Here is a 54,708-nt window from a genome sequence, read left to right on the forward strand (position 1 = left end):
TGATCTTTTTGCTGCTGCGCCCCGCGGGCCTGCTCGTCGGAGGAGGCGGACAGCTCTTCCGAAGCCGAAGCCACCCGCTGGGAGAGTTCGTTGATTTCGTCGCCGAGGTTGCGCAGTTCGCTCTGCGTCTTTTCGAGTTCGAGTTGCTTGTTATGGATTTGCGACTGGTCGGTGATGGTGGTTACCGCGCCAAGGAGATCCCCACGCAGGCCGTGAAAGCAATCGACGGTGATATAGCAGGCCAGGGACCGGCCGTCCCACAGGGTGAGCGAACGTTCGTCATGGATGGAACTGCCGCGGTGGAGGGCGTCTTCCGTGATGGATACTCCGGATTTGTTGTAAAATGCCTGGCTGACGGTCTTGCCGATGAGGTCCGGCTGTGGCTTTCGCAGCATCACGGCCATGGATTGACTGCAATGGGTGATAATGCCGTCTTTGTTGGTGATAAAAAAAGGCGTTCCCACGGCGAGCACGGCAGAACGATAATATTCTCGCCGCAACATACTAAATTCCATGGCTTCGGCCGCTTTTTGGCCCAGCGGGCCAAACGTATTCCAGGATTCTACTTCGTCGAGCAGAAAGGTCCGCTTGTCGGAATTAATTTTTTGAAAGCCCTGGTACAAGGCGTTAATCGGTGTGCTTATGCGTTTGGCGACAATAAAAGCGACAACGCAACCAACGAAGGCCAAGGCGAACGCAAGGTATAGATTTCCGATATACGTCGAAGCGATGATGCTGATACTCAGGAGGATTCCTTGCAAGAGACTTGCTGTCCCCGGAGAGTACGTAGATTCGTGAGTGCTCATAGGAACTCCTGTCCTTTTTTTTGTATCCAAAACCATTCCATCCCAAAGGTCAACATGACGAATGGAAATATCTAGCGAGTGAAATGATTAAAAACGGTTGGACTCACGGGTGGGCTTCCTTTGCCGGCAAGACGGCCGGAACGCGGCCGGTGAAGCGAAAAGGGGCCAAAAGGCTCTGGCCCAGGGCCTCCAGACTGGCCGGGGCTTCGCCGTAGGTGGCCAGACGCACGGCCGCCTGGGGCAACAGCGGCAGGTCGTAGGGCGACTGCGCGGCCACAAGGACGAGCGCTGTTGCCTTGCGTTCGGCCAGGGCTTGGGCCAGACGGCGCTGGCCGTCCCGCTGCCGGGCGTTGGTGACCAGCAGCACCACGGTCCTGGCCTGCTCGGCTTCGGCCACGGCCCCTGCGATGGCCTGGGCATCGGGATCGACCGGCAGAAAAAGGTGCTTGGGGCCTTGCCACTGGGCCAGGGCGGCCTCGGCCTCGGCGTCGATGACGTCGCGGCCAAAACGCGGCCGGATGACCAGGGTGGTGTCATTGGCGGCCAGGGGCAGTGTCGGCGTGGTCGGGCCAAAGGCAGTCAGGCTGCGGGCGGCGATGCGCCGGGCCAGGGCGGTGTCCTCGGCCCGTCCGACCCGGGAGGCGGCGTCAGGGGATGGCGTGGCCTGATCCTTGGCGTGAAGCAGGCCGTAGCGTTCCTTCAGGCGCAGCACCCGCAACGCGGCGGCGTTGAGGCGGGTAGCCGGGACGCGCCCGGAAGCAACCGCCGCCACCACCGCGTCCATGGCGTCCAGGCGATCCTTGGCCGGCCGGCCGGCGTCCGCGCCAATGAGCAGCACATCGGCTCCGGCGCCAAGGGCCATGACGGCCGCCTCGGACGTGCCATAGGTGTCGGCCACCGCTCCCATGCCCAGCGAATCGGTGAAAATGACCCCGTCAAAGCCCATCCGCCCCCGCAGCACCCCTTCCAGAACCCGCCGCGACAGCGTGGCCGGCAGGCCGTTATCGTCCCCGGTCAGGGCCGGGGCCACGACATGGGCGGTCATGACCGCGGGGGCGTCGGCGGCAAACGCGGCCCGAAAAGGCGGGAAATCCACCCGGCCCAGGGTCGTGGCGTCGTGGTCCACCCGGGGCAGGCCCACATGGGAATCCACGGCTGTATCGCCGTGGCCGGGAAAATGCTTGGGCGTGCAGATCATCCCGACACTGGCATAGCCGGCCGTGGCTGCGGCTGTGTTGCGGGCCACATCGGCCGGTGCGGAGCCAAAGGAGCGGATGCCGATGACCGGATTGGCCGGATTGATATTGACGTCGGCCACAGGGGCGAAATCGACGTTGATGCCGACTGCCCGGAGTTCCCGCCCTGTGGCGGCGGCGGCCTGGCGCACGAGATCGGCCCGGCCCGTTGCGGCCTGGGCCATCTGGCTTGGAAAGAGGGTGAATCCCTGACGCAGCCGGGCCACCGGGGCACCCTCCTGGTCCACCCCGACCAGAAGCCCGACGCCCTGGCCTGTAGCCGCGGCCTGGGCTTGCAGGCCGGCGGTCAGGGCGGCCACCTGGTCCGGCGTCTCGATATTGCCCGGGGCGCTGTAGAGGATGACGCCGCCGAGGTGGCGCTCGCGTATGAGCCCGGCAATATCGGGCGAGACCGTCGGGCCTTGAAACCAGACCATAAAGATCTGGCCGACTTTCTCCTCAACCGACATGGCCGCCAGCAGGCTGGCGGCCCGCGACGCCGACCAGCCGGCCATGGGCCGGCCCAGCAGCAGCAGGGCAAGGAGCAGGGCGGCGGCCAGGACGGGATACGAACGAAAGGGTCGGACCATGGCGGCTCCGTGGCAGACAAACGCCCGGGGGCGTGCTGGGGTGCGGCGGCAGTTTGGGCGGCGTAGCGATGCAGCCCGGCAAGAGGACACGGAGTCGGGCCTGTTGCTCACAGGGGGCATTTCTGATCGTCGGTGCGTTTGTCCACGTACATGGCTGCATCGGCCTCACGCACCAGGGCGTCGATGGACTGGCCCGGGGTGTGCAGGGCCATGCCGATGGAGACGGAGAGTCCGGGCGTCCCGGAGAGCTCCCGATCCCTGGCCACCTCGGCCACACAGTGGCGTATCCGTTCGGCCATGACCGAAGCCTGCTCCGTTCCGGCATTGGGCAGGAGCACCACGAATTCGTCGCCGCCCAGGCGCGCCAGCAGATCGTAAGCCCGCACCCGGCCGGCCATGGCCCGGGCCACGTCGCGCAGCACCGCATCGCCGGTTTCATGGCCGTAGGTGTCGTTGACAGCCTTGAACCGGTCGAGGTCGCAAAACAGCAGGGACACCGGCGAACCCTGGCGCTCGGCCAGCGCGAGCAGCGCCGGGCCGTGGCGGCGCAGATAGGCCCGGTTGGGGATGCCGGTGAGTTCGTCGGATTCGCGTTGCCGGGTCAGTTCTTCGTGGATCTTGACGTGGAGCAGATCACCGGCCAGAACTTCGCAGAAATGCTCCAGGAAATCCGTGCCCTTTTGCATATTGTAGCGGTCGGGGTCGGTATCGGCCATGGCCAGCGCCCCGATGCGCCGCTTGGGCTGGTACTTGTCCGCCAAAGGGGCGATAAAGCACGAACCGGCCAGCAACTCCGGGCACTGGGCCAATACGGCCGGATCGAAAAAGAAATCGGGCCGGGGCAGGGCCGAGATGCGGCCGACATAGACCCGGCGGCTGGCATCGGGCCGCAGCAGGGCGTTTAACGCCGTGGTCAGGGACTTGTGGCTGGGGCAGGGGAAGCCAGGCGACAGGAAACCGGCAAAGAGCTCCCGGGAGAGCAGGCAGGTCAGGGTGTGCACGTGCATGGCCCGGGTCAAATCGGTCAGCATGCCGGGCAGTTCAGCCATGGTGCGCAGCCGCCGGGACAGGGTCAGAGCAGAGCGGAAGGTGGCAAAAGCATGGTCATTGGCCTTAAAAATTTCCTGCAGACGCTTGAGTTGCCCGCCCAGACGGCGGGCATGGTCGCGATACTGCGCAGCCTCGTCGGCCTGCCGGCTGTTCCGGGCGGCCTGATCGGCCATGGCGGCAACCAGCGCACGAAACTCAACCTGCCGGCCTTCCGGCAGGAACCGTTCCAGTTCAAGCGCCTTGGCGGCCAGATCGGTGTCTTCGAAAGAATTACTCATGGGGGTGTCGAGGCGGCCGGGCCGGCTGCGATGCTCCATGGCCCTGGTAGCATCTTCGGCACGGGGCAACAAGCCGCTTGGGGGCGGTGCATCGTTTTGGCCCAGGCGCACACGCCGGTCAGGGAGCGGATATGAACATTGTGGTCCAAAATCTCACGCGCTTTGGCGATCTGCTGCAATCCCAACCGGCCCTGGCCGAACTGGCCGGGCAGGGGCATGCCCTGTCGGTGGCCTGTCTGGAAAATTTTGCCGGCGCGGCCGCACTGTTGCCCGAGGCTACCACGATTTTCCCGTTGCCCGGGGCGCGTTTCCTGGCTGGTCTGGCCGCAGACTGGCGGCAAGCCCTGACGACGGTGACGGAATTTGCCGATGCGGTTGCGGCCAAGGCCGCCCCTGAGGCGGTGGTCAATCTGACGGCGGCCCTGTCCTCACGGCTGTTGGCCCGGCGACTTTGTGGCGACGCTGTGCGCGGCTTTTCCCTGGACGCGTTTGGCTTTCGCCACGAATCCACCCCCTGGGCCGCCTTTTTGGAGGCCTCGTCTGCCCGGCGGGGACTGAGCCCTTTTAATGTTGTGGATCTGTTTCGCAAATCGGCCGGGGTGGGCCAGGGGCGGGGCCGGTTCGCGCTGCGACGGCCTGACCCGGCGGATGCGGCCACGGCCCGGGGCCTTTTAAACGGTCTGGGCCACGGGCCGCTGGTTGTCGGTTTCCAGCTCGGGGCCAGCGCCGTGGCCCGGCAGTGGCCGGTGGCGTATTTTGCCCAGACCGCCAATCGGCTGTGGCAGGAAGTGGGCGCGGTGGCCGTGCTGGTCGGAACCGGCTCGGAAAAGCCGCTGGCCGCGCAATTTGTCAATCTTTGCCAGGGACCGTGCCTGGATCTGGTCGGGGCCACGAATCTGCCGCTTTTAGCCGCCGTTACGGCCGAGTTGCGTCTGCTTGTCACCAACGACACCGGCACCCTGCATCTGGCTGCCGGGCTTGGCATCCCCAGCGTGGCCATTTTTCTGGCCACGGCCCAGCCCTTTGACACCGGCCCCTATCGTGCGGGCTGCCTGTGCCTGGAGCCGGACATGCCGTGCCATCCCTGCCCCTTTGGCACGCCGTGTCCACACGACCATGCCTGTCTGGCCGCCATTGCGCCCCAAGCCGTGGCTGCTGCGGCCGTAACCTATTGCCGCACCGGGCAGTTTGTGCCGGGCAGCTACCCCGGAGCCCGGGCCTGGCTGTCCGGTTTTGACGACACGGGATTTATGGACCTTGTTTCCCTGTCCGGCCACGATCTCGAAGCCAGGGCAATCTGGCTGCGCTGCCAGCGCCACGTCCTTCGTCAATTCCTTGACGATGTCCCCTTTACGCCGCCCGAAAGCAGCGCCAGCTCCGGGCTTGGGGACACCGAGCGGCAAAATCTGCTGCGCCTTTTGGCCCAGTCGGCCGACATGCTGCGCCTTATTGAAGGCCAGGCCGTTTTGGCCGCTCGTACCTCGGCCATGAAATCCCGTTTCCTTTCAAGCTATGAGCGCTTAAACGCCCTCTGGGCCGCCTCGCCGCACCTGGCGGTGCTGGGCCAGTTATGGCGGCGCCAGGCCCAAGAACAGGTGGCTGATCTGGACCGGCTTGTGGCCAATATCCGCCGCTTTGCCGCCTGCATCCAGGCCTTCACCGACCTGATCGAGGCCTGATTCCTGCTGGCACGGTTGTTGAATAGTGGAGGGCGGGACAGGAAATCCTTTCCCTTCGACAATAACTCCAGCGGGAGGCGCGACATGATAAGTGTAGACGGCCGGGAAACCGGAATCGAGATCAAGCAGTTCCAGAATCTCGAGGAAATCCTGCTCCGCATCATGGAGACGGACGAACTCGAAGGACGCATCGTCACGGATGTCTTTGTCAACAAGGAAAGTTTTTCCGAGATTTATCCCCATCAGGCCGAGGACATCGAGAGCGACGAGATCGAGTCCGTGGAAGTCAAAAGTGTTCCGGTCATGGACATGGCGCTGAGCATCACCCATGAGCTTGGCAAGGTTGTGCGGCTCATGGACCACGGCGCACGGCGCGTGGCCGAGTTGTTCCGCCAGGCCGACGATGCCGAGGCGCTGGAGGTCTACCAGGATCTCATGGACGTGACCCGGGATTTTCTCAACATGGTCGGCGTGTTGCGCAGCGAATCCACCAAGCGTCCCAATTCCGCCTTTGACGCTGCGGCCGATGACATTTCCAATCTTTTCTCTGAAATGCTTGAAGTGCTCGAAAACGAAGACTGGATTCTCTTGGCTGACCTGCTGGAATACGAGTTCATTCCGGCCATGGGACGTTTTAAGACAGTCATCGCTGAACTGCAGGAGAGCTTCGAGACCACGGTAAAGGAATAACGCCATGTCGGATAAGCTTGAATTCCTCGAAGCGGCCCTGGCCACTGGTGAACGCGAACTGCACCACCTCCTTGCCGGTGAGATTGAAGAAGCCGAAGAGCTGGCAAAAAATCGTGGACAGCTGCTGGAAATGGCCTGGAACTGCGCCGACCCGGAAAGCATCGGCCTGCTTCGGGACAAGCTGCATAAGCTGAAGAACCTGCAAGGTCAGTTGACGGTTGAAGCCCGACGGCTGCATGCCGAACTCCAGTCCGATCTGGTGCGGGCCAAGCAGGAGAACCAACGCCTTTCCGGCTACCGTACCACCGTGCGTCCCAATCCGGCCGTGCGACGCTATCTGGACAAAGCTGGTTGAGTCTTTTTCCCGCGCGCCTCACATGCAAAGCCGGGCCATTGTGGTCCGGCTTTTTCCTGTCTTGTACCCTGGGGCTCGGATCGTCGAAAGTTTGACAGATGCGGCGTTTGAAGAAACTAATATGCTGTAATATAATGGAAAATAATGTTGGCAAGCTCCTTGCTAGAGCAATCGCAGACCTGACTGGAAGGCGGCTGCCTGGATGCCGCAGAACCGAGATACCAAGGAGGACGGCATGCTTTCCATTTTTTCCGGCGGCGAGAAGAGAATCCGGGAACGCCACGAAGAACTCAAGAAGGGCGCACGGCTGAAAAATGCCAAGGAACTCTTTTTCAGCGGCAAGTTTCCGGTGGTAACCACCCCCGGCATCGAATGCCGCAAGATTCGCCGGGTGCTCGGTCTGGTCAGCGGACGCGGCTTCGATTCGGAATGCGCCTTCTATGGCCTAACGGCCAGCGCCCTGGATATCGGGGCCGACGCCATCATCGGCTATCAGGAAAACGTGGCGTTTCACCCCGACGGCTCCCGGTATTTTTCCTGCTACGGCACGGCGGTCATCCTGGAAAAGCTGCCGTCGCTCAAACCCGACCCCAAGGCCCAGTCCGTCAAATCGCTGATGCATTAAGCCCGGATGTTGGCCGGGTCAGGAAGGAGCGCAGTCATGAAACGCGCCTTATGTACCATCGCCGCCTGCGCCGTCCTGCTGCAGGCCGCAACAGCGGTTGCCCAGGAATACACCCAGGGGACAAGCTACGTCGAACCCCGGGGCGGTGTTTACGGAACCACGAATAAAAACGTCAAGGTGATTGGAACCTACGGCGGAGCTGCCGGGCATTACGTTGCCGACGGCGTGGCCCTTGAAGCCGAAGGCCTGGGCTACGCCGTGGACCAGACGACCAAGAAGGCCACGCCCCTTGGCCAGGCCAGCTCGGAAACGACCAACAACGCCGTGGGCGTTGCGGGCATGGCCCGCTGGAATTTCGTGCGAACACCCAAAGGGACGCTTTCGGTCGCTGCCGGAGGCGGCGGGGTGTTTGCTGACAAGGCTCTGCCGTATAACGGTTCCGAGCAAAGCGGGATCGGCCAAACCGAACTGGGCGCCTCCGTGGCGCTGGGCAAAAATGTCAGCCTCAAGGCGGCCGGCCGCTACCAGCACCTGGGTTCGTTTTCCGACAAGGGCCTGGACAGTCTGGGCGGCAACGTCGGCTTTAAGATCAGTTTTTAGGTGTCTCGTCGCTGCCGGTCTTGCTGGCGGGCGGTGGCGACTTTCTGGGATGCGGACCGCACCCCGAATCGACGCCTCAGCCCCGGATGCCGAGTTTGGGAAAGATAAAGCGAACCACCAGGAACCAGGCGACCAGGATGCCGCCGAAGATAAAGATGTCTTTCATGGGCGCAGACTACCACAAAACAGCGCGGCGGCAACCAGTCTCTGCGCTGTTTTTTGTGGTCCGGCCGCTGACTGAGGGGGCCAGCCAGCATAAAGCCCGGCAACGCAGCCGTGGACTTTTCCGGCCAACCTGATAGGCCCTAGGCCGTGCGTTCCATCGTCCTTGTCACCTTTCTCGTGGTCTATGCCGCCATGATACTGGGCCGGTTGCCTGGCTTGGCCCTGGACCGCACCGGTGCTGCCGTCCTGGGAGCCCTGGTCCTGGTGGCCACGGGCACCATGGACGTCACCCAGGCCTGGGCCGCTGCCGATGTGCCCACCTTGGCTTTGCTGTTCGGGCTTATGGTCATATCGGCCCAGTTGCGCCTGGGCGGCTTTTATACGGCGGTCAGCCGCGCGCTTATTGCCGCCGCTGCCACGCCAGCGGCCTTGCTGGCCCGCATCATGGCCGCTTCCGCCGTCCTTTCGGCCATCCTCGCCAACGACATCGTCTGTCTGGCCATGACCCCCATCCTCGTCGAGGCCACCCTGGCCCGGGGACTCAACCCCGTGCCCTATTGCCTCGGTCTGGCCCTGGCGGCCAACATCGGCTCGGCCGCCACACTTATTGGCAATCCCCAGAACATGCTGATCGGGCAGGTGGCCCGGCTGTCCTTTGGCGGCTACATGCTCGACGTGTGGCCCTGCGTGGCGGCCAGCCTGGTTATCGCCTATGCCGGCACGGTGTGGGGCTTTCGGGGCCGCTTTGCCGGTCCGACCATCCGCTTGGCCGTGCCTGGGCCGGACTATTGCGTCTGGCAGACGGGCAAGGGGCTTTTTGCCCTGGCCTGCTGCATGGTGGTCTTTGTCTGGGGCGGGCTGCCCCGGGAAAACGTGGCCCTGGGCTGCGCCGCCGTCCTGCTCCTCTCCCGTCGTATGGCTTCGCGCGACACCCTGGCCCTGGTGGACTGGCAGTTGCTGTTGCTCTTTCTCGGGCTATTTGTGGTCAACCGGGAAGTGGCGGCAGTGGGATTGCTTGACGACCTGTACCGGGGCGTCGCCAGCCTGGGTTTTGATCTTGGCCGGCCGGCCGTGTTGTTTGGCCTGACGGCCGTGCTCTCCAACATCGTTTCCAACGTGCCGGCCGTCATGCTGCTCCTGCCCGGCCACAGCGATCCCCAATCCGCCACCGTGCTGGCCCTGTCCAGCACCCTGGCCGGCAATTTGCTCCTGCCCGGCAGCATCGCCAACCTGATCGTGGCCGATCAGGCTGCGCTGTTGGGTGTGACCCTGGGTTTTCGCCAGCATGCCCGGGTGGCCGTGCCCGTGACCGTGGCCACCCTGGTTGTTTCCGGCGTGTGGCTTCTGCGTTGAGGCAAGGAGGCAAGTGATGGAGCTTGTGCGCAAGGCTCTGGCGCAAGGTCTGTTTCGAGACCAGGATACGGCGGTGATCCTCTATGATCTCGACCGGCTCGCCGCCAATTTTGCCGCCCTGGCCGCTGCTTTTCCGAGCCGGACCAGACATGCGTTTGCGGTCAAGGCCTGCCCGTTGCCGCCCATCCTCCAATTGCTGGCCGGTCTTGGGGCCGGGGCGGAGGCGGCCTCGCTGCCGGAAATCCATCTGGCCCTGGCGGCCGGTTTTGATCCGTCGCGCATCGTGTTCGATTCCCCGGCCAAGACCGGGGAGGAATTGCGTCTGGCCCTTAAGCTGGGACTTTTTATAAACGCCGACAACCTGGACGAACTGGCCCGCATCGATGCCCTGGCCACCGGCCTGGGCGTTGTTCCCCGGGTCGGGCTGCGGATCAATCCCCAGGCCGGCCTTGGCCGCATCAAGGCCACCAGCGTGGCCGGGCGCTATTCCAAGTTCGGCGTGCCGATGAGCGCGCGAGACGACATTCGTGACGCCTTTGCCCGCTATCCCTGGCTTGGCGGCCTGCATGTCCATGTCGGTTCCCAGGGCTGTCCCCTGGAACTGCTCGTGGCCGGGGCCGGGACAGTTTTTGATCTGGCGCGGGAGATCGAACAGGAGCAGGGGCCTGACAGGCTGGCGGTCTTTGATCTGGGCGGCGGACTGCCGGCCGCCTACCGCGACGGCGACACCCCGCCGACGCCGGCCGACTATGCGACGGCGCTGGCGGTGCGTTGCCCCGGTTTGCTGGATGGCCCCTTGGCCCTGGTGACGGAATTTGGCCGGATGCTGGCTGCGCCCTGTGCCGTTGCCGCCAGCCGGGTGGAATACGTCAAGCGCCAGCCCGGCCACCGCACGGCTGTTGTGCATCTCGGGGCCGATCTGTTTGTGCGCGAGTGCTACAATCCCAAGGCCTGGCCCCACCGCACCCGGCTCCTCGATAGTGGGGGACAGGCCAAGCAGGGACGGCCGGGCCTGTGGCATCTGGCCGGGCCGCTATGCTTTTCCGGGGATTTCCCTGTTCGCCAGGCGCGACTCCCGGCCATTGCCCCCGGGGACATCGTGGTAATCGAAGATGTGGGGGCCTATACGCTGTCCATGTGGTCGCGCTACAACAGCCGGCAGATGCCTCGGGTGCTGGGCTTTGGCCAGGGTCGTTTTTCGGTGCTGCGCGAGCGGGAAGAGCCGCAGGATGTGGTGCGGTTCTGGCTCGGGAGCGGGGGGGCGGTCTAACTGGAGGAGCGGCAGGCCAGGGAGGCGGCAGGCAGGGAACGGCCGAGGAGATAGTCGACTTCTTCCCGGGTGAGGATGGCGCTGTGGGAACGTTCCTTGTGCGAGCCGGCAGAGCCGGTGGCCGGGCTGGCGTGGCGCAGTCCCAGGGCTTCGCGGGTTCTGGCCCGCAAGGCGGCCGGGGCCATGGGCAGGAGGCAAACCCCGTCCAGGTGGCCGCAGTGCGCTGCCCGGTCCACGACTGGCGGGCAGGGCGCATGCACCAGGGCATAGATGGGCGCTTTGCCGCCGTTTACGTCGCGGGTGAGCCGGATGGCCGCTTCACAGTCGTCAGCCAGGGCCAGATAGACCAGCCGACAGGGGCCGAAGCGTTCGACAAGGCGCGCGGCTTCGTCGGCGTTGCGGGCGGCAAGCACCGAAAAATGCCCCGACAAAGCCCCGGTTAAAAAGGCCAGTTCCATGGAATCCGGGCAGACAATAAGCACGCTGGCAGGCAGATCGCACCTCCTCTGGTCATTGGGCGCAAGCGCCTCAGACCATGACGCTGGTCGCAGGAAGGCTGTCTGTGATCTAGCAAGAATCAATCCAATCTAAGCGTTTGCGGCCTTTGGCCGCAACCGGAACCAAGCCGGGGCATTTTTTGCCGTATTCGTGTCGCCTTCGGCTGATGCTATGGTTTTGAGCATCAAAACGCCGCACTAACGGCAGTTGCCTTCGGCCTTATAGCTTTTGAAGAAATCACATTCGCCGAGATCACAGGCTTTTTTATAGTCGGCGCAAGCCCGCTCCCGGTTACCAAGGCGCTCATGGGCCAGACCCCGGTTGGTGAAAAAAGCCGGGTCCGAGGTCTTGGCGGCAATGGCCCGGTCGTAATCGCCCAGGGCTTCTTTGGGTTTGCCAAGGTTACTTAAAATATTGCCCCGATTGTTGCGCAGATCCGGGTCGCCGGGATCAGCGGCAATGGCTTCGTCAAGCATGGTCAGGGCCGTCTGGTTGTCGCCGGCAGCCTGGGCCTTGGCGGCCATGGCGGCCAGCGACGTGGCGGTGTTGGGATCACGTGCGCCGGTTTTGCCAGCCCCCGGCGGCGGGGCCATGGGGGAGGCGGCGACCGGCTGGGGCGCGGTCTGCATGACGGGCTGGGGTGTCGATTGCGCTGCGGGCGACTCGGCCGGCTGGGGCTCGGGCTGTTTGGCCACCGGCGGCATGACCGGTGGCGCACTGTTTGGCGGCGTCCCGGCTGTGGCCGGGGTGCTCGCCTTGGGACCGGTGGGGGCCTTTTGGTCAAAAAGCCCGCCTTTGGGCTCGGGATGGGGCTGGCGCACGGGGGAGGGCATAACGAGGGGCTCGTCGGCCTGTTTGGATGGCCCGGAACCCACGTTGGCGGTCGCTTCCCGTATCTGGTCCTGGCGCTGCTGGTCTTCGGTGCGCAGTTGGGAATCGACGGAACTCATTTTTTCCAGGCGGCGCTTAAGGATTTCCTCCTGGGTGAGGGCCTGTGCCGCTGTGGCGGCCAGAACAAGAACCGCAGCTACCGTCAAAGAGACAAACAGTCTCATGCCGAATCCTTCCGTGTGCCGGTTGCCACGCTAGGGGCGGGCCGGGATGTTGAGCACCTGGCCGTCGCGCAGGGTGTCGGGGTGCATATCGCCGTTGGCTTTGGTGATGTCTTCCACCGTAACGCCGTATTTGTGGGCGATCTTTGAGAGATTGTCGCCGCGCTGCACGGTGTGGGTGGTGCCTTCGGCTTTTTTCCCGTTCTCTGCCTTGCCCTTGGCGTCTTTTGTGTCTTTGTCCTTTTTGCCTTTTTCGGCCTTTGTCTTAACAACCGGCTCCATGGCAGGTGCCGGAATCTCAAGGACTTCCTCGCCCTTAAACGGCACAGCGATCTGCTTGCCGTCGCTTGGGCGCACAGGAGCCTGGGCCGCGTCCGGGACAGTCGGCTTGGCTGTCGCGGCAGCGGTCTTGTCCTGGCTCTGCAAAAAGGCCGCGTATTCCGTTTCGGACAGGATGCCGTCGGCATCGAGATCCAGGCGGGCGAACAGGTCTGGTGTCACCTCTGGAAAGACAAACAGCAGTTCCTCGTAGGACACGTTGCCGTTTTTGTCGTGATCGACAGTGCGGAAGGCATCCTTATCCCCACCGGAACAGGCGCTGACCAAGGCAATAAGTGTCAAGGCAAACCAGGCGATAATTGATCGCATAGGCTCCTCATTTCTGGCGTTAAAGACGGCGGCAGAAGCGCCGGCATTCGAAGCAGGCGCTTACCATGGGGGCAATCGCCAAGTCACGTGAAAAAAAAGATGGAAAAAAGGTCACGGCCAAGGCTTGCCAGGTGTGCTTTTGGGGTCGCAACTTGCCGTTGCCGTCCCTCGGGGGTAGGAGGGCCAAGGCAGGGCACTGCCTATCGTCTGCAAACCGTATCGAGCGACGTATTCCGGGAGGTTGTGATGGATCTTGCGACGCTTCGTAAAATCGCCAAGGAAGAACTGAAAGGCTATTGCCGGGTGTGCCCGGTGTGCGACGGCCGGGCCTGCGCCGGCGAAGCTCCGGGCATGGGCGGCATGGGCACCGGCTCGGCTTTTGGGGTCAATCTGGCGGCGCTTGGGGCGTATCACCTCAACATGCGCACCCTGCACGACGTAAAAAGTGCTGACACCAGCCTGACGCTTTTCGGGCGTCCCTTGACCATGCCCATCTTGGCCGCGCCCATGACCGGCGTTGCCTACAACATGGGCGGCCGACTGACGGAAAGGGACTTTATCGGCCGCATCATCGACGGCGCGACCGCGGCCGGGACGCTGGGATGCTGTGGCGACGGGGCCGATCCGGCCATGTTCGACAGCGGTCTGGCCGCCATTGCCGCCCAAAACGGACATGGTATCCCTTTTATAAAGCCCCGTGGCCAGGAAGCCGTGCTGGCGCTGCTCAAACGGGCCGAAACCAGCGGGGCCGCCGCCGTTGGCATGGACGTGGACGGAGCCGGTCTGGCCGTTATGGCGCTCAAAGGCCAGCCGGTGTCGCCCAAAACGCCCGCCGAACTGGCCGCCTGCGTCCAGGCCACGACCCTGCCCTTTATCGTCAAAGGCATCATGACCCCGGACGAGGCGGTTATCGCCTTTGACGCCGGTGCCGCCGCCATTGTGGTCTCCAACCACGGCGGCCGGGTGCTGGATCATACCCCGGGCGCGGCTGCGGTGCTGCCGGCCATTGCCAGGGCGGTTGCGGGCAAGGGCGTGATCCTGGTCGATGGCGGCGTGCGGTCCGGGGCGGATGTGCTCAAATATCTGGCGCTTGGGGCCGACGCCGTACTGGTCGGCCGGCCGCTGGTGGTGGGCGCTTTTGGCGGCGGGGCCGAAGGCGTGGCCTTTTTGCTGCAACAGTTGCAGGCCCAATTGGCCGCGGCCATGGTGCTCACCGGCACGGCGTCGGTGCGCGACGTCTCGCCCGCTATCCTGTCGCCGCGTCCCGGGCTGTAGGCACACGTTCCGGGGCCTCATCTTCGCCCTGTCCGCCAGCCGTAAAGGTCAAGGTGGGCAGGGCGTTTGTTTGGCATTTGTTTGGATTGCTGTACCGTCATTTTCCATGCTAGGCTGCTTTGTCAGGAATTGCTCAAACCGGCAACGTAGCGTGCGGAATTGTTTTCCGTTTGGCCAAGCAACGTTGTCGGTTTGGTTGTCATGGAGTCGGCATGGGTTTGCGCTATTTCACCTTTCGTCTCATGAGTGTAACCATTGCGGCTACGCTGGTTGGTCTTTATCTTGTCTCCAGGTTCTTTACTCTTTCCAATTTTGTTGAAATGGAACGCAAGCTGGTCGCCGATGACGTCAAACGCGCCCACAATGCCTTGGACACCAGCAGCAACCGCATCGGACTACTGGCCACGGACTGGGCCACCTGGGACGAGGCTTACAAATTTATGGCCGAAGGCGGCCAGGAGTTTCTCGATTCCAACCTGAACAAGGAAACCTTTGCCAAGCAACACATGGCGGTCATCGGCCTGTTTGATTTGTCCGGCCGGCTGGTCGCCGGCCGGTATTACGATGCTGCAACCCAGGATTTTGCCGCTGTCCCGCCGGAAGTCCTGACCCTTGTAGCGCCGCACGCCGGTTTGTTGGCCGGGGCGGCCACGTCGGAAGGGCGCAGCGGTGTGGCCCTGGTTGGGGGGCGGCCCATGCTCGTGGCCGCCTATCCCGTCCTGACCAGCGAGCATACGGGGCCGGCGCGGGGAACCTTGCTCATGGGAAGCTGGCTGGACCCCAAAACTGTCGGGGATCTGGCAGCTGCCACGGTGCTCGATATGCGCCTGCTTCCCCTGGATGCCCCTGGTCTGCCCGATCCGGCCACGGCACCAGACGTGGTGGTCCTGCCTGCTGCCGAGGACGCCCAGACCCGCACCGGACTGGGGCTGGTGCGCGACGTTTTTGCCCAGCCCGCCTTCTGGCTGGCCGTGGCCACCGACCGGTATTTTTTTCACCAGGGCCTGGGGCTGATCCATTCCAGTCTGGGACTGTTTGCCCTGGCCGGCGTCATTTTATTCCTGGTGTTGCAGGCCTTTTTAGAGCGCCGTATCCTGCACCGCCTGCACAGCATAAGCGTCTTGTCGGGCCGTGTTGCCAAGGGCGAGGCGACGCTGCGGCTCCATCTGCCCGGTGCTGACGAGTTGTCCAGCCTGGCCCTGGATCTCAACGCAATGCTTGACCGGCTGGAAGCGGCCAAGCGCTTGCTGGCCGCCTCGGAAAATCGCTATCGCTCGCTGTTTCTGGGCATCGGCTCGGCCATCGTCCTGGTCGATCCGGACGGCATGATCCAGCTCGCCAATCCGGCCTATGCCCGGTTGGTCGGCCTGCCCCGGGAGGAACTGGAGGGGCTTCGCCGCTGGACGGCGTTTTGTCCGGAAATGGCCGCGCTTTTTCCCGGCGGCCTGCCGCCAGGAGGCCAGGGCGATTCCACGGTCGTTGCGACATTGCTTGTGCGCGGCGACGGCGCAACCCGCTCTGTCCTTTTGACGGTTGCCGGTCTTGAGAGCAGCGCGGCTGCGGTCGTGTCGCTGGTGGACAACACGGCTGCCAAGCAGGCCGAGCAGGAACTGGCCACGCTTTCGCAGAACCTGGAAGGACTCGTGACCGCCCGCACCGAGGAAGCCAAGGCCAAGACCCTGGAACTCGAAACCGCCAACGCGCGTCTGCGGGAACTCGATCAGATCAAATCCGCCATCCTGTCCTCGGTGTCCCACGAACTGCGCACGCCGCTCACCTCCATTCGGGGCTTTACCACTTTAATCGAGCGCGATCTGGACCGGCTGGTTCAAACCTCCAGCCTCTCTGGCCTGGGCACCAACCCCCGGATACGGCGCATCCGCAATAATCTGCACATCATTAACGAAGAAAATCTGCGACTGACCGAGTTGATTAACGATTTCCTGGATTTATCCAAAATTGAATCCGGCAAGATGGAATGGCGCGACAGCGCCATAGACGCCCGGGAATTGGCCGCGCGGGCTAAACGCGCCACGGCGACCCTTTTTGCCGACGCCACAGTGCCGCTCAGCATCACGGTCAATCCCCAAACGCCCAAACTTTTTGCCGATGGCGACCGGATGCTGCAGGTGTGTATCAATTTGTTGGCCAATGCCCGTAAATTCACCGAGCACGGGCAGGTCCGATTGTCCATTGGACCCGATGCCGCAGGCGATTGGAGCATGCAGGTTGCGGATACGGGGCGCGGCATCGCTGCCGGGGATCTGGAGAGGATATTTGACAATTTCACCCAGGTTGTGGCCGGAGGCGGGGAAATCAGCTCCGGCGGCACCGGCCTGGGACTGAGCATCTGCCGCACCATCATCGAGCATTACGGCGGCCGGATCTGGGCAGAATCGACCCTTGGCCAGGGCAGTCGTTTCACCGTCACGCTTCCCCGCAAGCGGCTTTTTGTTGATCACCCGGCTGTGGCGTAACGATTGCAGGCTACCTGTTGGTGCAGGCCCCCAACGTCGCAGGCAGCCAAGCAAAAGGCGCGCGGCCGCTTTGCAGTGGTCCGCGCGCCAAAAGCGTGGTGCCGGTGAGTCCTGGAACAGGTCAGCTGTCCAGGCTTACGGCGTCTTCTTCTTTCCAGGCAATTTCGATGGAGAGTTTTTTCTTGCTTTTGCCGGACTTGGCTTTTTCCTTGAAGCTGATTTCCAGCTTGGCCACCAGCGGGAGTTCGACACAAATCGGGCCGTCTTCGCCTGTGCCGGAGAGTTTGCGCTGCTTAAGGCCGTCCACGATTTTTTCCAACACCACCGCGGCGTCGTAGGTCATCAACTTTTCATCGCAATGAAACAGGTCGGATTTTTCGCCCATGGCTTGCTCCTTTGGTGCATGTGATCCAAACGGGATCGGGCGAAACCATAACGCGTTCACAAGACGTTGTCATGACGTCCGGGCGAAAAAACGACCGCAGTCCCAAGACGGACAGGCTGTGTCGCCGGATTGTGGCGGGCGGGCGCATGGAAGCAAGACGCCTGGCCCATGGCTGCTCCCGGGGGCACCTCTAGTTAATGGTGGGCTTTTATAGAGCGTTATATGCTGCGCCAGAACCCTGGGCACAACGCGTCACATCTGGTTGGTGATGAGTTTTTTCCAGAGCGAATAGGCGTTTTTGGTCAGGTGGAGGCCGTCTTCGGTGAAATTGGGGCCAAGCTTGCCGTCGTCAGCCAGGAAGGCGTCGTAGAGGTCGAGGTAGCGCACAAAAGCGTTTTTGCGGTCGCACAGCGTCCTCAGCCGGCGGTTGATGGCAACGATGGCGGCATTGTCGATGGACTGGCTGCGGGTGGGCAGGATGCTTTGCACGTAAATGTGCGTGTAGGGCGAGATGTTTTGAATCTTGGTGATGATCTTTTCGTAATTGTCCAGGATGCGGTCCGGGGCGGTTATCTCGTTGATGCCGATCATTAAAAAGAGCTTGTTGGGTTTATTCTGGGCGATAGGCTCGATGCGCTTGAGCAGATCGGCGCTGGTGGAGGACTCCACGCCGCTGATAAACACCTTTTGCGGCTGTTCAAAAAGATTGTACGTTTCCCATCCCTTGGTAATGCTGTCGCCGCAAAAGACAATTTGCATGGCGAGAAGGACGGGAAGGGCGGCGTTCACGCTGACTGGACCTCCGCAGGGCTTTTGGTGCGCCTGCCGCATACGCAAAACAGACCGATAGTATCGCCAAGCGAAAGGGCAGCGCCGTGTTGGTTTTGCAGACCGTGCTTGCGGCGACCAGGCGCTTTGCCTGGTCGCCGCAACGGCGCAATCGGGGGGTCAGCGTTCCAGGGCGATGAGGTCGTCGTAGGTTTCGCGGCGACGGGCCACGGTCACCGTTTCGCCGTCCACTAAAATCTCGGCCGCCCGGGGCCGGGAGTTGTAGTTCGACGCCATGGTGAAGCCGTAGGCTCCGGCCGAAAAAACGGCCAGCAGTTCGCCCGGGGCCACGGCCGGGAGGTCGCGATCGCGGGCCAGAAAGTCGCCGGATTCGCAGATGGGGCCGACCACGTCCACGTTGATTGCGGGCCGCCCGGCCGGGCGCACTTCGCGGATGGCGTGGTAGGAATCATAGAGCGAGGGCCGGATCAGGTCGTTCATGCCCGCGTCCACGATGATGAAATCCTTGCTCGGGGTCTTTTTGGTGTAGATCGCCTCGGTGACCAGGATGCCGGCGTTGCCAACGATAACCCGGCCGGGTTCGAGAATAAGCGTGAGCGGCAGAGTGCCCAGGGCCTTGGTCAGGGCCTGGCCGAACTCGCGGGGATGGGGCGGCTCTTCCTCGTTGTACTGGATGCCGAGACCGCCGCCCAGATCGAGATAGGTGGTCTCGATACCCATGGCCGTCAGCTTTTCCCGGAAGGTCAGGATCTTGTCCAGGGCTTCGAGGAAGGGGGCAATGGAGGTGAGCTGGGAGCCGATGTGGCAGTCGATGCCGACCGGGGTCACGCCCGGCAGTTCCTGGGCCTTGGCATAGGCGGCCAGGGAGTGCTCGATATCCAGGCCGAACTTGTTCTTTTTAAGCCCCGTGGAAATATACGGATGGGTCTTGGGGTCAACGTCAGGATTTATGCGAATGCTCACCTTGGCCGTCTTGCCCAGCCGCGTGGCAATGGCGCTTAAGCGGTCGAGCTCGCCGGTGGATTCGACGTTAAACATGAGGATGCCGGCGGTCAGGGCCGCTTCGATCTCAACGGCGCGCTTGCCCACGCCCGAATAGACGATCTTGGCCGGATCAACGCCGGCGGCCAAGGCCCGGTAGAGTTCGCCGCCGGAGACAATATCCATGCCTGCGCCCTGGGCAGCCAGGGTTTTAAGCACCGACAGGTTGGAATTGGCCTTGACGGAATAGCAGGTAAGATGGGGCAGACCGTTAAAGGCCGAATCAAAGGCGGTGAAATGGCGGCGCAGGGTGGCGGCGCTGTAGACGTAGAGCGGGGTGCCGTAGGCCGCGACCAGCGTCGAAACAGGCACGTCCTCGGCGTAAAGCTCGCCGCCCCGGTACTCGAAATGATGCATAATGAAAATCTCCTTAGCAGGCATTGCCGCCGTAGCGGCCTTTCCAGTCGCAAAGCAGGGTCAGGGCCTCAAGGGGCGTCATCCGATCTAGTTCGAGGCGGGACAATTCGTCAAGAAGCACGGTTGCGGCGTTGGGCAGGGGAGCGGGCACCTGTCCGGTAGCGTCGCCCGCATCGCGTGACACGGCAATAAGGCCCGGCAGGCTCGGCTGGCCGCGCTCACGGGAGGCCCGGCCGCCCTGGCCGGGATCGCGGCTGCGCTCCAGTTCTTCCAAAAGCTCCCTGGCCCGCTTGACCACGTTTCGCGGCACGCCGGCCAGTTTGGCCACTTCCACGCCATAGCTGCGATCCGCCGGCCCGGGCAGCAGGCGGCGCAGGAAAATAATGTCGCCCTTCCATTCCTTGACCGCGATATGAAAATTGCGCAGGCCCGGCAAACGGCCTTCCAGGGCGGTCAGCTCGTGGTAGTGGGTGGCAAACAGCGTGCGCACGCCGTGGCCGTCGTCGCGGCCGCACAGTTCCTCCACCACGGCCCAGGCCAGGGCCAGACCGTCAAACGTGGCCGTGCCGCGCCCGATTTCGTCCAAAATGACCAGACTGCGTTTGCCGGCTTGGCGCAGGATGCGGGCCGTTTCCATCATCTCCACCATAAAGGTGGACTGGCCCTGGGCCAGATTATCCGAGGCCCCCACCCGGCAAAAGACCCGGTCCACCAGCCCCAGGCTGGCCTTGGCCGCTGGCACGAAGGAGCCGATCTGGGCCAGAATGGCGATAATGGCAGTCTGGCGCAGCACCGTCGATTTACCGGCCATGTTGGGGCCGGTTATCAGCAGCACCTTGGCCGTCTCGTCCAGGCTGACGTCGTTGGGGATGTAGTTGCCCACCCCCTGCACGGCCTCGACCACCGGATGGCGGCCGGCCCGGATGGTGATGGCCTGCCCGGTATGCAGCTCGGGCCGGGTCCAGTCGCCGATGACGGCGGCCTCGGCCAGTCCCTGCCAGACATCGAGGCGGGCCACCCGGGCGGCGGTGTCCATGACGCGCTCGCGAAGGCTGGCGATATGGTCGCGAAGCTCGCGGAAGAGGTTGTATTCCAGCGTTTTGCGCGTCTCGCCCGAGGCCAGGATCTTTTCTTCCAGGGTTTTTAAGTCCGGGGTGACATAGCGTTCGCAGTTGGCCAGGGTCTGGCGGCGCTCGAAATGGGCCGGGGGGTAGCCGGCGGATTTGGTCAGCTCGAAATAGTAGCCGAAAACCCGGTTGTAGCCGAGCTTGAGCTTGGGCAGATTGCCGGCTTCCTGTTCCCGGGCAAGCAGTTCCTGGAGCTTTTGTTCGCCGTGTTCAGCCAGATCGAGCAGTTCATCCAGTTCGGGATGATAGCCCTGGCGGAAAAGCCCGCCCTCGGTAACGACGACCGGCGGGGAATCGACCAGGGCGCGAGCGAGCAGCTCGCACACGTCGTCAAGATCGTCCCAGCCCGAGAGCAGTTCGGCAGCGGCCTTGGGTGCAGCGGCGGCGGCAGTGTCCAAAAGCCCCCGCAGCCGGGGCAGCGCTCCCAAAGACTGGCGCAGGGCCGTAAAATCGCGCGGTACGGCCCGGCCGAGAAAAATGCGGGTAATCAGGCGCTCCAGGTCATAGACCCCGGCCAGGGCTTCGCGGCTGTGCCGGCGAAGGCCCTCGTCCTCGACCAGAAAGGCCACCACGGCCTGGGTGTCCTCAATGGGGGCCAGATCGAGCCAGGGCTGGCGCAGCATGGTCTCCAGCAGCCGCCCGCCCATGGGAGTCTGGGTGCGGTCCAGGACATGCCACAAGGTGCCCTGGCCCTTGCGGCCGTCCAAGCGGCGAAAGATTTCCAGATTGCGCTCGGTGACCTCGTCCAAGAGCATGTGCCGGCCGAGATTGACCGGCTTAAACGGGGCCAGATGGCCCAGGTCGCGCATGTAGGTGGCGGTGAGATAGGTGAGAAGGGCTCCCATGGCCCGCACAAGCTGGGGCTTGTCGTTGCAGTCCAGCGCCGCCAGATCAGCCACGGACTGGGCCGAGAGTACCTTGTCGCGACCGGCGGCGAAATCGAAATGGGGGCGCAGCGGCGTGCGGGTGATCTGGATGCCGGAAAGGGGTGTTTCGCGCGGCGGCGTCAGCCCCTCAGGCAACAGCAGCTCCCGGGGACCGATTTTGGCCGTCCACTGCCACAGCCGGGCGGCGTCGCGGGAATAAAGCCCCGACCATTCGCCGGTGGAGCAATCGACCCAGGCCAGTCCGCCGGCCCGTTCGTCGGGGTCGTAGTAGAGGGCGGCCAGGAAATTGTGTTCCTTGGCCCGCAAATTGCCGTCTTCGACGGCCGTGCCCGGGGTGAGCACGCGGGTGACGGCGCGTTTGACCAGCCCCTTGGCCTGCTTGGGGTCTTCGATCTGGTCGCACACGGCCACGGTGTAGCCCCGGGCCAGCAGTTCGGTCAGATAGCCCTCGGCGGCGTGGTGGGGCACGCCGCACATGGGGATGGGGGACTCGGCCCCGGGATTGCGCGTGGTCAGGGTGATTTGCAGTTCCCGGGCCGCCGTTTGGGCGTCCTCGAAGAACAGCTCATAGAAATCCCCCATGCGGTAAAACAGCAGCGCGTCCGGATGCTCGGACTTGGCGCGCAAATACTGCTCCAGCATGGGGGTCATCTTGAAATCCCCCACGGCAGGCAAGATCGTGCCGACTTAGGCTTCGGCCTTTTGGGCCGGCGCAGTGGAATCGGCCGCAGCAGGCATGACGGACGCCGTGGGAGCGGCGACTACGTAGCTCGGGGGCGTGGCAACGGTGGATTTTTTGTGCTGGGCCATCTGCTTTTCCAGGGCGTTGACTTTGTTTTGCAGGCTGCGCATGCCAGCGGCCAGACGCACTTTTTCGGCCAAAAAGTACAGGGTGCAAAACAGGCCGCCAGCCACGAAGCTCATGAGCAGCACGACGTAGAAAGGAACACCGGGGGACTGGACCTGATAGCCGAAAGCGCCGAGTTTGAGCTGCAGCGGGGTCTCCAGGATGGCGGTGTTCTGCACGAAAAAGAGCATGCAGACGAAGAAGAATGCCAGCAGGAAGAGCACTTTGATCACGCGCATCGAGGCCTCCTTGTCACGACGTGACGGTTGCGAGGTATTCTGAAAAAAACGGTTCGAGCCGATCATAGGTGGAAACAAGCAATTCCGGCATGACCCGCGTTTCGCCAAAAACAGCCATAAACGAAGAATCGCCGTTCCACCGGGGCACCATCTGATAGTGCAGGTGGGCGGCGATGCCGGAACCGGCGGCTTCGCCCAGGTTCAGGCCGATATTGATGCCCTGGGGCCGCAGGCACTCGTTTATAACCCGGGTGCAATAGGTCAGTCCCCGGGTCAGTTCAAGGTTTTCTTCCGGCGTGAGCTGGGTGAGGCAACTGGCGTGACGCAACGGCGTCACCATGAGATGGCCGGAGTTGTAGGGAAATTTGTTCATGATCACGAAGCTGTGGCGGCCCCGGGCCAGCACCAGCCGCTGCCGGTCCTCGTCATGCGTTTCGGGCAGGCAGAACACGCAGGCGTCGGGCTTGGGTCCGAGAATATAGTCCATGCGCCATGGCGCCCACAAAACTTCCATCAATACGACTCCGCACAATTCGTGTCAGGCACAAGCGTTTGCAACAGGAAAATGGCCTGCTGCGGTGTCTTGGCGGCAATGACGCCGTCGATGGCGTCGAAATGTTCCAGAGCCACGACCGGCCGGCCGATTTTCAGCGCAATCCCGATCTCCGAAAGCGTCCCGGCACCGCCGGAAACGGCCACAACCACATCACCGTTTTTGACCACCAACACGTTTCGGGCAATGCCAAGGCCGGTGACGACGGCTATATCCACAAACGGGTTGGCCTCGGCCGGATCGTCGCCGGGCAGAATGCCGATGGTACGTCCGCCGGCTTCCCTGGCACCCTGGCAAACGGCTGTCATGACGCCGCCCAGCCCGCCGCATACGATTTCAAAACCGCACTGGGCCAACAAGCCGCCAAGCAGGCGGGCCGTCTCGTAAACGGCCTCGTCGCACCGACCGGCTCCGATCACCGAAACCCGTCTGGGCCGTACCGCGTTCATTTCCCGCCTTGCTTACACGCGTCTTTGTCCAAGAGCAAGGGAGCCTTAGCAGGAAGGCGACACCTCGACGCACCAGGGCTTGAGTCAACCGGCCCATCGCGCTAGTCTGGGGGACGATGTACACCTTTGAAGCAAAAAATTTCCCCACGTCTCCGGGTGTTTACTTGATGAAGAGCGTTCGGGGTAAAATTCTCTATGTCGGCAAGGCCAAAAACCTGCGGGCGCGACTTTCCTCGTATTTTCGCAACGACGCCGGCCACTCCGTAAAAACCACCGCCCTGGTCGCGCGCATCGAGGGCGTGGACGTCCTTCTGACCGCCTCGGAAAAAGAGGCGCTGCTGCTCGAATCAAGCCTCATTAAAAAGCACCGCCCCCGCTACAATGTGGTGCTCAAAGACGACAAAAACTATATTCTTTTCAAGCTCGACAAGCGTTCGCCCTTCCCCCGGCTGGCCTTCACGCGCCGGGTCGAACGCGATGGGGCGGCCTATTTCGGCCCTTTCACCTCGGCAGCGGCCGCCCGGGCCACCTGGAAGGAACTGGGGCGGCTGTTTCCCCTGCGCAAATGTGGCGACCGGGCCTTGGCCAACCGGGTGCGGCCGTGTCTGTACCATTTCATCGGCCAATGCCTGGCCCCGTGTGTCCTGGCCGTTAACGCCGATCAATACACCACCCTGGTGCGCCGGGTGGAAGCCTTTCTGACCGGTCGTTCGGCCGAAGTGCTCAAATCTGTGCAACGCGAGATGGAAGCGGCGGCCGAATCTCTCGCCTTTGAGAAAGCGGCCGGGCTGCGCGATCTGCTGCGGGCCATGCGCAAGACCGTGGAAGGGCAAGCCACGGTGCTGACGAAACTGGTGGACATGGATGTGGTCAATTTTACCGTCACCGAGGCCGGGGTCGGCTTGTGCGTGCTGTTCGTGCGCCAGGGACGGCTTCTGGATCGCAAAACGTTTTTCTTTCCTGGCGTGGAGGCAGGCGAAGCCGTCTCGGCAGCGGTGACGGCGCTGCTCCAGTTCTATCGCCCGGAAAGTTTCATTCCGCCCCGCATCGTGGTCCCCGAAGGGCTGGCCCCGGGGGGCGGCGAGGGCGAAGCGGCCGGCGACGGGCAGGCGCTGGCCGAAATTCTCGAAGAACGCCGGGGCATGGCCCTGCGCCTGGGTCCGGCGCGCGGGCGCGAGGAACGCCAGCTCTTGGAGATGGCGGCGGTCAATGCCGGCCGGGCCGCCGAAGAGGCGGCCAAGGCAGCGCAAAGCGATGTGCTGCCGTCTCTGGCCCGGGCTTTTGGCTTGGCCCATTTGGCGCGCATCGAAGCGGTTGACGTTTCCCATCTGGGCGGCAAAGGTGTGCGCGTCGGGTTGGTGGTCTTTGAAGACGGCGCGCCGCGCAAAAGCGAGTACCGGTCCTATGCGATTGCCGCAGCCGAAGGCTCGTCCGACGATTATCTGGCCCTGGCCGCCTTTGCCACCCGGCGGGCCGGTTCCGGGCCGCCCTGGCCGGATTTGCTTCTCATTGACGGCGGCAAGGGCCAGCTCGGGGCTGTTGGCCGAGCCTTGGACGAAGCCGGAGTCGGCGGGGCCTTTGCCCTGGCCTCCATCGCCAAGGGCGACCGGCGTTCGCAAAACGAGATGGACGACGTTATTTTTGTGCCGGGCCGCAAAAATCCCCTGCCGCTGCGCTCGGGATCGCCGGAACTGCTTTTCCTGCAACGCATCCGCGATACGGTCCATGACTATTCCATCGGCCGGCAGCGGCAGGCCAGGCACAAGGTGGGCCTGAAAAGCGACGTCCTGGCCCTGCCCGGGGTGGGACCGAAGACGGCCCGGCTTCTCTGGGAGGCGTTTGGATCGGTGGCGGCCATGCGCGCGGCTTCGGCCGAGGACATCCGGGCCAGGACCGGATTGGGACCAACCCGGTCGGCGGCGGTGGCAAGCGCCCTGGCCGGACTTGCGGATTGATTTTTTCGAGGTTGTCAGGCATCATAGCCGATCATTTTGGAGTGGAGCACCCATGCCGCTGACGCAATTTCTGGCCCTGGCCGACGCCATCGAACCCGAACACCGCTACCGAACCGTGTACGACGCGGATTTTTCCGTGCTCGTCCCGGGCAAGGAAGTGATCGACCCGGACACCTTGGCCGCCTTTTCCCGCATCGACTTCACCGGCCACACGGTGGTGGATCTGGGCTGCAATTTCGGCTTTTTCGCCTTCCAGGCCAGACGGCTCGGTGCGGCCGCCGTGGTGGGCGTTGACCGCGAACCCCGGGTGCTTGCCGGCTGCGAACTGCTCAAACGCCATTTCGACGCCAACGGCGTGGACTTTGCCTGCCACAACATCGACGACCCGGCTTGCCCACTGCCGGAGCAACGCTTCGATATCGCCATGCTGGTGGAATTTATCGGCAAGACCTTTGTGCTGGAAAACAGAGTGGCCCCGGCCCTGGCCTTTCTGGAACGCCTGTCGGACCGGGAACTCATTTTGTCGGTGCAAAAGATCTATTGGATCAAAAAGGAACTCGGCACGACACCCGAGCGGATGCTTAAACTGTATCCGGCCCAATACGTCGTCGGCGGCGATTTTTTGCTGCTCGACTACGTGCGCGACTTTTTTGCCCCGCGCTGGCGCATGGAGGCGCTCTCGCCCATGGCCGATGGCTATGAAAAGCCGCGCAAGTTCCTGCGCTTCACCCCGGCCTGACGCCATGGCCGATCCCACCAAACGCGCCGATATCCGGCCGGGACTGACTGTGGCCATCGTGCTTAAAAAAGATCAGCGCACCGGGACGCTCACCCGGGGTGTGGTCAAAGATCTGCTCACCAAAGCCCCGGTGCATAGCCGGGGCATCAAGGTGCGCCTCACCGACGGACAAGTCGGCCGGGTGCATCAGATACTCGAAGAGCCTGCCTGACAGGCCTGGTCTTTTACCCCGTAGACCCTTCTCCGGCGGGCTTTGAGCGTCTGGCGTCTCCCTCGCCCTGTTTTGTTGGGGTGTGTGCCCCGTCGGCCCGAGCCAGACCGATGCCGCCAAGGGCCAGGGCAAAACCCGCGATTTGAGCTGTGTTGAGTTGCGCCCCGAAAAAAAACCAGCCCCACACGGCCGCCAGCGGTGGTGTCAGCAGCAGCAACGAAGCAGCCCGAGCCGCCTGGCCCTGGCGCAAAAGCCACACCAGCAGCATCGAGCCGCCAAGCGACAGCCCAGCCACGCTCCAGGCCAGGGCCGAAAACACAACCATCGACACGGCAACTTGGCGCTCCCCCCAGGCCAACGCCAGGACCGTCGTGACCAGGGCGGCCCCGCCGTGCTGCAAGGCCCCTGCCGGCCGCAGGTCTGTGGCTCGCAGCCCGGTCTTTTGCAGCAGCGCCCCGACGGTGACGGCCAGGACGCCTGCACCGGCCAGCGCCAAGGCCGCTGCGGGCATGGCCGTTGCCTCGCCGGAATGAAGGGCCGGCCAGACCGCCAACCCGACCCCGGCCAAGGCCGCTCCCATGCCGGCAACGCGGCGCAGCGAAAACGATTCTCCCCAAATAACGGCTGCCAGGAGAGCCGTCACAGGCGGCTGCAATGCGCCGACAAGGGCCATGAGTCCCGGAGACAGCCCGAGGCGCACGGCTTGATAGCCGGCCGCAAGATACACTCCATTATACAGTCCCCCGACGGCCAGATGCCCGAGGGCCAGGCGCATTCCCGGCCAAGGGAGGCCGGCCACGCAGGTCAGGACGGTAAGGATCAGGGCGGTCAGGCCGAAGCGGGCGGTGAGAAAGAGGCAGGGATCGGTCCCGGGGGCGATGGCTCGGGCCACGATGAATCCGGTAGACCAGATACAGACAAAGACAAGCGGGGCAAAACGTTTGCACATGAAGCGGCTTTACGCCAGCCTATATATAATGTAAAATAATGATAATTTATATTAGGATAAATTAATGCTATGGATAAAAGCCCCTTTGACCTCCAGGCCCTGCGCACCCTGGTTGCGGTGGCGGATACCGGCGGTTTTACCAAGGCCGCTGCCGTGCTGCACAAAACCCAGGCTGCGGTGAGCGTCTGTGTGGCCATGCTGGAAGACGGGGTCGGTTGCCGCCTGTTTGAACGTTCACGCCAGGGCTGCCAGCCAACACCGGCCGGTGCCGTGCTGCTTGGTCACGCCAGGGAGATTTTACAGCGCGTGGCGGCGGCTGCTGCGGCCATGCAATCAGCCCGACCGACCGGTCGGGTGCGTCTTGGCATCCCGGACGACGTCGTGATGGGACTGAGCCTGCAGTTCGTTCGCCGGCTGGCCGAGGATAATCCGGCGGTGCTGGTTGATTTGCGCTGCGAACTGTCGGCCGGGCTGGAAACTGCCTTGTGGGCCGGTGAATTGGATCTTGCGGTGGTAGTGCGGGAGCCGGGCAGTCAACAAGGCGAATTTTTGTTTCGCGATCCATTGCTCTGGTGCGTGCCGCCAGGGCATTCGCCGGAATGGGTGCGGCCACTGCCAGTAGCTCTTTTCGCGGCGGGCTGCCGCACCCGGCCCATGGTACTGGCCGCTCTGGACAGCGCCGGCATCAACTATACCGAGGTCTGCCGCGCCTCCCATGTGGCCGGATTGACGGCCATGGCCGCAGCGCGCGGCGCTATTGTCGCTCTGGCTCGGCAGGCCCTCCCCCGGGACTGGCGTTTCCTGGCCCCGGGGGAGGCCGGGTTGCCGTGGCTGCCTGATTATGAAGCGGCGCTGCTTTTGCCGCCGCAGCCGACACCCTTGGCAAGCCTCGTGGCCGGGCTGCTCACGGTGGCGGCCCGGGAGACCGTGGGATCGGGGCAGCCGACTGCGGCCGTTTCCCGGGAGGCAGGGAATAGGGCAGCTACAGCGCTTTCCACAACGTCTGCACCGGGGTAAAGGCTGCATCCAGCTCGGGGCTTATTTCCACATCCACTTCGCCGTTCTGGCGGGACACACGCACATGGCCCTCCCCGTCCAGACCGGACTCCCGGGCGGCGTCGTGCCAGCGGGCCACGTCTGCCGCCACAATCTCCTCAAAGGCCGCTTCCGCCGCCAGCGGAGCCACATAACTTGAAACCGTCACCCACGCGTCGCTCACGCCCTTTCTCCTTCCGTTTGGCCCGCACAGGGGCTATTTTCTTCCACTATCCGTCCTGTCGGCCCGGGGCAGGCCGGCGTGCGGTCACTGCGGCTCCCTGTCGGCCAACACGCAGGCCAGGGCAAAATCGTTCCAGGCCGGGGTGTGCGGCTCCAGCCGCCCGTCGGCCCGGATATGGACCACCCGGGCACCCCGGGACAGCAGTTCCGGGGCGATGCGCCCGGCCCGGTGGCAGCATCTGGGGTCTTCTTCACCGCATAATAAAACCAGCCGCCAGGCTTGGCGCCAGTAATCCATGACCAGGTCCACCCCCCGGGAAAAGGACACGGCCGCAGCAATGGGCGAACCTTCCGGCCGGCCGCCAAGCTCCCGGCCCAGATAGACATAGGAGACGCCCCACAGCCGTAGCGAAGTGGACAGGGCGTCCTTGGAAAAATGCGGCATGTACCGGGAAACCGGGTGGCTGCGCACGTCGATAACCATGTTGACGCCCTGGCAGGCGAGCAGGCTTAAAAACGTGACCCGCTCGTGGCCGCTGTGCCCGATGGTGTAGATGGGCGCTCGGGCGAGTGGTCCCGACTGCATCAGGCATCCCCGACCAGTTCCCGGAACCGGAAGCAGCCGCGCAGATGGTCGTTGACCAGACCCGCTGCCTGCAAAAAGGCATAGACGATGGTGGGGCCGACAAACCCGAAGCCCCGGGCCTTGAGGTCGCGGCGGACGGTTTCGGCCAAGGGCGTGACTGCCGGCACTTCGCCGATGGCGTTCCAGCCGCCGATGACAGGTTTGCCGTCCACGAAGCGCCACAGGTAGGCGTCAAAGGAGCCAAAGGCCTCGGCAACGGCCAAAAATGCCTGGGCGTTTTTAACCGAAGCCGCCACCTTGGCCCGGTTGCGGATGATGCGGGCGTCGGCGATCAGTTCGGCCATTTTGGCGTCGTCGTAAGCCGCCACGCGCAAAGGATCAAAGCCCTCGTAGGCCAAGCGGTAGCCTTCTCGCCGTTTGAGCACTGTCAGCCAGGACAATCCGGCCTGGGCCCCTTCGAGGATGAGCAGCTCGAAAAGCGCCCGGTCGTCGTGCAGCGGCGCGCCCCATTCCTCGTCGTGGTAGCGCACGTAAAGCGGCAAATCGCCGCACCACGGGCACCGAAATTTCTCGATATCCACGCCCATCCCCATCTCCCCCTCTCCGGGAGGTTGCGGGAGGGGGGCATCCCCTCCCGCCGCCGGAGCAACGGCGGTATCCGTCAAGCGCCTCTTTCAGTTTTCTCGGTCCGCAGCCGAAAGAACTGAAAACCAACGCCCAGCCCCCCTTAAAAATTTTTCCCGGTGGGGGGTCCGGGGGCCTCAGGCCCCCGGCCGCCGGAGGCATTCTTCCTGCCTCCTTCTACAACCCCAGTTCGCCCCATAAGGCGTCGATGCGGGCCTTGGTGGCCGGGTCCATGGTCAGGGCGTCGGGCCAGCCGCGGGTGTGGCCTTCTTCGGGGCCTTTTTTCGTGGCGTCGATGCCCATTTTGCCGCCGTAGCAGGACATGGGCGCGGCATGGTCCAGGGCGTCCAGCGGTCCGTCCACGATGACTACGTCGCGCCGGGCGTCGACGTTGTTGCCCACGCGCCACCACACCTCGGAGGTGTTTTGCACGTTGACCTCGGCGTCCACCACCACGATGAATTTGGTAAACATCATCTGGCCCAGGCCCCAGATGGCGTACATGATCTTGCGCGTCTGGCCGGGATAGCGCTTGTCGATGGAGACAAAGCAGAAGTTGTGGAACACGCCTTCCAGCGGCAGGCTCATGTCCACGATTTCCGGCAACTGTTTTTTGATAAGCGGCAGAAACAGGCGTTCGGTGGCCTTGCCCATGTAGGTGTCTTCCATGGGCGGCGGCCCCACCAGCGTGGCCGGATAGACGGCATCCTTGCGGTGGGTGATGGCCGTCACGTGAAAGACCGGGTAGTCGTCGGCCAGGGAGTAATAGCCGGTGTGGTCGCCAAAGGGGCCTTCGCGGCGGCGCTCGCCGGGTTCGACGTAGCCTTCCAGGACAAACTGGCTGTTGGCCGGCACCTGCAGGTCCACGGTCTTGCATTGCACCAGCTCCACGGCGCTCTGGCGTAGGAAGCCGGCAAAGAGAAATTCGTCGATGTCGTCGGGCAGCGGGGCGGTGGCGGCGTAGGTACAGGCCGGGTCAGGCCCGATGGCCACGGCCACGGGCAGGCGTTCGCCGCGTTTGCCGGCCTCGTGGTAATGCGACGCACCGCCCTTGTGGCGATGCCAGTGCATGCCGGTGGTATTTTTGTCAAAGACCTGCATGCGGTACATGCCGACGTTGCGTTTGCCGGTTTCCGGGTCTCTGGTCACCACCACGGGCAGGGTGATAAACGGCCCGGCGTCGCCGGGCCAGGTGGTCAGCACCGGCAGCAGGGACAGGTCCACGGCGTCGCCGGTCAGGACCACATCCTGGCAGGGGGCCTTGGTGACGGTCTTGGGGAAGATGCCGGCCATCTTGGCCAGTTTCGGCAGGAGCTTGAGCTTCTCGATAAGTCCTTCGGGCTTTTCCATCTCCAGCACATCGTCGATGCGTTGGCCCAGGGCGTCGAGGTCGGCGCATTCCAGGGCCAGATGCATGCGCGGGAAGGAGCCGAAGGCGTTGGTGACGACCGGAAATTTTGAACCGGTGGGATTTTCAAAGAAAAGCGCCGGCCCGCCGGCCTTGGAGACGCGGTCGGTGATTTCAGCGATTTCCAGCTTGGGATCAAGTGCTGGCGTGATGCGTTTGAGTTCGCCTTTTTTCTCCAGCAGCCGCAAAAATTCCTGCAAGTCCTTGTACGCCATGGGGGAAACGCTCCGGGTGTGATCGATCCGGCATGTACGGCCGGTGCCCGTATTTATACCCGAAGATGCAGCCCCGTAAAGGGCCGGGCCGCGCCGGCCAAAATCCTGGCCCAAAATCCGGAAGCCGCCTCGTCCGGCAGCCCGCCGGCCGACTGGCACACGGCAATGATCTCGCGCCGGCCCAGGCGCACCCGGGCCAGGGAGGCAATGACGGCGTCGGCTGCGCTCGGGTTTTCGAGCATCAGGCGATAGGCCGCCCGGGAGCCGTCCACCGTGACCACAGCGGCGGTGCGTCCGGCCCCGGGCAGCCGGCCGAACAGGCGAAGGGACCATTTCCCGGGTCCGGTGCGCTGCGTGAGCAATTCCGATTGGCCGATGCCCGGGTACATCCAGGGCGCGTAGACGGGCCGGCCCTGGGTTTGGGGAATCCATTGCCCGGCCAGCCGGACGAGTTCGCGCACCCGGGCCAGGGTCTGGCCGGCGGCGGCGTCGGCGCGGCAAAAGGCCAGGAAGTCCGCGCGCGCCTGGGCGAGATCCAGGGTGGGGCCGGGGGAAGGCGCAAGCGCTGGCGCTGGTGTTGGAGCCTCCCCGTCGGGCCTTTCTGCCGGGCTGGATGCGGCAGCGGCAAAGGGCGGGGGTGCCGCGTCCGACCCGCTGCGCGCTGGCGTGGAGCTGTCGGCGGGCGCGAGCGCTGCCCCGGGAGACGGCGGCGCAGCCGGGACAAAGCGGCGCAGATGGGCCTCGAATTTGGACCGGGCGTCGGTGAGGGCGGCGAGCAGCAGGACCGGATCGTCGGTTGCCGAGGGCGGCGGGGTGATATCGCGCAGGACCAGATCCGGCTCCAGCCGTTCGATGCGAAAGACCAGCTCGCGCCCCGGAACCGGCTCGTGGTCGAGTGCGGCCAAGAGTTTGTGGCCGGCCACCACCACCCAGAAAAAACCGCCCGGTCCCGGCGAAACGAGCCGGCCCCGCACGACCTGGCCCACCCGCCGGCCGCGCCGAAAGGCCTGCCCATCGGACCGGTCCTTGTTGCCAGCCCCGGATTGCCCGCTGTACCCGCCTGTAACCCGCATCTGGTGTCCTTGTACGTGGCGCTTGCGCTATTGTATGATGTGTCGTCTTCACCATGAAGGTAACGCCTTCCCCCTTAACCCCTTGCCTTCCATAAGGGATTCCAAAGGGGTCCCCCCTTTGGCCGCCGGAGGCCTCTTCTCTTCTCCTCTCTTCCTATCCTAGTGGCCCGTCTGTTCAAAATAGTCGGTTCTATCGATGCCAGGAAAGACATGGATGACGGGCGTACAGGTTCCCTGGCGGATGATGTGGAGTTCGCAGGGAACGGTCTTGCCCGGCGCGATGGCGTATTTGGCGACGAAACGCGGTCCGGGGGGCATGCTGTTGGCCAGGGTCAGGGTGTGCGTGGCGTCGGGCTGATAGAGCGGTTCACCGGTGATGGGGGCGCTCGGGGTGAAGCGGTAGGTCACGGCCAGGGGCGGATAGGGGGTGGGGATGCCTTCGTTGGGTGAGCGTGGCTGCCAGGCTCTCACGGTCACGAAGGTGGCGGTGCCGGCAAACACGTCGTAGCGGCAGGGGCCGCCGACCAGTTCCGGCGTGGCAGCCTCGGCGGGACGTGGCAGCAGGCAGGCGGCCAGGGCGCAGAGCAAGGCAAGGCGGATGGCGGTGGAGAGCATGCAAAGCCTCCTTGGGGATGGGCGTTATTTGGCGAGCAGTCGCAGATAGAGATCGCCGCGCATGGGACCGATGCGCCGGCCCATGCCTTTAAGCCGGATGGGGCGTCCCACCACGAAATCCGTGGGCAGGGTGACTTCCACCATGGTGGGTTTGGCGTTGCCCAACCCGTGGCGGATGCCGACCCGGATGCGGGTGCCGGGGAGCAGGCTGGCGCTGGGCAGATGGACGGTTTGTTCGTCATCCAATTGTTTTTGAAAGTAATCCTTGAGAGATCCGATAAATCCCTTGGAAATATCGAGAGATACCGCTTTGTCTCCCCAACTAAACGAGACCTCGCGCGCGCCCTTGGCCGCCACTTTTTTGCTGCGCACCGGACCGCTTTTCACCTTGCGGTAGATGTCTTCAAACACCTGCCGGGCAAAAGGATCTTTGAGCAGATCCTGGAGCACTTCTTCGCGGTGGAAATAAAATCCGGCGTCGGCGGTGTCTTTGGAGGCTTTGGTGTAGGCTTGTTTGGCCTTGCGCTGGCTGTGGGCCGCGCCGGGGTCCGGGCCTGGGGGCGGTGGTGGCGGCCCGGGGCGGCTGGTCCTGGCTCCGGGTTGGGCTTGCTGGCCGGCGGGCCGTTTGGGGCCGGCGGTTTTGGCTTGATCTTCGGCGGCCGGACCGGGACCGCGCTGGTCGCGGTCGGCCAGGAAGTGGCGCAGCAGGAGATAGGCTTCGTTTAACCGCTGGAATTTGCGTTTGGCGGCCGCGTCGTCAGGGTGCAGATCCGGGTGCAGCTTGAAGGCGAGCTTGCGATAGGCGGATTTGACGGCCTCGACGTCGTCGGTGGCCGCTACCCCGAGCAGGGCGCGCGCCTGATCAAGGCGCATCGAATCCTGACTGCCCATGCTGCGCTCCCTCAGGCGGTTCCCGGGTCGAGGTCGGCCAGGGCTTCGGGGACGTCCTCGCCCCGGGGACGCGTCAGGCCCCGCTCGACCAGATAGGCCCGGCCCTGTCTGGCGAATTCGGCGTGGGAGGCCTGCCGGTTGATGCCCGGACAATCCTCGGCCGCCATGGCGTGGCTGTCGGCGTCGATGATGTTGCCGCGAAAATAGGGCCAGGCCCGGCACACATCCGGGCGGCCCGGATGCACGGTGCAGCCCTGCTTGTAAAAGATGCAGTAGTCATCCGGGCCGGTAATAAGCCGCTGCCGGCCGCCGACATATTCGGCAAAGCGAGTGAGCAACGTCTCGCGGTCAAGTCCAAGATGGTCGCCCAGACGCTCGATGTCGTAGGCGGACAGGACGATACCGCCCACGCCTTCACAGCAGTGGCCGCAACGTTGACAGGCAAAGGCAATGACAGACGACATTTCCATACCCTATCCCCAAAGGCGACGGTATTCAACCATGATGCAGCGATCCTCCACCACCACGACCCCGGCCGGGGCGAGAAGCGCCTTGGCCTGGGGGCTGGCAATGCCGGATTGCATCCAAAAGCAGGCCGGTCGCTGCGGCAGGGCCAATGTTTCGTCGGCATGGGCCGGACAATTCGCCGGGGCGCGAAACAGGTTTACAACGTCAATGGGCTCGTCAATCTCGGCCAGGGTCTTGCGGGCCGGTATGCCCCAGACCGAGGCCCGGGCCGGATGCACGGGAATAACGCGAAAGCCGGCGTCGATCATAAACCGGCCCACCATATCCACTTCGGTTCCGGGGCGGTCCTTGGCCCCGACAAGGGCAATGGTCTTTCCTGGGACAAGCAGCTCTTTGAGCATGGAATCGGCGTACAGCATGGTTCCTGGGTGGTTTTCGTTTGCGGCAAAAAAGGGTATCGCCATGGCGGCATCCCTGCCTGGAGGTCAATCGCACAATGCCAGATCGCGCCATCAGCCGTATAAGCGTGGACGAGGCCCGCGCCCTGTGGGGCGGCGAGGACGTTTTTTCCCTGGGGAAAAAAGCTCACGCCGCAAGGCTCGCCCTGCATCCCGAACCGGTCGTCACCTATATCGTCGATAGAAATATCAATTATACCAATATCTGCGCCTGCGGTTGCCGGTTTTGCGCCTTTTTCAAGGCTCCCGGCCAGCCCGGCGGCTATGTGCTGTCCGCAACAGAGTTGGCGGACAAAGTGGCCGAGACGGTGGCCCTTGGCGGCTACCAGATCCTGCTGCAAGGCGGCATGCACCCGGATTTACATCTGGATTTTTACACCGGCATGCTGGCTTCGCTGCGCGCCGGCTTTCCCGGCGTGGCCGTGCATGGGTTTTCGCCGCCGGAGATCGTCTTTTTGGCCACAATGGAAGGGCTGTCCATAGCCGAGGTGCTCACCGAACTCAAGGCCGCCGGCCTGACATCGCTGCCCGGCGGCGGGGCGGAAATCCTGTCCGACCCCATCCGCAGCCGGGTCTCGCCCAATAAGTGCCCGGCCGATGCCTGGATCGGGGTCATGGCCGAAGCCCACCGGCTGGGCCTGCGCTCCACAGCCACCATGGTCATCGGCCTGGGCGAGACCATCGAGCACCGGCTGGAGCATCTTTCCCGCCTGCGCGACCTGCAAGACCAGACCGGCGGCTTCACCGCCTTTATCCCCTGGACCTTCCAGCCCGGCAACACGGCGCTCACCGTGCCCGAAGCCTCCTCCTGGGAGTATCTACGCCTTTTGGCCCTGTCGCGGCTTTTTCTGGACAACATCCCCAACATTCAGGCCTCCTGGGTCACCCAGGGGCCGATGGTGGGGCAGATGGCACTGTATTTCGGGGCCAACGATTTCGGCTCCACCATGATCGAGGAAAATGTGGTGGCTGCCGCCGGCGTCCATTTCCGCCTGGAAGAAGACGAACTGCGCCGGCTGGTGGTCAAAGCCGGCTTCGAGCCGCTACGCCGCAACATGGACTACACGCGCCGCGACGGGTGAGGGAGTGGAGAGAGGAAGAGGGAAGAAATAAGAGTGCCTCCGGCGGCCGGGGGGGATAATCCCCCCCGGACCCCCTTGATAGGAGAAGTATTTCAGGGGGGTTGGGGAGATGGCTGGTACTGTGAGGCGCTGTGTGCGTTTGGCGGGAACATGGTTGCTCCGGTGGGCAGAGGGGGAACTCCCTCCCAGACTCTCCCCGGACTAGCGTTTTTGCGCCGCCTGCCTCTTGCTTCCCGGTCGGGCGCTTAGGGCCACGCCGGCCAGGACCGTGCCGCCGCCGAGCCACTGGCCGGGTGTCATGGTCTCGTCCAGGAAAAAGCGCGACAGCAGACAGGTCACCACCGGGATGAGATTGATAAAGGCTGCGGCCTTGGCCGCCGGAGCCCGGCTGACGCCGAAATTGTACAGGCCGTAGGCCACAAAGGTGACGGCCAGTCCCAGAAAGACCACTGCCAGGGCCGGGCCCGGCGTCAGGCGCTCGGGCCAGGGGGCCAGGACCAGGGCCGGGGAGAAGAAGAGCAGACCGATAAAGCACTGGGCGGCGGTGAGGTAGAGTGGCTTGTGGCGCACGGCCAGGCGTTTGCAGGTGATGATGTAGCCGACGGCGCAACACATGGCTATAAATTCCAGGGTGTTGCCGAGAATCGGGCGCGGTGCGGCCGGGGACGCCTCGCCTGTCACGCTCATGACGGCCACCCCGCCAACCGCCAGGAGCAAGCCGGCCATGGTGCGTCCTTCAAGTTTTTCTTTAAGAAATAGGGCGGCGGCCACGGCCGTCATCACCGGCAATAGCGCCGTGATCATGCCGGCCTGGGAAGCCTGGGTGAAGGTCAGGGCCTGGGATTCAAAGATGAAATAGAGGCAGGGCTCGCAAAAGGCCATAAAGGCAATCCAGGGCCAGTCGCCCTTGCCGGCGGCAAAGCCGCCCAGGCGTCGCCACAACAGCCCAAAGACCACCGAGGCCACGGCCATGCGGCCAAAAACCACCAGCAGCGGGGAAATCTCGCGCATGGCGATCTTCATGGCGATAAACGAACTGCCCCACAAAATCGTCGCCCCGATCAGGGCGAAAAAGGCCGGCCACGATATTTTTTGAAGCGTGCTGCTTGGCATGGCGTGCGGTCCTGTCCCGGGTGTTGGAAGTTTTTGCGCTGTGAATCCGGACGGATGCGGCGAATTGCGCGTCCGGGTTCAGCCCGGACGGCCGCTATGCCTGCCCGCACAAGATAAAGCAACCCAAAACGGAGTATTGCAGATGTTTGAAGCCCTTGAACGCCTGCCCGAATCGGAAATGCACGCCCGCCACCAATCCGTGCGCGCACTCTTGGCCCAAACGGCCCCCGGAGCCGGCGGACTGCTCGTTTTTTCCCGTCTGGCGCTCTATTATCTGACCGGCTCCTGGGCCAATGGCGTCCTGTGGCTGCCGCTGGCCGGCGACCCCGTGCTTTTGTGCCGCAAGGGCCGGGAGCGGGCGGTCCTCGAATCGCCTTTGCCCACCATCGTGTCTTTCCGCTCTTTTGGCGATATCGCCCCTTTGTGTCAAAAGGCCGGCAGCCCGCTCGCCCCGGTGTGCGCCGCCGAACAGGCCGGCCTGCCCTGGAATCTGGCCAATCTGCTGGTCTCCCGCCTGCCGGATGTCACCTTCATGGCCGGCGATACCGCCCTGGCCATGGCCCAGGCGTATAAGTCCGAATGGGAACTGGCCAAGTTGCGCCTGTGCGGAGCGCGCCACGCCAAGGGATTGATGGAACTCGTGCCGAGGCGCATCCGGCCGGGCATGACCGAGCGCGAAATCGCCCGGGTGTGCTGGGACGCCTTTTTCGACCTGGGCCATCAAGGCCAACTGCGCATGGGCAGCTACGGCGAGGAGATCTTTCTGGGCCATATCGCGGCCGGGGATTCGGCCAACTATCCCAGTGTTTTCAATGGCCCGGTGGGGCTTCGCGGCGAGCACCCGGCCCTGCCGTTCGCCGGCTATGCCGGCACGGTCTGGAAGCCAGGCGAATTGCTCACCATCGACAACGGCTTTGCCCTGGAAGGCTACAGCACGGATAAGACGCAGGTCTATTTTGCCGGCAAGGCAGCCGCTTTGCCCGACGCCGCCCGCCGGGGCCATGACCTGTGCATGGCCGTGCAGCAGGCCGTGGCCGAGCGGCTGCGCCCTGGGGCGATTCCGTCTGAGCTGTACGCCCTGGCGCTTGCGATGGCTGCGGAGGCCGGGCTGTCGGAAGGCTTCATGGGCCTGGGTGATAATCAGGTGCGCTTTCTCGGCCACGGCATTGGCCTGGCCATCGACGGCTGGCCGGTTCTGGCCAAGGGGTTTGACGCGCCGCTGGCCTGCGGCATGACCTTGGCCCTGGAGCCCAAATTCGGCATCCCCGGGGTCGGCATGGTGGGCGTGGAAAACACCTTTGAAGTGACGGAAACGGGCGGGGCCTGCCTGACCGGCCAGGACTACGAGATTATTTGCATCGAATAGGCCGTCGGCCGCCGCTCAGGCCGGCTCTTGCCAAAGGACGGCCCGCACCGGCGAGGCCTCGGCCTCGGCCACGGCCAGGGGCGGGCAGGCCAGCCGGTAGCGGCCCGGTGCGGCCTGGGACAGGATCAACCCTTCGAGGATCAGGACGCCGCTTGCCAGCAGCAGCCGGTGCACGGGATAGGCCGGATCGGTGAGCGGTTCGATGCTCATGGCGTCGAGGCCGACCAGGCTGACCCGGCGGGTGATGAGTTCCCGGGCGAGTTGCGGGGTGACGCTGGCGAAGTCGTCCGGGAAAGCTCCTTGGGCAAAGCGCTGTTCGCGGGAGTTGACGGTGCAAAAGAGCACCGCCTCGCCCGGATGGATGGCCACGCCGGCCAGGACATCCGGGCCAAGCCGCAGCGCCTGCCCGCAGTCGATGACCACGGCCGGTGGGAAAAAGGCGGCGACGGGATAGTCTCCGGCCCGTTTGCCTTGGGGCAGAAAGTGGGCCGGAAAATCGATATGGGCGGCGCTGTGGGCGCTTAAGCACCAAGCCGCGGCCTCGCAGCCGTCGGTTTCGTGGGTGAGAAACAGGCGGCGGGCAAAGGGCGGGTCGCCGGGCACGGGCGGCGTCGGCGGCCCCAGGGGCAGGGAGATGTCGATGACGCGGGCGGGGTCGTTCACGGCGCGCCTCCTTGGGGCGGACAGCAGCCGGTGGCGGTTGGCCGGGCCAGGATGCCGCTGCCGCAGCGGCACGGCAGGCAAACCGGCCGGGTCGGGGGGCGGCAGAGCGGCCGATAAGCGTGCCACAGCGGCCCGGACCCGAAAAAAAAGCCCCTGCGTCGGCAGGGGCTTTCAAAACGGCGTTCGGTTCCCCGTGGTTATTTCGCGGCCACGTGGCAACCGTTGTTGGAGCAGGGGGCCACGGACAGGGGCTTTTGGCCCTTGTCTTTGCGGGCCACATTGGCCTTGAGGTGACAGCCCAGGCAGCTGTTCTCGGCATTCTTGTCGTGGAAAGCGCGGAAGTAGGACGTCGCTTCCTGGCGTTCCTTCAGATTGTCGTGGCAACCGGCCTCGGCGCAACCCTGGACTTCGCTCTTGCCGTCCCACATGTGGTGGCAGGTGACGCAGGCCACGGAAGCGTGCTGCCCGTGGGAAAACTTGACCGGGGCAAAACTGGTTTTAAGCACCCCGGACGGGCGTTTGAACGTGAGTTCGAGGGGATAACACAACGTGGACTTGGCATCGACGATGCCGCTGAACTTGCCACCCTCGCAAAAAGCCGCCGTGGCCATGGCCAAGCTGCACACCATGACGATCAACCCGGAAAGCATGACCTTGGAACGCATCCAACTCCCTCCTTGAGCTCCAGAAAACACTAGAAGTGACCCTGCCGCTGTGAATCCACAGGCGGCTCCTCAGGCAACAGCCCCGCCGCCGTAATTCAGTGGAAAAGCGTAAAATTTCACAAGGCGGAAGTCAACACTCTTTTCACAAAAACCGTTGTCGTCCAAATGAGGCACGACCAGCCCGGGCATGGTTTTCCCTGCGGTGCGCGACGTTATGCTTCCGCAGCAGCGCATTCAAGGCGTTCGGAGGCTTCCAGGGCGTCCATCAATTCAAGGCTTAGGCGGATAAAATCCGAGGCGGTGAGGATGCCGACCAGCTTGCCGCATGCGACCACAGGCAGACAACCATATTTCTGGGTCAGCAACACCTCGGCTGCCTGCCGCAGGGGCAGATCCGGGGTGACCATGGCCACGTCGGACCGCATGACCTCGCTGATCGGGATGCCGGCATAGATTTCTTCCTGGGTCGTGGCGTCGATGTCGGCCAGCCGGGACACCGAAGCGGCCAGCAGATCCCGGTGGGTTAAAAGGCCCACAAAGGCTCCGGCCTCGTCCACAATGGGCAGATGGCGGATGCGGGCTTCTTCCATGGTCTGCTTGGCCGCAAGTAAACTGTCGTCGTTGCGCAGGGCGATAAGATTTTCGGTCATAAGGTCGCGGGTGGTCAGCATGGGAGCCTCCTTGTATCGTCTCAAGGTCACATTGCCGGGGCCAGGCTGTCAAGGCGCAAGGCGTTGACTTGCAGCTAAAATTCTGTTTTCCAAGGAGGATCGAGCAGGCGGACAGGCCTTTATGAGGTCATGCCGCAAAGGGCGCAGATGAACGCAGCGGGGCCAAAGACGGATTTGCGGCGCAGTCGTGAGCGCATGGTCCGGGAACAGATCGAGTCCCGGGGCGTGACGCATCCTTTGGTGTTGCGGGCCATGCGCAAGGTTCCCCGGCATCTGTTCGTGGAAGAGGCGCTTTTGCCCCAGGCCTACGAGGACCATCCCCTGCCCATCGGCCACGGCCAGACCATTTCCCAGCCCTATGTCGTGGGGTGGATGACGGAACTGCTCGAAATCACGCCGGGCCAGAAGGTGCTCGAGATCGGCACGGGCTCGGGCTATCAGGCGGCGGTTTTGGCCGAACTGGGGGCGGATGTTTATACCGTGGAACGGGTCAAGGCGCTCTACGAACTGGCCCGGGCCAGGATGGACGCCTTGCACTACCGGCGCGTGCACCTTAAACTGGACGACGGGACGCTGGGCTGGCCCGAGCAGGCCCCATTCGACCGCATCCTGGTGGCGGCTGGCGGTCCCAGGATCCCCGCCCCCCTGGTGGCCCAACTGGCCGTCAACGGGCGCATGGTCATTCCGGTGGGGACGTCGCGGCGCAGCCAGACCCTGTGTCTGGTACGCCGGGAGAACGGGCGGGTCATTGTGCGCGAACTCGGCGGCGTCATGTTCGTGGATCTCGTCGGTGCCCATGGTTGGTAGCACCGCGGAAGGAGCCTGGATCATGCCGGAAACGACGTCCTGCCGGGGCTGTCCTGGCCAAGGGCCTGCCAAGGCAGGCCCGCGGGAACCCGACCCGCGCGATGGGCGCATCGGGGCGGCCTTGGAACGCATCCGCTACAAGCTCGTGGTCATGAGTGGCAAAGGCGGGGTGGGCAAAAGCTCGGTGGCTGTCAACGTGGCCTGCGCCCTGGCTGCCGGCGGGGCCAAGGTGGGGCTGCTCGATGTCGATCTGCACGGCCCGAGCGTGCCGCGTATGCTGGGGCTTACCGGGGCCATGCAGGCGGGCGGGGAAGCGGCCATCGTCCCCAAGCGCTTTGGCGAGAATCTGCTTGTTGTCTCCATGCAATCGCTTTTAACCGACCCCGATCAGGCCGTTCTGTGGCGCGGTCCCATGAAAACAACGGCCATCCGCCAGTTTATCGCCGACGTCGCCTGGGGCGATCTGGACTATCTGGTCATCGACTCGCCGCCGGGCACCGGCGACGAACACCTGACCGTCCTTAAAAACGTGCCCGACGCCCTGTGCGTCCTGGTCACCACGCCCCAGGAGATTTCCCTGGCCGACGTGCGAAAGACCATCAATTTTTTGCAATACGCCAATGCCAATATTCTGGGCGTGGTGGAAAATATGAGCGGGCTGGCCTGCCCGTATTGCCATCGGGAGATCGAACTGTTCAAAAAGGGCGGGGGGGCGGCCATGGCCCGGGACTACGGTCTGGAATTTCTCGGGGCCATTCCCCTGGACCCGGCCACGGTGGTGGCTGGCGACCTGGGCCGCCCGGTGGTGCTTCTGGAGGGCGACAGTCCGGCCCGCCAGGCCTTTTTGGCCCTGGCTGCGGCGGTGGCCGCCGCCTGCCGCACGAGCCTTGAAGCGGCGGCCTATCCCCGCCCTTGAGATTGTATTTGGGCTTGGTCATTCCCGCTCTGGTTTGCCAAGCTGCAACACGGTGCCTGCACGATTTTTGTTCCCCCCAAAACACAGGAATGTGTTCCGGGGAACGCGTCCCGAAAACCGGGCCCTGGCGATCCGGGTGGGATAAGGCTTTGACGCCGCCCGGGGATTGCTTTAATTGCCAGCCTGCGCCACGAAACCATTCAAGGGCTTAGCCACGCATGTTCAATCTCGCCAACAACCTGACCCTTGCCCGCATCGGCGCTGTGCCGATTCTTGTGATTTTGCTGTATTTCCCCGGCCGGGGGGCCTGTATTGCCGCCATGCTGGTCTTTATCGCTGCGGCGGTGACCGACATCATGGACGGGGTCGTGGCCCGCAGCCGCAACTTGGTAACCACGCTCGGCAAATTTCTCGATCCCCTGGCCGACAAGTTGCTTATAAGCGCCGCCCTGGTCATGCTCACCCGGCTTGGCTGGGTGGAAGCCTGGGTGGCGGTGGTCATCATCGGGCGCGAGATCGCTGTCACGGGCCTGCGGGCCGTGGCTGCCGATTATGGCGTCATCATCGCCGCCGACCGGTTTGGCAAGCTGAAAACCGTGTTGCAGATGATGGCCCTGTGCCCGCTGCTGCTGCACTTTCCCGTTTGGGGCTGGGACCCTGCGCCGCTTGGCTCCGTGCTTTTGTATCTGGCGCTGGTTTTGACGCTTGTATCCGGCGTCAATTACTTTTATAGTTTTGGCAAGACAGCGGCGTGGTCGGAAAAATCGGCCCGATAATTTTGGGCGCATGTAGAGCCGTCAGTCGGCAACCCCATTTACGATAAGGCGATATGAAAGCCAAAAACATTTCCAAGCTGGCCAGACGCCGGGTGCGTACCGCCCGTCCGGGACTGGGCAAGGGGGCGTGGGCCGGCCAGCGTCTCGACGACAACCTCGCCGCCCGCATCGAGAACTGCCTGCACACCATTCTGGAACTCGAACCGGACCTGGAGCGTCTCCAGTTCGGCCATTATCTGTTGCGCGATTTTAAAGTGCTCAAGATGTTTTTGTCCCATGTTGAAGACATCGAAGTGGAGGAGCAAGACGTGTTGCGCATAGAGGCTGCCACGGAAAATTTCCTTCGGGAATTGCGGGAACCGCTGGCCCAGTCCGATTCCAAACGTCCGAAGAAATACGTCGTGCAATGACATGATCTGGCGACGGTTTTTACTGACGGCCCTTATTTTTTTCAATATTTTTTTGCTGTACAATCTCATCTGGAGCGATAACGGCGTTTTTGCCTATCTTGAGCTCAAATCCCGTCACGAACTGCTCAAGCAGCGACTGAGTGCCGTCAACGACAAGTCCCTGGATTTGAGCCAGGAAATTCGCTGGCTCAAGACCGACAAGGCTTTCACCGAAAAAATGGCCCGGGCCCAGATGAATTATCTCAAAGAGAGCGAAATTCTCTACCAGTTTCCAAAAGACCCTCCAGCCGCCAAGGAACCGGACCGGGACAAGGAAGGGAAGCGGGCCGATGCTCAGTAAAATCGAACTGTACCGGGAAGTCCTGGAGATCGAGCCCAATTCCAAGGTCTTTTTTCCGCTGGCCCGCCAACTCGCCGAACAGAACCACCAGGACGAGGCCGTTGCCGTCCTGACCCGGGGCATTGCCTTTCATCCCGACCACCTGGAAGCCAAATTCCTGCTGATCGAACTGCTGACCCGGCAAGGCCGGGAAGAGCAGGCCCAGGAGGTCTTTACCGATGTCGGGTCCATGCTGTCCCGGTATCCCTCGGTCTGGCTGCTCTGGTCCAAAACCGCCGCTGCCCGGTCCAAAGATCCCTCCCTGGCCATGCTTTTTCTGGCCCATTATTTCCAGAACCAGACCCTCACCTGGGCCGATGTCATGGAACGCGGGCTGCAAAGCCTCAGCCAGGCCGCCGGGCAAGCCCGGGAAGCGGACGGGAACGATGAGGCCGGGCTGGCCCCGACGCCCCACGGTGTCGCCTCGGTCGAGCCGGCCGCGGCTGCGGCGACCGCTGTCCCGGCCGCCGGCACCGAGCGCGCGTCCCAGGCGATTTTCCCTTCCGATCCAATCGACGCAGCGGTGTCAGGTGCTCCGGCTGCAACGGTTGCCGCTGCTGCCCCCGCCGCTGCGCCGGTGCAAGCCGTGTCCGTACCAGAGCCTGCCCCCCAAGCCGTCGGCCACACCGAGCGGGAACCGGCCGACGGGCCTGAACTGCGCGGAGCCCGGGAAGTGCTGGCCCTGGCCGATATCCTGGATGCCCCGGAAGAACCGGCTGAACGCAGCCGCCCCCGGGCCGCCAAGCCCCGGGAGCAGGCTGTTCGCACCAAGACCATGGCCGCCGTGCTGGCCGGGCAGGGTGACACAGCCGGGGCCTTGGACATTTACGGCGAATTGCTGGCAACGACCCCGGCCGGTCCCGACCATGCGGAGCTCCTTGGGCTCATGGCGGCCCTGTCGCCGCCGCGCGATGTGGACGCGGGCGACCCAGGCCTCGAACTTCGGGACGATGCGGCGGCACCGGCGAATCCCCTAGGGCAGAAAGGCCCGACAAAACTGGTCAGTTTTTTGGAAGCCCTGGCCGGGCGTCTGGAAGCCCGGGCCGGATCGTAACCAAATCCCTGGCGGCAACGCCTGGAAGACTTCTCCCACCAATCAGGAACATCAAGAGGATACGTCCTTGAAACGCACTGCAATTGCGGCCCTGGCGGCCTGCTGCCTTCTCGCTTCCCTGACCGGCTGTGGCACCATGAAGACCAAATGGCGCGAGACGCGAAAGCTGTATCGCGAATACGTCAACACAGATCCTTCCATTGATTTCAGCGACGAAGGCATTTCCGACAAGGGCCTGCAGCGTCTGGCCGCGCTGTTTATGCCCGTGGACGAGCGGCTCATGGGCATGATGCGCGCCCTTGGCAGCCAGGACACCCCCCCGGAGCAGGAATGGGCGCAAGGGCTGCTCACTTCCTACGACTGGCTCTCGGGCGTCGCCATGGTGGACACCACCGGCCAGGTCATGGGCCAGGTGCCGTCGACCTCCATGCGCCCGCTTGATTTTACCCCCTTGCTGGAGCAGGCCGAGCGCTACAAGGTCCGCAAGATGGGAGCCCGGGTCGTCACCGACGAAATGGGCACCGTGGTCATGGTGGCCGCGCCCTTTTTCAAGGAAAACGAGTGGGCCGGCCTTGTGGTCGCCTTTTTTGATCCGCGAAATCTCGTGCGTTTTTCGCCCAATGCCGATGCTTTGGTCATTACTTCCACCGAAGGTCTGGTGTGGCCGGGTGCGGGCGGGCAGGGCGAAGGGCTGGCGGCGCTCAAGTGGGCGGAGATCCTTAAGGGCGAGGTCCAGGGCGACATCCAGGCCGGCGGCGGCCAGTACGTGTGGCAGGCCCGCTATGTCGGCCAGCTCGAACTGATCTATCTCACCGACGCCCGGGAGGCCCGGGCCCAAAAGCCTGAGCCGCCCAAAAATGCGGCACCGTCCCAGGCCAGCCCGGATATGCCCATTCCCTCGACCCAGCCTTTGTCCCTTCCGGCGGACCCGAGCGCGCCCTGATTGCAACGCCGACTTCTGGCCGGCGGTTTCGACCGCCGGCTTTTTTTATTTCCAACCCCGGAAAATCTTGTGGGAATTTCTCGCTGATTGTACGATAGTCAAAGGCCGCATGCCAAACGACCCGCACGCCCAGGCGTGCCCAGGCCATGACGGCGGGAGGAGAAACCTATGCCGCAGATCACTGTCACCGAACACCTGCTGTTGCACCAGAAAGAATCCCCCATGGCCTCCGGCCGGTTCACCCGGTTGCTCAACGATCTCATCCTGGCCGCCAAGATCATTTCCCGGGAGGTGCGCAAGGCCGGCCTGGTCGATGTTCTGGGTTTTACCGGCGAGATCAATGTCCAGGGCGAAGAGGTCCAAAAGCTCGACGAATACGCCAACAAGGTGCTCATCCACCGCATGGAGCGGGCCGGCGTGCTGTGCGCCATCGCGTCCGAAGAAAACGCCGATCTGGTGGCCATCCCGGATCAGTTCCCCAAGGGCGACTATTTCCTCATTTTCGATCCCCTGGACGGGTCGTCCAACATCGACGCCAACGTCAATGTCGGCACCATCTTTTCCATCTACCGCGTCCCCGACGGCTGCTCCGGCGACAACCTGTGCGATCTGCTCATGGCCGGGGCCAAGCAGGTGGCGGCCGGCTACTTCCTGTACGGCACCTCCACCATGATGGTGTACACCACCGGCCGGGGCGTGCACGGCTTCACCCTCGACCCCAGCGTCGGGGAATTCCTGCTGTCCCATCCCGACATCCGTACCCCGGAAACCGGCAAGATTTATTCCGTCAACGAGGCCTACTGGTCCTACTGGGACGAACCGACCCGCGAAATCGTTACGGCCTTCAAAGGCACGGACAATCCCAGGGGAAAGCCGTACGGCGGCCGCTATATCGGTTCCCTGGTGGCCGATTTCCACCGCAATCTGCTCTACGGCGGCATTTTCCTCTATCCGGCCGACCGGCGCGATCCCACCAAGCCCACCGGCAAGCTGCGGCTTTTGTGCGAGGCCAACCCCCTGGCCTTCGTCATCACCCAGGCCGGGGGTGCCGCCACCGACGGCGAGCGCGACATCCTGTCCATTGTGCCGGATGATCTGCACCAGCGGGTGCCGCTGTTTATCGGCAGCAAAAACGACGTGGCCAAAGTCATGGAAATCTACGGCCGGAACCGACCGGCCTGATTGTCCATGCTGTGCCTTGGCATTGAGACCTCCTGCGACGAGACGGCCGTGGCCCTTTGCGACGACGGCCGTCCGGTGCTGGAAAAATTGGCTTCCCAGGCCCGGTTGCACGCTGTTTTTGGCGGCGTGGTGCCGGAGTTGGCCTCACGGGAACATCTGCGCTGCCTGGGGCCGCTTTTGGACGCGCTTTTCGCCGAGTCCGGCCTGACCCTGGCGGCGGTGGACGCCGTGGCCGTGGCCCGGGGGCCGGGGTTGCTTGGCAGCCTGCTCGTGGGACTGGCCGCAGCCAAGGGATTGTGCCTGGGGGCCGGCAAGCCGCTGATTGGCGTGGACCACCTCCACGCCCACTTGATGGCCGCAACCCTTGGCCGCGCGGTGGCCTATCCGGCCCTGGGGCTGCTGGTCTCGGGCGGGCATACCCAGATCGTGCGCCTGGATGGCCCGCTGGCCATGACCGTCCTTGGCCGCACCATCGACGACGCGGCCGGCGAGGCCTTTGACAAGGCGGCCAAGTCGCTCAACCTGCCGTATCCGGGCGGTGTCTATATTGACGTGCTCGGCCGGGGCATTGCCCCTGACCGCACGCTCTTTCCGCGCCCGTATCTTGACAACGACCATCTCAATTTCAGTTTCAGCGGCTTAAAAACCGCCGTGGCCGCCTACGTGGCCGCCCATCCCGAACTGCGCACCCCGGCCATGCCCGACGCCGTCGGCCCCATCGACCCCGAGGCCTGGCCCATGGCCTTGCGCCGGGTTTGCGCTTCGCTCAATTTTGCCATAGCCGAAACGCTGCGGGTCAAGCTTGTGCGGGCCATGGACGGGCAACCGGCCCCGGTTGCCTCCCTGTTGGCTGCCGGCGGGGTGGCCGCCAACGGCCCCATCCGGGCCATGCTGGCCGAGGTGGCCGCCCGACGCCGCGTGCCGCTGTATCTGCCCGAGCCTGTTCTTTGTGCCGACAACGCCACCATGATCGCGGCCACGGGCTGTTTGCTGGGCCGGGCCGGTCTGACCCACGATCTGTCCCTGGCCCCCATTCCCCGGGGGCGAAAGGTGCCCTGGGACTACCAAACCGCACCGCCTGCAGCGGCGGGATCGGTTGACAGCCGGTCCGTGCCGCAATAGGTTTAAAAAATTACGGACCCTGCTCCCGAGGTTCCCGGCGGCCTTGTTGCGGCCGCGTTGCCAACGAACAGCAAAAACCCGGCCGCCCTGCGGTCGGCCAAGACACCGAAAGGAGTGCATCCATGGCCATCCAACTGAGCGACGCCAACTTCGAAGCCGAAGCCCTGCAGTGCGACCTGCCCGTCCTGGTGGATTTCTGGGCCCCCTGGTGCGGACCCTGCCGCGCCATGGGACCGGTCATTGACGAGCTGGCCAACGAATATACCGGCCAGGTCAAAGTGGCCAAAATGAACGTGGACGAGAATCCCAGCACCCCGAGCAAGTACGGCATCCGCGCCATCCCCACCCTGATCCTCTTCAAGGGCGGCGAAGTGGTGGAGCAGATCACCGGTGCGGTGTCCAAAAGCAGCATCAAGGAAATGCTGACCCAGAAGGCGATCTAGTCCATGAAACGGTACGACGCCGTCGTGATCGGGGGCGGTCCGGCTGGCATAACGGCCGCCCTGTATCTGGCCCGGTCCGACGTGTCCGTGGCGCTGGTGGAAAAACTCTCGCCGGGCGGCCAGATGCTCATGACCCATCTGATCGAGAATTATCCCGGTTTCCCTGAGGGAATCGAGGGCTGGAAGCTGGCCGACGCCATGGCCGCCCATCTGGGCCATTACGAGATCGACCGGATCAATGACGAGGTTTCGGCCATTGACTCTGCCGACGGCCTCCACCGTATCCATGTGGGCGGCGAGGTCGTCGAGGCCAAGGCCGTGATCCTGTGCACCGGTGCCCGGTACAAACGGGTGGGCATTCCGGGCGAGAAGGAATTCGTCGGCCGGGGCGTGTCCTATTGTGCCCTTTGCGACGGGAACTTTTTCCGGGGGCAGACCGTGGCCGTCATCGGCGGCGGTAACTCGGCCCTGGAAGAATCCCTCTACCTGTCCCGGCTGGTCAAAAAACTCTACCTCATCCACCGCCGCGACGATTTTCGTGGCCAGAAATGCTTTCAGGACCGCTGTTTCTCCAGTCCGGTCATCGAAGTGCTGCGCTCGACGGTCGTGTGCTCCATCTCTGGTGGGGACGGCGTGACCGGCATCGAGGTGCGCGACGTCAAATCCGGCGAATGCAGGACCTTGCCTGTCGATGGCGTGTTCGTGTTCGTGGGCTTTGAACCCCAGGGAGACTTTTATCCCCGGGGCCTGACCCGTGACGATCAGGGTTTTATCCTGGCCGATGCGGAGATGCGCACCAGCATCGACGGCATGTTCGCCGCTGGCGATATCCGATCCAAATCCTGCCGCCAGGTGGCCACGGCCGTCGGTGACGGCGCTGTCGCCGCCCATGCGGCGTACGCCTACATCAGTACGCGGTTTCCGCAAGGCTGACACCCGGACCCGTCAGGCCATGCCGCCCAGGCGGCGGGCCGGATGGGTTCGGCTTTTTTACGTTGTGCCCGTCTGGGCCATTTGGTAAGAGGACGCGCATCGAGACGCCGGGACTGTTCGCCGCATCTGGCAACGTCCCGTACGCCGCATGGCGCCCGGCCAGGACCGGGCCATATCCGGGAATATACCATGAATGTGATGTTGCGCCGTTTTCTGCCCTTGGGCTGCCTGCTGCTGTTTCTTGGCGGCTGCGCCGGCTTGGTCGATTACTACTTCCTGCCGCCGCCCGAGGACACCGCTCAAGAGCTCTACGAAGCCGGGCGCCAATCCATGTCGGAGAAAGACTACTACGGGGCCGTGGGCTATTTCATGAAGCTCAAGGACCGCTACCCGTTTAGCCCCTACACCCCCATGGGCACCGTGGCTCTGGCTGATGCCTACTTCCTTACCGAAGAATATGGCATGGCAGCCGAGACTTACAAGGAATTCGAGTCGGTGCACCCGCGCAGCGAAGAAATTCCCTACGTCCTTTACCAGATCGGCGTTTCCAATTTCAAGCGCTCCGAATCCATCGACATGCCCCAGAACAACCTCCAGGAAGCCATCCAGTATTTCTATCTGCTGGAACAGACCTTCCCGGACACCGACTACGGCAAGGAAGCGGCCGATTACATCCGCCGTTGCCGCAAGCGCATGGCCGAACATGAGCTTTTTGTGGCCGACTTCTACTGGCGTACCAGCCAGTACGGAGCAGCCTGGAAGCGCTACATGTACACGGTGGAAAACTTTAAGGAACTTGAGGAAGTCATCGAATACGCCAAGCTGCGTTCCGAGCTGTCCTACCTTGAATACCAAAAGACCCTGACCGAATCCGAACGCCAGGCCATCGAAGGCAGTTGGAAACACTGGGCCAAACGCTGGTTGTAATGACCCGCCCCTGGAGAACCCGTATTTCCAGGGAAATCCGGCAGCAAAACGGGGTGGCCTGCCGCCCCGTTTGTGTTTGCCAGGCAGGACAGCCATGAACCCTCCGGCTTCCCTTTCCCCAGGCCAGTGGCCAATGGCCATGGAACAGGGCCGCGTTGCCGATGCGGCCTTTGCCGCGGCCTATGCCCGTTCAACCGATCTGCAGCGCGCCTGGACCAAAACCGGTCTGGCCGCTGTCTTTGCCGCGCTTGGCGGCCCGATGCCGGCCAGCCGGCAACGGCGCGAGGTTCTCGGCCACGATCTCGATCTGACCGCAGCCGACGCCCCGCTGGACTATGTCATTGTCCTTTGCGGCCGGGATTTCCTGTCGCCGGCCCGACTGGTTGCGGCCGTGGTCCCGGCCCTGTGCGCCCGGGCCCGCGATGTTGCCGCCGTGCGGGTGGGCGGTGCCTGGCCCAAGCCGCTTTTGACCGCGCTGGAACTGTGCGGCGTAGAAACTGCCTGCCGCGTCACCTCCCGCGACCTGACCGGACTTTGGGCCGAGCTGCCGTCCAAGGGCAGGGGGGCGGTGGTGGTTCTGGGCGACGTGGCCCTGCCGGCCGGACTGCCGGCGGCCCTGGCGGTCCACACCGCCCGCATTGCCGGTCGAGCCGGTATTTTTGACCGGGATGGCACCGGCTTTGACGCCGACGCCCTTTCTTTTGCCCACCCGGACATGGCTTTTTTTGCCCACAGCGGGCCGTGCCCCGAGCTGCCGTCCTTTGCCGCCGGCCAGGGCGATCTGGCCCAGGCGGCCGCATGCGGCTACGATGTCGTGTACGCGGCCTCGGATCAGTTGCCCCAGGCGCTGGCGGTTGCGCCCCTGGCCCTTGGCCCTGGCCGGGAGACCTTCTGGCTGTGGCCCCAGTTGCCCCCGCAAGTCCTGCGTGTTCGCCGGTTGGGCGCTGCCGTGGCGGCCCTCGAGGCCGAACCGGCCCCGCAAAACGATTGATTTTTGCCCGACGCAACCCTCTCCAACCCATCGGAGCGAGCATGAGCGCCAAAAAGGGCATCAAGAAAAGCCGGCTGGCCAGTCTGCGCAACATCGGTATCATCGCCCATATCGACGCCGGCAAAACCACGCTGACCGAGCGCATTCTCTATTTTTCCGGCCGCATCCACCGCATGGGCGAGGTCCACGACGGCACCGCCACCATGGATTTCATGCCCGAGGAGCAGGAGCGCGGCATCACCATCACCTCGGCCTGCACCACCTGCGCCTGGAAAGACCATCAAATCAATATCATCGACACCCCGGGCCATGTGGACTTCACCATCGAGGTGGAGCGCTCGCTGCGGGTGCTCGACGGCGCGGTGGGGGTCTTTTGCGCTGTCTCCGGGGTGGAGCCGCAGTCTGAAACCGTGTGGCGGCAGTCGGTGGCCTATGGCGTGCCCAAGCTGGCGGTAATCAATAAGCTCGACAGGCCCGGAGCCGATTTTGAGGCTGTCCTGGCCGCCATTCGCGAAAAGTTGCGGGCCAATCCCGTGGCTGTGACCATCCCGGTGGGGCAGGGACCGGAACTGGCCGGCATCATTGATCTGGTCACCATGGAAAGGCTGCACTTCGAGACGGGCGGCGGCAGCGGGGAAGTCCGGCGCGCCGCGCTTACGCCGGCTGAGGCCGAACTGGCCGGCCCGTGGCGGGAGAAGCTGGTGGAGGCGGCCTGCGAATACGACGAGGAACTCGTTACCGCCTATCTTTCCGGCGACCCCATTGACGCCGCCGCCCTGGTTGCCGCTGTGCGCCGGGGGGTGATCGGCCAATCCCTGGTCCCGGTCTTTGCCGCTTCGGCGCTGAAAAACATCGGCGTCCAGCCGGTGCTCGACGGTGTGCTGGCCTATCTGCCAAGCCCGCTGGATCGCGAAGGCGCGGTGGGGATCGATCCCGACACCAAGAGTGCAATCACCTTTCCCCCGGACACTGCTGCCCCGCTGGCGGCCCTGGTTTTCAAGGTCAGCATGGAGACGGGTCGGCGCCAGGTCTTTGCCCGGGTTTATTCCGGTCGCCTCGAAGCCGGCAAGGACGTGTACAACGCCACCCGGGGCGAAATCGAACGTCCGGCGCGGCTCTTTCATCTCCATGCCGGCCACCGTGAAAAGGCCGAAATCGCCGAGCCGGGCGAAATCGTCGCCATCGCCGGCCTGCGCCGGGCCGCCACCGGCGATACGTTGTGTGCCCGGGAAACCCCTATTTTGCTCGAAACCATCGCCGGCTACAAACCGGTCATCAGTTTGGCGCTTGAGCCGCGAAACGCCGAGGAGACCGAACGCCTCCAAGAAGTCCTCGACAAACTGACCGAAGAAGACCCCACCCTGACGCTCACCCACGACGTCGATACCGGCCAGATGATTCTGTCCGGCATGGGGGAACTGCATCTCGATGTGGTCCTGGAGCGGGCGCGCCGGGAATACGGCGTCGCGCCCCGGGCCGGCAAGCCGCAGGTGGTCTATCAGGAAACGGTCACGGCCCAAGGGACGGGCGAGGGCGAATTCGAGCGGGAACTGGGCGAGCGGATACACCACGGCAAGGTGACGCTGACGGTTTCGCCGCTGCCCCGGGAGGCCGGGCGCGAGATTGTTTTTACCATCGACCGCCAAGCCTATCCGCCGGCCTGGAGTGCTGCCATGGCCGAGGGGCTGGAAGACGGCCTGCAAAGCGGACCGCTGGCCGGACATCCGGTCCAGGACGTTTTGGTACAGGTGACGGGCCTTTTCCCGGTCGAGGGCAAGACCACGGATGTGGGCTGCCGCATGGCTGCCAGCCAAGCCCTCAAGGCGGCCCTGGCCGCTGGCCGGCCGGCTTTGCTGGAGCCCCTTATGGAACTGGAGATCGGCGTCCCGGATGCCTTTGTCGGCGACGTGGCCGGGCTGCTGGGGGCCAAGGGAGCCAAGATCGAGAATCTGGTGGACCGGGGTGGGCACAAGACCATCACGGCCTTGGCTCCCTTGCGCCGGATGTTCGGGTTTTCTACCGATCTGCGCTCGGCCACCCAGGGCCGGGCCGGGATGACCATGCGTTTTCTCAAATTCGACCTGCTGCAATAGCTTCGCGAGAGTCCATGTCTGCACGTAGTCTGGTTTCGCCTGAGATTTCCAATCGCCTGAGTGTGTTGCGTTCGCTGCTGGTCATCTTCGTCATCGGCATCCACGCCGAAAAGGGCCTGCAGGCCTATTACCCGGACATTCCTGCCCTGCTGCGGATCTATTTAAATATTGTTCCCCACAACATTTTCCGGTTGGCCGTGCCGATTTTTTTTGCCATTTCCGGCTATCTGTTCTTTCTGACCTACAAGCCGGACGTAGCTTCCTACGGCCGCATGATCGTCAAAAAAACACGCACCATTCTGATTCCGTATCTGCTCTTTAACGCCATCAGTCTGCTACTTATTTTTATTTTCAACAAGATTCCGTATATTGGCGACATCAATATGGTGCATCAGGACGGAGTCCTTGCACTGCTGTTTGGCCTCAACCGCTATCCCGTCAACTATACTTTGTGGTTTTTGCGCGATCTCTATATCTATTTTCTTTTGACACCGGTCTTTTATATTGTCACGCTGGAGATTCCGCTCCTTGGCTTGATCGTCTTCTGGGCCATCTGGATGTTTGTTCCCCAGGCCGGCGTCCCCATCGAACTCAGCGGGCTGCTCTTTTTTTACGGCGGCGGCATGCTCGCCCGGCTTCGGGTCGATCTCGACGGAGCCAAACACCTGCTCCTGCCCGTGTTCGCACTCTATCTCCTGTTACTTTGCGCCACGGCCTCTTACGAATACGTCAACGGCACGGTATCCTATTATCATCTGCTTTACCGCCATAGCATGATATTTGGTGTTCTGACGGTGTGGCTGCTCTCGGCCTATGCGCCGCTGCACGACAACAAGACGCTGCTCAAACTCGCCGGAACCTCCTTTTTCGTCTATCTTGTCCATGAACCGATCCTTTCGTATTGTATTTATGGAACCCGCTATCTGTTTAAACCGTCCGGCACCCTGGTCGGCATCGCCTATATGTGGCTGCTCATGGCCGTTGATTATGCGTTGTGCCTGGGACTTGCCCGAATACTGCAACGCTATGCCTCCCGTCTGTACGCCCTGGCCTCGGGAGCCCGGTAGGAGTTCTATGCGCATCATCGGCGGACAATTCGGCGGTCGCTCGATCAAGGTCATCGACGCCCCGGGCCTGCGCCCGGCCACCGGGCGGGTGCGGGAAGCCCTTTTTTCCATGCTGACGGCCCGGGGGGTGCGCTTTCCTGGAGCCGCTGTTCTCGATTGCTTTGCCGGCGCGGGGAGTGTGGGCATCGAGGCCCTTTCGCGCGGTGCGGCCTCGGCCGTTTTTATTGAGAACAACCCGGCCGTGGCCAAGGTGCTGCGGGACAATCTGCGCGGTTTGGGGATAGGCTCGCGTGCTGCCCGGGTAGTGGAGGCCGACGTGGCCAAGGCGCTCCCCCGGCTGGCCGGTAGGCGATTTGATCTTGTGGCCATTGATCC

Annotated in this window: 58 protein-coding genes (2 of these 58 running past the window's edge); 31 read left to right on the plus strand and 27 right to left on the minus strand. The window is 63.6% G+C overall.

Annotated elements, in window-relative coordinates; genetic code table 11:
- The 3 genes from GTA51_RS05445 to GTA51_RS05455 form a co-directional block, all read right to left on the minus strand.
- Positions 1-842 carry the 5' end (the start) of a methyl-accepting chemotaxis protein gene (locus tag GTA51_RS05445; protein WP_343039475.1) on the minus strand. The gene continues 1,321 nt to the left of window position 1, outside the view, so only the first 842 of its 2,163 coding nucleotides appear in the window; the start codon lies at positions 840-842; its stop codon lies beyond the left edge, outside the window.
- A 67-nt stretch (positions 843-909) separates the two neighbouring features.
- Positions 910-2,631, minus strand: coding sequence for a glycoside hydrolase family 3 protein (locus GTA51_RS05450; RefSeq protein ID WP_246197996.1), 1,722 nt, complete (start codon positions 2,629-2,631; stop codon positions 910-912).
- A 107-nt stretch (positions 2,632-2,738) separates the two neighbouring features.
- Entirely contained in the window at positions 2,739-3,998 is a 1,260-nt protein-coding gene (locus GTA51_RS05455) for a GGDEF domain-containing protein (protein WP_246197997.1), read from the minus strand.
- A gap of 92 nt (positions 3,999-4,090) precedes the next feature.
- Here GTA51_RS05455 and GTA51_RS05460 point away from each other — a divergent pair, with 92 nt between their 5' ends.
- The 7 genes from GTA51_RS05460 (at position 4,091) to GTA51_RS05490 (ending at position 10,696) form a co-directional block, all read left to right on the plus strand.
- On the plus strand, positions 4,091-5,638 hold the full coding sequence (locus GTA51_RS05460) for a glycosyltransferase family 9 protein (RefSeq protein ID WP_160959344.1): 1,548 nt from the start codon (positions 4,091-4,093) through the stop codon (positions 5,636-5,638).
- Between the two features lie 84 nt (positions 5,639-5,722).
- Positions 5,723-6,328 carry a DUF8043 domain-containing protein gene (locus GTA51_RS05465; RefSeq protein WP_160959346.1) on the plus strand — a complete coding sequence of 202 codons (606 nt, stop codon included), beginning with the start codon at positions 5,723-5,725 and terminating at the stop codon, positions 6,326-6,328.
- Positions 6,329-6,332: 4 nt separating this feature from the next.
- Positions 6,333-6,683, plus strand: a complete 351-nt coding sequence (locus GTA51_RS05470; protein ID WP_160959348.1) for a hypothetical protein — start codon at positions 6,333-6,335, stop codon at positions 6,681-6,683.
- A 235-nt stretch (positions 6,684-6,918) separates the two neighbouring features.
- Positions 6,919-7,308 (plus strand): hypothetical protein, encoded by a 390-nt coding sequence (locus GTA51_RS05475; protein ID WP_160959349.1) that lies wholly within the window; start codon positions 6,919-6,921, stop codon positions 7,306-7,308.
- 36 nt (positions 7,309-7,344) lie between these two features.
- Positions 7,345-7,908 (plus strand): hypothetical protein, encoded by a 564-nt coding sequence (locus GTA51_RS05480; RefSeq protein WP_160959351.1) that lies wholly within the window; start codon positions 7,345-7,347, stop codon positions 7,906-7,908.
- A 312-nt stretch (positions 7,909-8,220) separates the two neighbouring features.
- Entirely contained in the window at positions 8,221-9,426 is a 1,206-nt protein-coding gene (locus GTA51_RS05485) for an SLC13 family permease (RefSeq protein WP_160959352.1), read from the plus strand.
- Positions 9,427-9,442: 16 nt separating this feature from the next.
- Positions 9,443-10,696: a type III PLP-dependent enzyme domain-containing protein gene (locus tag GTA51_RS05490; protein WP_160959354.1), complete on the plus strand. Its 1,254-nt coding sequence runs from the start codon at positions 9,443-9,445 to the stop codon at positions 10,694-10,696.
- On the opposite strand, the gene GTA51_RS05495 is transcribed toward GTA51_RS05490, so the two are convergent.
- From GTA51_RS05495 to GTA51_RS05505, 3 genes are all read right to left on the minus strand, one after another.
- Positions 10,693-11,178, minus strand: a complete 486-nt coding sequence (locus tag GTA51_RS05495) for a hypothetical protein (protein WP_160959355.1) — start codon at positions 11,176-11,178, stop codon at positions 10,693-10,695. The two genes, GTA51_RS05490 and GTA51_RS05495, sit on opposite strands and share 4 nt — an antisense overlap.
- Positions 11,179-11,391: 213 nt before the next feature.
- Complete coding sequence (locus GTA51_RS05500) at positions 11,392-12,249, minus strand: tetratricopeptide repeat protein (protein WP_160959357.1); 858 nt, start codon at positions 12,247-12,249, stop codon at positions 11,392-11,394.
- A gap of 30 nt (positions 12,250-12,279) precedes the next feature.
- Entirely contained in the window at positions 12,280-12,894 is a 615-nt protein-coding gene (locus GTA51_RS05505) for a LysM peptidoglycan-binding domain-containing protein (protein WP_160959359.1), read from the minus strand.
- 246 nt (positions 12,895-13,140) lie between these two features.
- On the opposite strand from GTA51_RS05505, the gene GTA51_RS05510 reads away from it, so the two are divergent.
- The gene (locus GTA51_RS05510; RefSeq protein ID WP_160959360.1) at positions 13,141-14,169 is read left to right on the plus strand and encodes an alpha-hydroxy-acid oxidizing protein; all 1,029 of its coding nucleotides are present in this window, start codon (positions 13,141-13,143) and stop codon (positions 14,167-14,169) included.
- 212 nt (positions 14,170-14,381) lie between these two features.
- Positions 14,382-16,646: a sensor histidine kinase gene (locus GTA51_RS05515; RefSeq protein ID WP_160959362.1), complete on the plus strand. Its 2,265-nt coding sequence runs from the start codon at positions 14,382-14,384 to the stop codon at positions 16,644-16,646.
- Between the two features lie 121 nt (positions 16,647-16,767).
- On the opposite strand, the gene GTA51_RS05520 is transcribed toward GTA51_RS05515, so the two are convergent.
- From GTA51_RS05520 to GTA51_RS05550, 7 genes are all read right to left on the minus strand, one after another.
- The gene (locus GTA51_RS05520) at positions 16,768-17,031 is read right to left on the minus strand and encodes an amphi-Trp domain-containing protein (RefSeq protein ID WP_160959364.1); all 264 of its coding nucleotides are present in this window, start codon (positions 17,029-17,031) and stop codon (positions 16,768-16,770) included.
- A gap of 252 nt (positions 17,032-17,283) precedes the next feature.
- The gene (locus GTA51_RS05525; RefSeq protein WP_160959365.1) at positions 17,284-17,820 is read right to left on the minus strand and encodes a GDSL-type esterase/lipase family protein; all 537 of its coding nucleotides are present in this window, start codon (positions 17,818-17,820) and stop codon (positions 17,284-17,286) included.
- Positions 17,821-17,979: 159 nt separating this feature from the next.
- The gene (gene lysA / locus GTA51_RS05530; RefSeq protein ID WP_160959367.1) at positions 17,980-19,218 is read right to left on the minus strand and encodes a diaminopimelate decarboxylase; all 1,239 of its coding nucleotides are present in this window, start codon (positions 19,216-19,218) and stop codon (positions 17,980-17,982) included.
- A 13-nt stretch (positions 19,219-19,231) separates the two neighbouring features.
- A complete protein-coding gene (gene mutS / locus GTA51_RS05535; RefSeq protein ID WP_160959368.1) occupies positions 19,232-21,883 on the minus strand; it encodes a DNA mismatch repair protein MutS in 2,652 nt (883 codons plus the stop codon).
- Positions 21,884-21,919: 36 nt separating this feature from the next.
- Positions 21,920-22,318: a LapA family protein gene (locus GTA51_RS05540; RefSeq protein ID WP_160959370.1), complete on the minus strand. Its 399-nt coding sequence runs from the start codon at positions 22,316-22,318 to the stop codon at positions 21,920-21,922.
- Positions 22,319-22,331: 13 nt separating this feature from the next.
- Positions 22,332-22,832, minus strand: a complete 501-nt coding sequence (locus GTA51_RS05545; RefSeq protein WP_160959372.1) for an HIT family protein — start codon at positions 22,830-22,832, stop codon at positions 22,332-22,334.
- Complete coding sequence (locus tag GTA51_RS05550) at positions 22,832-23,320, minus strand: TIGR00725 family protein (protein WP_160959373.1); 489 nt, start codon at positions 23,318-23,320, stop codon at positions 22,832-22,834. Before GTA51_RS05550 ends, GTA51_RS05545 begins: the two co-directional genes overlap by 1 nt.
- A 116-nt stretch (positions 23,321-23,436) precedes the next feature.
- Between GTA51_RS05550 and uvrC the strand changes: the two genes are divergently transcribed.
- The 3 genes from uvrC to GTA51_RS05565 are packed head-to-tail and all read left to right on the plus strand — an operon-like array spanning position 23,437 to position 26,225.
- The gene (gene uvrC, locus GTA51_RS05555) at positions 23,437-25,275 is read left to right on the plus strand and encodes an excinuclease ABC subunit UvrC (RefSeq protein ID WP_160959375.1); all 1,839 of its coding nucleotides are present in this window, start codon (positions 23,437-23,439) and stop codon (positions 25,273-25,275) included.
- A gap of 52 nt (positions 25,276-25,327) precedes the next feature.
- Positions 25,328-26,014, plus strand: a complete 687-nt coding sequence (locus GTA51_RS05560) for a class I SAM-dependent methyltransferase (protein WP_160959377.1) — start codon at positions 25,328-25,330, stop codon at positions 26,012-26,014.
- 4 nt (positions 26,015-26,018) lie between these two features.
- Positions 26,019-26,225 carry a YwbE family protein gene (locus GTA51_RS05565; protein ID WP_160959378.1) on the plus strand — a complete coding sequence of 69 codons (207 nt, stop codon included), beginning with the start codon at positions 26,019-26,021 and terminating at the stop codon, positions 26,223-26,225.
- A 13-nt stretch (positions 26,226-26,238) separates the two neighbouring features.
- Here the strand turns inward: GTA51_RS05565 and GTA51_RS05570 are convergent, their stop codons facing one another.
- Complete coding sequence (locus GTA51_RS05570) at positions 26,239-27,174, minus strand: DMT family transporter (RefSeq protein WP_160959380.1); 936 nt, start codon at positions 27,172-27,174, stop codon at positions 26,239-26,241.
- A gap of 69 nt (positions 27,175-27,243) precedes the next feature.
- Here GTA51_RS05570 and GTA51_RS05575 point away from each other — a divergent pair, with 69 nt between their 5' ends.
- The gene (locus GTA51_RS05575) at positions 27,244-28,191 is read left to right on the plus strand and encodes a LysR family transcriptional regulator (protein WP_160959381.1); all 948 of its coding nucleotides are present in this window, start codon (positions 27,244-27,246) and stop codon (positions 28,189-28,191) included.
- Here the strand turns inward: GTA51_RS05575 and GTA51_RS05580 are convergent.
- The 9 genes from GTA51_RS05580 to GTA51_RS05620 all read right to left on the minus strand — a co-directional run bounded on the left by GTA51_RS05580 (position 28,157) and on the right by GTA51_RS05620 (position 34,691).
- Positions 28,157-28,393, minus strand: coding sequence for a hypothetical protein (locus GTA51_RS05580; RefSeq protein ID WP_160959383.1), 237 nt, complete (start codon positions 28,391-28,393; stop codon positions 28,157-28,159). The genes GTA51_RS05575 and GTA51_RS05580 overlap by 35 nt on opposite strands.
- Before the next feature lie 84 nt (positions 28,394-28,477).
- On the minus strand, positions 28,478-28,978 hold the full coding sequence (locus GTA51_RS05585; protein ID WP_160959384.1) for a DUF488 domain-containing protein: 501 nt from the start codon (positions 28,976-28,978) through the stop codon (positions 28,478-28,480).
- Positions 28,978-29,565 carry a DNA-3-methyladenine glycosylase I gene (locus GTA51_RS05590; RefSeq protein ID WP_160959386.1) on the minus strand — a complete coding sequence of 196 codons (588 nt, stop codon included), beginning with the start codon at positions 29,563-29,565 and terminating at the stop codon, positions 28,978-28,980. Before GTA51_RS05590 ends, GTA51_RS05585 begins: the two co-directional genes overlap by 1 nt.
- A gap of 214 nt (positions 29,566-29,779) precedes the next feature.
- Positions 29,780-31,225 (minus strand): menaquinone biosynthesis decarboxylase, encoded by a 1,446-nt coding sequence (locus GTA51_RS05595; protein WP_160959387.1) that lies wholly within the window; start codon positions 31,223-31,225, stop codon positions 29,780-29,782.
- 53 nt (positions 31,226-31,278) lie between these two features.
- The gene (locus GTA51_RS20910; RefSeq protein ID WP_246197998.1) at positions 31,279-32,298 is read right to left on the minus strand and encodes a response regulator; all 1,020 of its coding nucleotides are present in this window, start codon (positions 32,296-32,298) and stop codon (positions 31,279-31,281) included.
- A gap of 159 nt (positions 32,299-32,457) precedes the next feature.
- Positions 32,458-32,913, minus strand: coding sequence for a hypothetical protein (locus tag GTA51_RS05605; protein ID WP_160959389.1), 456 nt, complete (start codon positions 32,911-32,913; stop codon positions 32,458-32,460).
- Positions 32,914-32,937: 24 nt separating this feature from the next.
- Positions 32,938-33,804, minus strand: a complete 867-nt coding sequence (locus GTA51_RS05610) for a J domain-containing protein (protein ID WP_160959391.1) — start codon at positions 33,802-33,804, stop codon at positions 32,938-32,940.
- Between the two features lie 11 nt (positions 33,805-33,815).
- Entirely contained in the window at positions 33,816-34,274 is a 459-nt protein-coding gene (locus tag GTA51_RS05615) for a YkgJ family cysteine cluster protein (RefSeq protein ID WP_439333312.1), read from the minus strand.
- A 3-nt stretch (positions 34,275-34,277) separates the two neighbouring features.
- Positions 34,278-34,691 carry a CoA-binding protein gene (locus tag GTA51_RS05620; RefSeq protein ID WP_160959497.1) on the minus strand — a complete coding sequence of 138 codons (414 nt, stop codon included), beginning with the start codon at positions 34,689-34,691 and terminating at the stop codon, positions 34,278-34,280.
- Positions 34,692-34,768: 77 nt separating this feature from the next.
- Here GTA51_RS05620 and mqnC point away from each other — a divergent pair, with 77 nt between their 5' ends.
- On the plus strand, positions 34,769-35,812 hold the full coding sequence (gene mqnC, locus GTA51_RS05625) for a cyclic dehypoxanthinyl futalosine synthase (protein WP_160959393.1): 1,044 nt from the start codon (positions 34,769-34,771) through the stop codon (positions 35,810-35,812).
- A 201-nt stretch (positions 35,813-36,013) separates the two neighbouring features.
- On the opposite strand, the gene GTA51_RS05630 is transcribed toward mqnC, so the two are convergent.
- Entirely contained in the window at positions 36,014-36,925 is a 912-nt protein-coding gene (locus tag GTA51_RS05630; protein ID WP_160959394.1) for a DMT family transporter, read from the minus strand.
- 142 nt (positions 36,926-37,067) lie between these two features.
- Here GTA51_RS05630 and GTA51_RS05635 point away from each other — a divergent pair, with 142 nt between their 5' ends.
- A complete protein-coding gene (locus GTA51_RS05635) occupies positions 37,068-38,291 on the plus strand; it encodes a M24 family metallopeptidase (RefSeq protein ID WP_160959396.1) in 1,224 nt (407 codons plus the stop codon).
- Between the two features lie 15 nt (positions 38,292-38,306).
- Here the strand turns inward: GTA51_RS05635 and GTA51_RS05640 are convergent, their stop codons facing one another.
- The 3 genes from GTA51_RS05640 to GTA51_RS05650 all read right to left on the minus strand — a co-directional run bounded on the left by GTA51_RS05640 (position 38,307) and on the right by GTA51_RS05650 (position 40,290).
- Complete coding sequence (locus tag GTA51_RS05640; protein WP_160959397.1) at positions 38,307-38,954, minus strand: cyclase family protein; 648 nt, start codon at positions 38,952-38,954, stop codon at positions 38,307-38,309.
- 197 nt (positions 38,955-39,151) lie between these two features.
- The gene (locus GTA51_RS05645; RefSeq protein WP_160959399.1) at positions 39,152-39,619 is read right to left on the minus strand and encodes a cytochrome c3 family protein; all 468 of its coding nucleotides are present in this window, start codon (positions 39,617-39,619) and stop codon (positions 39,152-39,154) included.
- A gap of 212 nt (positions 39,620-39,831) precedes the next feature.
- Positions 39,832-40,290, minus strand: a complete 459-nt coding sequence (locus GTA51_RS05650; protein ID WP_160959401.1) for a CBS domain-containing protein — start codon at positions 40,288-40,290, stop codon at positions 39,832-39,834.
- 147 nt (positions 40,291-40,437) lie between these two features.
- Between GTA51_RS05650 and GTA51_RS05655 the strand changes: the two genes are divergently transcribed.
- The 16 genes from GTA51_RS05655 to rsmD form a co-directional block, all read left to right on the plus strand.
- On the plus strand, positions 40,438-41,097 hold the full coding sequence (locus tag GTA51_RS05655) for a protein-L-isoaspartate(D-aspartate) O-methyltransferase (RefSeq protein ID WP_160959500.1): 660 nt from the start codon (positions 40,438-40,440) through the stop codon (positions 41,095-41,097).
- A gap of 22 nt (positions 41,098-41,119) precedes the next feature.
- Complete coding sequence (locus GTA51_RS05660; protein WP_160959402.1) at positions 41,120-42,013, plus strand: Mrp/NBP35 family ATP-binding protein; 894 nt, start codon at positions 41,120-41,122, stop codon at positions 42,011-42,013.
- 218 nt (positions 42,014-42,231) lie between these two features.
- Entirely contained in the window at positions 42,232-42,789 is a 558-nt protein-coding gene (gene pgsA / locus GTA51_RS05665; RefSeq protein WP_160959404.1) for a CDP-diacylglycerol--glycerol-3-phosphate 3-phosphatidyltransferase, read from the plus strand.
- Positions 42,790-42,842: 53 nt separating this feature from the next.
- Positions 42,843-43,199, plus strand: a complete 357-nt coding sequence (locus GTA51_RS05670) for a hypothetical protein (protein ID WP_160959405.1) — start codon at positions 42,843-42,845, stop codon at positions 43,197-43,199.
- Between the two features lies 1 nt (position 43,200).
- The gene (locus tag GTA51_RS05675; RefSeq protein ID WP_160959407.1) at positions 43,201-43,539 is read left to right on the plus strand and encodes an FtsB family cell division protein; all 339 of its coding nucleotides are present in this window, start codon (positions 43,201-43,203) and stop codon (positions 43,537-43,539) included.
- Positions 43,529-44,632, plus strand: a complete 1,104-nt coding sequence (locus GTA51_RS05680; RefSeq protein ID WP_160959408.1) for a tetratricopeptide repeat protein — start codon at positions 43,529-43,531, stop codon at positions 44,630-44,632. Before GTA51_RS05675 ends, GTA51_RS05680 begins: the two co-directional genes overlap by 11 nt.
- Before the next feature lie 67 nt (positions 44,633-44,699).
- Positions 44,700-45,575, plus strand: coding sequence for a hypothetical protein (locus GTA51_RS05685; protein WP_160959410.1), 876 nt, complete (start codon positions 44,700-44,702; stop codon positions 45,573-45,575).
- A 168-nt stretch (positions 45,576-45,743) separates the two neighbouring features.
- The gene (fbp, locus tag GTA51_RS05690; RefSeq protein WP_160959412.1) at positions 45,744-46,757 is read left to right on the plus strand and encodes a class 1 fructose-bisphosphatase; all 1,014 of its coding nucleotides are present in this window, start codon (positions 45,744-45,746) and stop codon (positions 46,755-46,757) included.
- A gap of 6 nt (positions 46,758-46,763) precedes the next feature.
- A complete protein-coding gene (gene tsaD, locus GTA51_RS05695; RefSeq protein ID WP_160959413.1) occupies positions 46,764-47,879 on the plus strand; it encodes a tRNA (adenosine(37)-N6)-threonylcarbamoyltransferase complex transferase subunit TsaD in 1,116 nt (371 codons plus the stop codon).
- 122 nt (positions 47,880-48,001) lie between these two features.
- On the plus strand, positions 48,002-48,322 hold the full coding sequence (gene trxA / locus GTA51_RS05700) for a thioredoxin (protein ID WP_160959415.1): 321 nt from the start codon (positions 48,002-48,004) through the stop codon (positions 48,320-48,322).
- Between the two features lie 3 nt (positions 48,323-48,325).
- Positions 48,326-49,255 carry a thioredoxin-disulfide reductase gene (gene trxB / locus GTA51_RS05705; protein WP_160959416.1) on the plus strand — a complete coding sequence of 310 codons (930 nt, stop codon included), beginning with the start codon at positions 48,326-48,328 and terminating at the stop codon, positions 49,253-49,255.
- 189 nt (positions 49,256-49,444) lie between these two features.
- Positions 49,445-50,182 (plus strand): outer membrane protein assembly factor BamD, encoded by a 738-nt coding sequence (locus GTA51_RS05710; protein WP_160959418.1) that lies wholly within the window; start codon positions 49,445-49,447, stop codon positions 50,180-50,182.
- A 139-nt stretch (positions 50,183-50,321) separates the two neighbouring features.
- Positions 50,322-51,173 (plus strand): hypothetical protein, encoded by an 852-nt coding sequence (locus tag GTA51_RS05715; protein WP_246197999.1) that lies wholly within the window; start codon positions 50,322-50,324, stop codon positions 51,171-51,173.
- Between the two features lie 41 nt (positions 51,174-51,214).
- Complete coding sequence (gene fusA / locus GTA51_RS05720) at positions 51,215-53,266, plus strand: elongation factor G (RefSeq protein WP_160959421.1); 2,052 nt, start codon at positions 51,215-51,217, stop codon at positions 53,264-53,266.
- 14 nt (positions 53,267-53,280) lie between these two features.
- Complete coding sequence (locus tag GTA51_RS05725) at positions 53,281-54,333, plus strand: acyltransferase family protein (RefSeq protein ID WP_160959422.1); 1,053 nt, start codon at positions 53,281-53,283, stop codon at positions 54,331-54,333.
- Positions 54,334-54,340: 7 nt separating this feature from the next.
- On the plus strand, positions 54,341-54,708 hold the 5' portion of the coding sequence (gene rsmD / locus GTA51_RS05730; protein ID WP_160959424.1) for a 16S rRNA (guanine(966)-N(2))-methyltransferase RsmD. Its footprint extends 235 nt past the window's final position; the window shows 368 of its 603 coding nt (coding positions 1-368); it begins with the start codon at positions 54,341-54,343; the stop codon falls past the right edge of the window.

Source organism: Solidesulfovibrio aerotolerans (assembly GCF_009856865.1).
Lineage (GTDB): Bacteria > Desulfobacterota > Desulfovibrionia > Desulfovibrionales > Desulfovibrionaceae > Solidesulfovibrio > Solidesulfovibrio aerotolerans.

What these genes read in the sequence shown, in the direction of transcription:
- GTA51_RS05450 (WP_246197996.1), bottom strand. Translation starts at nt 2,631, where the DNA reads ATGGTCCGACCCTTTCGTTCGTATCCCGTCCTGGCCGCCGCCCTGCTC.
- GTA51_RS05455 (WP_246197997.1), bottom strand. Translation starts at nt 3,998, where the DNA reads ATGGAGCATCGCAGCCGGCCCGGCCGCCTCGACACCCCCATGAGTAAT.
- GTA51_RS05460 (WP_160959344.1), top strand. Translation starts at nt 4,091, where the DNA reads ATGAACATTGTGGTCCAAAATCTCACGCGCTTTGGCGATCTGCTGCAA.
- GTA51_RS05465 (WP_160959346.1), top strand. Translation starts at nt 5,723, where the DNA reads ATGATAAGTGTAGACGGCCGGGAAACCGGAATCGAGATCAAGCAGTTC.
- GTA51_RS05470 (WP_160959348.1), top strand. Translation starts at nt 6,333, where the DNA reads ATGTCGGATAAGCTTGAATTCCTCGAAGCGGCCCTGGCCACTGGTGAA.
- GTA51_RS05475 (WP_160959349.1), top strand. Translation starts at nt 6,919, where the DNA reads ATGCTTTCCATTTTTTCCGGCGGCGAGAAGAGAATCCGGGAACGCCAC.
- GTA51_RS05480 (WP_160959351.1), top strand. Translation starts at nt 7,345, where the DNA reads ATGAAACGCGCCTTATGTACCATCGCCGCCTGCGCCGTCCTGCTGCAG.
- GTA51_RS05490 (WP_160959354.1), top strand. Translation starts at nt 9,443, where the DNA reads ATGGAGCTTGTGCGCAAGGCTCTGGCGCAAGGTCTGTTTCGAGACCAG.
- GTA51_RS05500 (WP_160959357.1), bottom strand. Translation starts at nt 12,249, where the DNA reads ATGAGACTGTTTGTCTCTTTGACGGTAGCTGCGGTTCTTGTTCTGGCC.
- GTA51_RS05505 (WP_160959359.1), bottom strand. Translation starts at nt 12,894, where the DNA reads ATGCGATCAATTATCGCCTGGTTTGCCTTGACACTTATTGCCTTGGTC.
- GTA51_RS05510 (WP_160959360.1), top strand. Translation starts at nt 13,141, where the DNA reads ATGGATCTTGCGACGCTTCGTAAAATCGCCAAGGAAGAACTGAAAGGC.
- GTA51_RS05515 (WP_160959362.1), top strand. Translation starts at nt 14,382, where the DNA reads ATGGGTTTGCGCTATTTCACCTTTCGTCTCATGAGTGTAACCATTGCG.
- GTA51_RS05520 (WP_160959364.1), bottom strand. Translation starts at nt 17,031, where the DNA reads ATGGGCGAAAAATCCGACCTGTTTCATTGCGATGAAAAGTTGATGACC.
- lysA (WP_160959367.1), bottom strand. Translation starts at nt 19,218, where the DNA reads ATGCATCATTTCGAGTACCGGGGCGGCGAGCTTTACGCCGAGGACGTG.
- mutS (WP_160959368.1), bottom strand. Translation starts at nt 21,883, where the DNA reads ATGACCCCCATGCTGGAGCAGTATTTGCGCGCCAAGTCCGAGCATCCG.
- GTA51_RS05540 (WP_160959370.1), bottom strand. Translation starts at nt 22,318, where the DNA reads ATGCGCGTGATCAAAGTGCTCTTCCTGCTGGCATTCTTCTTCGTCTGC.
- GTA51_RS05545 (WP_160959372.1), bottom strand. Translation starts at nt 22,832, where the DNA reads ATGGAAGTTTTGTGGGCGCCATGGCGCATGGACTATATTCTCGGACCC.
- GTA51_RS05550 (WP_160959373.1), bottom strand. Translation starts at nt 23,320, where the DNA reads ATGAACGCGGTACGGCCCAGACGGGTTTCGGTGATCGGAGCCGGTCGG.
- uvrC (WP_160959375.1), top strand. Translation starts at nt 23,437, where the DNA reads ATGTACACCTTTGAAGCAAAAAATTTCCCCACGTCTCCGGGTGTTTAC.
- GTA51_RS05560 (WP_160959377.1), top strand. Translation starts at nt 25,328, where the DNA reads ATGCCGCTGACGCAATTTCTGGCCCTGGCCGACGCCATCGAACCCGAA.
- GTA51_RS05565 (WP_160959378.1), top strand. Translation starts at nt 26,019, where the DNA reads ATGGCCGATCCCACCAAACGCGCCGATATCCGGCCGGGACTGACTGTG.
- GTA51_RS05570 (WP_160959380.1), bottom strand. Translation starts at nt 27,174, where the DNA reads ATGTGCAAACGTTTTGCCCCGCTTGTCTTTGTCTGTATCTGGTCTACC.
- GTA51_RS05575 (WP_160959381.1), top strand. Translation starts at nt 27,244, where the DNA reads ATGGATAAAAGCCCCTTTGACCTCCAGGCCCTGCGCACCCTGGTTGCG.
- GTA51_RS05585 (WP_160959384.1), bottom strand. Translation starts at nt 28,978, where the DNA reads ATGCAGTCGGGACCACTCGCCCGAGCGCCCATCTACACCATCGGGCAC.
- GTA51_RS05590 (WP_160959386.1), bottom strand. Translation starts at nt 29,565, where the DNA reads ATGGGCGTGGATATCGAGAAATTTCGGTGCCCGTGGTGCGGCGATTTG.
- GTA51_RS05595 (WP_160959387.1), bottom strand. Translation starts at nt 31,225, where the DNA reads ATGGCGTACAAGGACTTGCAGGAATTTTTGCGGCTGCTGGAGAAAAAA.
- GTA51_RS20910 (WP_246197998.1), bottom strand. Translation starts at nt 32,298, where the DNA reads ATGCGGGTTACAGGCGGGTACAGCGGGCAATCCGGGGCTGGCAACAAG.
- GTA51_RS05605 (WP_160959389.1), bottom strand. Translation starts at nt 32,913, where the DNA reads ATGCTCTCCACCGCCATCCGCCTTGCCTTGCTCTGCGCCCTGGCCGCC.
- GTA51_RS05610 (WP_160959391.1), bottom strand. Translation starts at nt 33,804, where the DNA reads ATGGGCAGTCAGGATTCGATGCGCCTTGATCAGGCGCGCGCCCTGCTC.
- GTA51_RS05615 (WP_439333312.1), bottom strand. Translation starts at nt 34,274, where the DNA reads ATGGAAATGTCGTCTGTCATTGCCTTTGCCTGTCAACGTTGCGGCCAC.
- GTA51_RS05620 (WP_160959497.1), bottom strand. Translation starts at nt 34,691, where the DNA reads ATGCTGTACGCCGATTCCATGCTCAAAGAGCTGCTTGTCCCAGGAAAG.
- mqnC (WP_160959393.1), top strand. Translation starts at nt 34,769, where the DNA reads ATGCCAGATCGCGCCATCAGCCGTATAAGCGTGGACGAGGCCCGCGCC.
- GTA51_RS05630 (WP_160959394.1), bottom strand. Translation starts at nt 36,925, where the DNA reads ATGCCAAGCAGCACGCTTCAAAAAATATCGTGGCCGGCCTTTTTCGCC.
- GTA51_RS05635 (WP_160959396.1), top strand. Translation starts at nt 37,068, where the DNA reads ATGTTTGAAGCCCTTGAACGCCTGCCCGAATCGGAAATGCACGCCCGC.
- GTA51_RS05645 (WP_160959399.1), bottom strand. Translation starts at nt 39,619, where the DNA reads ATGCGTTCCAAGGTCATGCTTTCCGGGTTGATCGTCATGGTGTGCAGC.
- GTA51_RS05650 (WP_160959401.1), bottom strand. Translation starts at nt 40,290, where the DNA reads ATGCTGACCACCCGCGACCTTATGACCGAAAATCTTATCGCCCTGCGC.
- GTA51_RS05655 (WP_160959500.1), top strand. Translation starts at nt 40,438, where the DNA reads ATGAACGCAGCGGGGCCAAAGACGGATTTGCGGCGCAGTCGTGAGCGC.
- GTA51_RS05660 (WP_160959402.1), top strand. Translation starts at nt 41,120, where the DNA reads ATGCCGGAAACGACGTCCTGCCGGGGCTGTCCTGGCCAAGGGCCTGCC.
- pgsA (WP_160959404.1), top strand. Translation starts at nt 42,232, where the DNA reads ATGTTCAATCTCGCCAACAACCTGACCCTTGCCCGCATCGGCGCTGTG.
- GTA51_RS05670 (WP_160959405.1), top strand. Translation starts at nt 42,843, where the DNA reads ATGAAAGCCAAAAACATTTCCAAGCTGGCCAGACGCCGGGTGCGTACC.
- GTA51_RS05675 (WP_160959407.1), top strand. Translation starts at nt 43,201, where the DNA reads ATGATCTGGCGACGGTTTTTACTGACGGCCCTTATTTTTTTCAATATT.
- GTA51_RS05680 (WP_160959408.1), top strand. Translation starts at nt 43,529, where the DNA reads ATGCTCAGTAAAATCGAACTGTACCGGGAAGTCCTGGAGATCGAGCCC.
- fbp (WP_160959412.1), top strand. Translation starts at nt 45,744, where the DNA reads ATGCCGCAGATCACTGTCACCGAACACCTGCTGTTGCACCAGAAAGAA.
- tsaD (WP_160959413.1), top strand. Translation starts at nt 46,764, where the DNA reads ATGCTGTGCCTTGGCATTGAGACCTCCTGCGACGAGACGGCCGTGGCC.
- trxA (WP_160959415.1), top strand. Translation starts at nt 48,002, where the DNA reads ATGGCCATCCAACTGAGCGACGCCAACTTCGAAGCCGAAGCCCTGCAG.
- trxB (WP_160959416.1), top strand. Translation starts at nt 48,326, where the DNA reads ATGAAACGGTACGACGCCGTCGTGATCGGGGGCGGTCCGGCTGGCATA.
- GTA51_RS05710 (WP_160959418.1), top strand. Translation starts at nt 49,445, where the DNA reads ATGAATGTGATGTTGCGCCGTTTTCTGCCCTTGGGCTGCCTGCTGCTG.
- GTA51_RS05715 (WP_246197999.1), top strand. Translation starts at nt 50,322, where the DNA reads ATGGAACAGGGCCGCGTTGCCGATGCGGCCTTTGCCGCGGCCTATGCC.
- fusA (WP_160959421.1), top strand. Translation starts at nt 51,215, where the DNA reads ATGAGCGCCAAAAAGGGCATCAAGAAAAGCCGGCTGGCCAGTCTGCGC.
- GTA51_RS05725 (WP_160959422.1), top strand. Translation starts at nt 53,281, where the DNA reads ATGTCTGCACGTAGTCTGGTTTCGCCTGAGATTTCCAATCGCCTGAGT.